Annotated in this window: 45 protein-coding genes, 4 tRNA genes and 1 riboswitch (1 of these 50 only partly in view); of the genes, 32 read left to right on the top strand and 17 right to left on the bottom strand. The window is 74.6% G+C overall.

Translation table 11 applies throughout. The annotated features are described in order from the left end of the window. Both ACFVGO_RS01670 and ACFVGO_RS01665 read right to left on the bottom strand, forming a co-directional pair. On the bottom strand, window positions 1-477 hold the start of the coding sequence (locus ACFVGO_RS01670) for a GAF domain-containing SpoIIE family protein phosphatase (RefSeq protein ID WP_359897765.1). It extends 729 nt beyond the left edge of the window; 477 of the gene's 1,206 nt are visible here — the first part of the coding sequence; the start codon lies at window positions 475-477; the stop codon falls past the left edge of the window. Between the two features lie 309 nt (window positions 478-786). Further along, window positions 787-1,722, bottom strand: a complete 936-nt coding sequence (locus ACFVGO_RS01665; RefSeq protein ID WP_380549877.1) for a LysR family transcriptional regulator — start codon at window positions 1,720-1,722, stop codon at window positions 787-789. A 145-nt stretch (window positions 1,723-1,867) separates the two neighbouring features. On the opposite strand from ACFVGO_RS01665, the gene ACFVGO_RS01660 reads away from it, so the two are divergent. Together ACFVGO_RS01660 and ACFVGO_RS01655 are read left to right on the top strand one after the other, a co-directional pair. Beyond that, complete coding sequence (locus ACFVGO_RS01660) at window positions 1,868-3,136, top strand: MFS transporter (protein WP_380630593.1); 1,269 nt, start codon at window positions 1,868-1,870, stop codon at window positions 3,134-3,136. Then, the gene (locus tag ACFVGO_RS01655) at window positions 3,133-3,732 is read left to right on the top strand and encodes a cysteine hydrolase (protein WP_359897768.1); all 600 of its coding nucleotides are present in this window, start codon (window positions 3,133-3,135) and stop codon (window positions 3,730-3,732) included. Before ACFVGO_RS01660 ends, ACFVGO_RS01655 begins: the two co-directional genes overlap by 4 nt. A 333-nt stretch (window positions 3,733-4,065) precedes the next feature. On the opposite strand, the gene ACFVGO_RS01650 is transcribed toward ACFVGO_RS01655, so the two are convergent. Together ACFVGO_RS01650 and ACFVGO_RS01645 are read right to left on the bottom strand one after the other, a co-directional pair. After that, window positions 4,066-5,184 carry a nucleotide disphospho-sugar-binding domain-containing protein gene (locus ACFVGO_RS01650; protein ID WP_380630592.1) on the bottom strand — a complete coding sequence of 373 codons (1,119 nt, stop codon included), beginning with the start codon at window positions 5,182-5,184 and terminating at the stop codon, window positions 4,066-4,068. Window positions 5,185-5,445: 261 nt separating this feature from the next. Beyond that, window positions 5,446-6,228, bottom strand: a complete 783-nt coding sequence (locus ACFVGO_RS01645; RefSeq protein ID WP_359897770.1) for an alpha/beta hydrolase — start codon at window positions 6,226-6,228, stop codon at window positions 5,446-5,448. A gap of 376 nt (window positions 6,229-6,604) precedes the next feature. Between ACFVGO_RS01645 and ACFVGO_RS01640 the strand changes: the two genes are divergently transcribed. Next, the gene (locus ACFVGO_RS01640; RefSeq protein WP_359897771.1) at window positions 6,605-7,084 is read left to right on the top strand and encodes a hypothetical protein; all 480 of its coding nucleotides are present in this window, start codon (window positions 6,605-6,607) and stop codon (window positions 7,082-7,084) included. A gap of 537 nt (window positions 7,085-7,621) precedes the next feature. On the opposite strand, the gene ACFVGO_RS01635 is transcribed toward ACFVGO_RS01640, so the two are convergent. Together ACFVGO_RS01635 and ACFVGO_RS01630 are read right to left on the bottom strand one after the other, a co-directional pair. Then, window positions 7,622-8,269 carry a response regulator gene (locus ACFVGO_RS01635; RefSeq protein ID WP_380351230.1) on the bottom strand — a complete coding sequence of 216 codons (648 nt, stop codon included), beginning with the start codon at window positions 8,267-8,269 and terminating at the stop codon, window positions 7,622-7,624. A 64-nt stretch (window positions 8,270-8,333) separates the two neighbouring features. Then, the gene (locus tag ACFVGO_RS01630; RefSeq protein ID WP_380630590.1) at window positions 8,334-9,647 is read right to left on the bottom strand and encodes a sensor histidine kinase; all 1,314 of its coding nucleotides are present in this window, start codon (window positions 9,645-9,647) and stop codon (window positions 8,334-8,336) included. A 334-nt stretch (window positions 9,648-9,981) separates the two neighbouring features. On the opposite strand from ACFVGO_RS01630, the gene ACFVGO_RS01625 reads away from it, so the two are divergent. The 7 genes from ACFVGO_RS01625 to ACFVGO_RS01595 all read left to right on the top strand — a co-directional run bounded on the left by ACFVGO_RS01625 (window position 9,982) and on the right by ACFVGO_RS01595 (window position 16,653). Then, the gene (locus ACFVGO_RS01625) at window positions 9,982-10,542 is read left to right on the top strand and encodes a heme-binding protein (RefSeq protein WP_359897773.1); all 561 of its coding nucleotides are present in this window, start codon (window positions 9,982-9,984) and stop codon (window positions 10,540-10,542) included. A gap of 156 nt (window positions 10,543-10,698) precedes the next feature. Next, window positions 10,699-11,124, top strand: coding sequence for a hypothetical protein (locus ACFVGO_RS01620; protein WP_359897774.1), 426 nt, complete (start codon window positions 10,699-10,701; stop codon window positions 11,122-11,124). A 106-nt stretch (window positions 11,125-11,230) separates the two neighbouring features. Next, window positions 11,231-12,112 (top strand): NAD(P)-dependent oxidoreductase, encoded by an 882-nt coding sequence (locus ACFVGO_RS01615; RefSeq protein WP_359897775.1) that lies wholly within the window; start codon window positions 11,231-11,233, stop codon window positions 12,110-12,112. A gap of 153 nt (window positions 12,113-12,265) precedes the next feature. Beyond that, on the top strand, window positions 12,266-12,844 hold the full coding sequence (locus ACFVGO_RS01610) for an NAD(P)H-dependent oxidoreductase (protein WP_359897776.1): 579 nt from the start codon (window positions 12,266-12,268) through the stop codon (window positions 12,842-12,844). Between the two features lie 284 nt (window positions 12,845-13,128). Next, on the top strand, window positions 13,129-14,268 hold the full coding sequence (locus ACFVGO_RS01605) for an LPXTG cell wall anchor domain-containing protein (RefSeq protein ID WP_380351237.1): 1,140 nt from the start codon (window positions 13,129-13,131) through the stop codon (window positions 14,266-14,268). Window positions 14,269-14,533: 265 nt separating this feature from the next. Further along, window positions 14,534-15,781 (top strand): hypothetical protein, encoded by a 1,248-nt coding sequence (locus ACFVGO_RS01600; RefSeq protein WP_380630588.1) that lies wholly within the window; start codon window positions 14,534-14,536, stop codon window positions 15,779-15,781. A gap of 86 nt (window positions 15,782-15,867) precedes the next feature. Continuing rightward, window positions 15,868-16,653, top strand: a complete 786-nt coding sequence (locus ACFVGO_RS01595; RefSeq protein WP_359897779.1) for a MerR family transcriptional regulator — start codon at window positions 15,868-15,870, stop codon at window positions 16,651-16,653. 103 nt (window positions 16,654-16,756) lie between these two features. Here the strand turns inward: ACFVGO_RS01595 and ACFVGO_RS01590 are convergent, their stop codons facing one another. Continuing rightward, window positions 16,757-17,866: a helix-turn-helix domain-containing protein gene (locus tag ACFVGO_RS01590; protein WP_380630586.1), complete on the bottom strand. Its 1,110-nt coding sequence runs from the start codon at window positions 17,864-17,866 to the stop codon at window positions 16,757-16,759. A gap of 235 nt (window positions 17,867-18,101) precedes the next feature. Here ACFVGO_RS01590 and ACFVGO_RS01585 point away from each other — a divergent pair, with 235 nt between their 5' ends. From ACFVGO_RS01585 to ACFVGO_RS01575, 3 genes are all read left to right on the top strand, one after another. Next, on the top strand, window positions 18,102-18,779 hold the full coding sequence (locus ACFVGO_RS01585; protein ID WP_359897781.1) for a SigE family RNA polymerase sigma factor: 678 nt from the start codon (window positions 18,102-18,104) through the stop codon (window positions 18,777-18,779). After that, the gene (locus ACFVGO_RS01580; protein ID WP_380630584.1) at window positions 18,776-20,224 is read left to right on the top strand and encodes a hypothetical protein; all 1,449 of its coding nucleotides are present in this window, start codon (window positions 18,776-18,778) and stop codon (window positions 20,222-20,224) included. Before ACFVGO_RS01585 ends, ACFVGO_RS01580 begins: the two co-directional genes overlap by 4 nt. Before the next feature lie 266 nt (window positions 20,225-20,490). Continuing rightward, window positions 20,491-21,705: a hypothetical protein gene (locus ACFVGO_RS01575; RefSeq protein WP_359897783.1), complete on the top strand. Its 1,215-nt coding sequence runs from the start codon at window positions 20,491-20,493 to the stop codon at window positions 21,703-21,705. A 94-nt stretch (window positions 21,706-21,799) separates the two neighbouring features. Here the strand turns inward: ACFVGO_RS01575 and ACFVGO_RS01570 are convergent, their stop codons facing one another. Further along, window positions 21,800-23,299: an aminopeptidase P family protein gene (locus ACFVGO_RS01570; RefSeq protein WP_380630582.1), complete on the bottom strand. Its 1,500-nt coding sequence runs from the start codon at window positions 23,297-23,299 to the stop codon at window positions 21,800-21,802. A gap of 126 nt (window positions 23,300-23,425) precedes the next feature. Continuing rightward, window positions 23,426-24,877, bottom strand: coding sequence for a PP2C family protein-serine/threonine phosphatase (locus tag ACFVGO_RS01565; protein ID WP_359897785.1), 1,452 nt, complete (start codon window positions 24,875-24,877; stop codon window positions 23,426-23,428). A 617-nt stretch (window positions 24,878-25,494) separates the two neighbouring features. Here ACFVGO_RS01565 and ACFVGO_RS01560 point away from each other — a divergent pair. Continuing rightward, complete coding sequence (locus ACFVGO_RS01560; protein ID WP_359897786.1) at window positions 25,495-26,157, top strand: bifunctional DNA primase/polymerase; 663 nt, start codon at window positions 25,495-25,497, stop codon at window positions 26,155-26,157. A gap of 323 nt (window positions 26,158-26,480) precedes the next feature. Here the strand turns inward: ACFVGO_RS01560 and ACFVGO_RS01555 are convergent, their stop codons facing one another. From ACFVGO_RS01555 to ACFVGO_RS01540, 4 genes are all read right to left on the bottom strand, one after another. After that, window positions 26,481-27,464 (bottom strand): DUF5926 family protein, encoded by a 984-nt coding sequence (locus ACFVGO_RS01555; RefSeq protein ID WP_359897787.1) that lies wholly within the window; start codon window positions 27,462-27,464, stop codon window positions 26,481-26,483. A gap of 69 nt (window positions 27,465-27,533) precedes the next feature. Continuing rightward, the gene (locus ACFVGO_RS01550) at window positions 27,534-28,115 is read right to left on the bottom strand and encodes an ATP-binding protein (protein WP_380630580.1); all 582 of its coding nucleotides are present in this window, start codon (window positions 28,113-28,115) and stop codon (window positions 27,534-27,536) included. A gap of 360 nt (window positions 28,116-28,475) precedes the next feature. Next, a complete protein-coding gene (locus ACFVGO_RS01545) occupies window positions 28,476-29,300 on the bottom strand; it encodes a glycerophosphodiester phosphodiesterase family protein (protein ID WP_359897789.1) in 825 nt (274 codons plus the stop codon). Between the two features lie 141 nt (window positions 29,301-29,441). Next, the gene (locus ACFVGO_RS01540; protein ID WP_359897790.1) at window positions 29,442-30,860 is read right to left on the bottom strand and encodes a cytosine permease; all 1,419 of its coding nucleotides are present in this window, start codon (window positions 30,858-30,860) and stop codon (window positions 29,442-29,444) included. Continuing rightward, window positions 30,853-30,997, bottom strand: a riboswitch (TPP riboswitch). It overlaps the preceding gene by 8 nt. 244 nt (window positions 30,998-31,241) lie before the next feature. On the opposite strand from ACFVGO_RS01540, the gene ACFVGO_RS01535 reads away from it, so the two are divergent. The 5 genes from ACFVGO_RS01535 (at window position 31,242) to ACFVGO_RS01515 (ending at window position 36,982) form a co-directional block, all read left to right on the top strand. Continuing rightward, window positions 31,242-33,098, top strand: coding sequence for a S1C family serine protease (locus ACFVGO_RS01535; RefSeq protein ID WP_380351249.1), 1,857 nt, complete (start codon window positions 31,242-31,244; stop codon window positions 33,096-33,098). A 63-nt stretch (window positions 33,099-33,161) separates the two neighbouring features. Next, window positions 33,162-33,249, top strand: a tRNA-Ser gene (locus ACFVGO_RS01530). A 163-nt stretch (window positions 33,250-33,412) separates the two neighbouring features. Next, on the top strand, window positions 33,413-34,240 hold the full coding sequence (locus ACFVGO_RS01525) for a MerR family transcriptional regulator (RefSeq protein ID WP_359897792.1): 828 nt from the start codon (window positions 33,413-33,415) through the stop codon (window positions 34,238-34,240). Window positions 34,241-34,285: 45 nt separating this feature from the next. Beyond that, window positions 34,286-35,491, top strand: coding sequence for an MFS transporter (locus ACFVGO_RS01520; protein WP_380630579.1), 1,206 nt, complete (start codon window positions 34,286-34,288; stop codon window positions 35,489-35,491). Between the two features lie 126 nt (window positions 35,492-35,617). Next, window positions 35,618-36,982 (top strand): FAD-binding oxidoreductase, encoded by a 1,365-nt coding sequence (locus tag ACFVGO_RS01515; RefSeq protein ID WP_380351255.1) that lies wholly within the window; start codon window positions 35,618-35,620, stop codon window positions 36,980-36,982. A 303-nt stretch (window positions 36,983-37,285) separates the two neighbouring features. Here the strand turns inward: ACFVGO_RS01515 and ACFVGO_RS01510 are convergent, their stop codons facing one another. Then, window positions 37,286-37,441, bottom strand: a complete 156-nt coding sequence (locus ACFVGO_RS01510; RefSeq protein WP_359897795.1) for a hypothetical protein — start codon at window positions 37,439-37,441, stop codon at window positions 37,286-37,288. On the opposite strand from ACFVGO_RS01510, the gene ACFVGO_RS01505 reads away from it, so the two are divergent. Together ACFVGO_RS01505 and ACFVGO_RS01500 are read left to right on the top strand one after the other, a co-directional pair. Beyond that, the gene (locus tag ACFVGO_RS01505; RefSeq protein ID WP_380630578.1) at window positions 37,440-37,769 is read left to right on the top strand and encodes a hypothetical protein; all 330 of its coding nucleotides are present in this window, start codon (window positions 37,440-37,442) and stop codon (window positions 37,767-37,769) included. The two genes, ACFVGO_RS01510 and ACFVGO_RS01505, sit on opposite strands and share 2 nt — an antisense overlap. A 468-nt stretch (window positions 37,770-38,237) precedes the next feature. Beyond that, the gene (locus ACFVGO_RS01500; RefSeq protein ID WP_380351257.1) at window positions 38,238-39,023 is read left to right on the top strand and encodes a pyridoxal 5'-phosphate synthase; all 786 of its coding nucleotides are present in this window, start codon (window positions 38,238-38,240) and stop codon (window positions 39,021-39,023) included. A 64-nt stretch (window positions 39,024-39,087) separates the two neighbouring features. On the opposite strand, the gene ACFVGO_RS01495 is transcribed toward ACFVGO_RS01500, so the two are convergent. Then, a complete protein-coding gene (locus ACFVGO_RS01495; protein WP_380630577.1) occupies window positions 39,088-40,155 on the bottom strand; it encodes a DMT family transporter in 1,068 nt (355 codons plus the stop codon). Window positions 40,156-40,307: 152 nt separating this feature from the next. Between ACFVGO_RS01495 and ACFVGO_RS01490 the strand changes: the two genes are divergently transcribed. The 4 genes from ACFVGO_RS01490 (at window position 40,308) to ACFVGO_RS01475 (ending at window position 44,756) form a co-directional block, all read left to right on the top strand. Continuing rightward, window positions 40,308-41,180 (top strand): DUF1906 domain-containing protein, encoded by an 873-nt coding sequence (locus tag ACFVGO_RS01490; protein WP_380351261.1) that lies wholly within the window; start codon window positions 40,308-40,310, stop codon window positions 41,178-41,180. Window positions 41,181-41,224: 44 nt separating this feature from the next. Further along, on the top strand, window positions 41,225-42,505 hold the full coding sequence (locus ACFVGO_RS01485; RefSeq protein ID WP_380630576.1) for a hypothetical protein: 1,281 nt from the start codon (window positions 41,225-41,227) through the stop codon (window positions 42,503-42,505). A 320-nt stretch (window positions 42,506-42,825) separates the two neighbouring features. Continuing rightward, window positions 42,826-42,966, top strand: a complete 141-nt coding sequence (locus ACFVGO_RS01480) for a hypothetical protein (RefSeq protein ID WP_359897803.1) — start codon at window positions 42,826-42,828, stop codon at window positions 42,964-42,966. Window positions 42,967-43,094: 128 nt separating this feature from the next. Beyond that, entirely contained in the window at window positions 43,095-44,756 is a 1,662-nt protein-coding gene (locus ACFVGO_RS01475; RefSeq protein WP_359897804.1) for a long-chain fatty acid--CoA ligase, read from the top strand. Window positions 44,757-44,886: 130 nt separating this feature from the next. Here the strand turns inward: ACFVGO_RS01475 and ACFVGO_RS01470 are convergent, their stop codons facing one another. Continuing rightward, complete coding sequence (locus ACFVGO_RS01470; protein ID WP_380630574.1) at window positions 44,887-48,426, bottom strand: PAS domain-containing protein; 3,540 nt, start codon at window positions 48,424-48,426, stop codon at window positions 44,887-44,889. A 177-nt stretch (window positions 48,427-48,603) separates the two neighbouring features. Between ACFVGO_RS01470 and ACFVGO_RS01465 the strand changes: the two genes are divergently transcribed. The 6 genes from ACFVGO_RS01465 (at window position 48,604) to ACFVGO_RS01440 (ending at window position 55,022) form a co-directional block, all read left to right on the top strand. After that, a tRNA-Ser gene (locus ACFVGO_RS01465) sits at window positions 48,604-48,697 on the top strand. Between the two features lie 209 nt (window positions 48,698-48,906). Further along, window positions 48,907-48,982 (top strand) — tRNA-Arg (locus ACFVGO_RS01460). Window positions 48,983-49,013: 31 nt separating this feature from the next. Continuing rightward, window positions 49,014-49,089 (top strand) — tRNA-Arg (locus ACFVGO_RS01455). A gap of 361 nt (window positions 49,090-49,450) precedes the next feature. Then, window positions 49,451-52,555, top strand: a complete 3,105-nt coding sequence (locus tag ACFVGO_RS01450) for an Ig-like domain-containing protein (protein WP_380630573.1) — start codon at window positions 49,451-49,453, stop codon at window positions 52,553-52,555. A 257-nt stretch (window positions 52,556-52,812) separates the two neighbouring features. After that, complete coding sequence (locus tag ACFVGO_RS01445) at window positions 52,813-54,024, top strand: SPFH domain-containing protein (RefSeq protein WP_359897808.1); 1,212 nt, start codon at window positions 52,813-52,815, stop codon at window positions 54,022-54,024. After that, the gene (locus ACFVGO_RS01440; protein WP_380630571.1) at window positions 54,021-55,022 is read left to right on the top strand and encodes a C40 family peptidase; all 1,002 of its coding nucleotides are present in this window, start codon (window positions 54,021-54,023) and stop codon (window positions 55,020-55,022) included. Before ACFVGO_RS01445 ends, ACFVGO_RS01440 begins: the two co-directional genes overlap by 4 nt. A gap of 105 nt (window positions 55,023-55,127) precedes the next feature. Here ACFVGO_RS01440 and ACFVGO_RS01435 read toward each other — a convergent pair whose 3' ends face one another. Beyond that, window positions 55,128-56,081 (bottom strand): aldo/keto reductase, encoded by a 954-nt coding sequence (locus tag ACFVGO_RS01435; RefSeq protein ID WP_380630569.1) that lies wholly within the window; start codon window positions 56,079-56,081, stop codon window positions 55,128-55,130. 154 nt (window positions 56,082-56,235) lie between these two features. Here ACFVGO_RS01435 and ACFVGO_RS01430 point away from each other — a divergent pair, with 154 nt between their 5' ends. Next, window positions 56,236-56,436: a hypothetical protein gene (locus ACFVGO_RS01430; protein ID WP_359913925.1), complete on the top strand. Its 201-nt coding sequence runs from the start codon at window positions 56,236-56,238 to the stop codon at window positions 56,434-56,436. The last annotated feature ends 140 nt before the right edge of the window (window positions 56,437-56,576 follow it).

Raw genomic sequence — 56,576 nt, 5'->3', positions numbered from 1 at the left:
CTGGAAGATCCGGTCGGTGTAGCCGCTCTTGGTGACCAGCAGATCGGCGACCAGGGCGGCGAGGCGCCGCAGCAGCGGCCGGTCGCCCTCGTCGACCGCGTCCAGGGTGAGGGCCAGAACCCCCACCTCGTCGCCGCCGTCCAGCAACGGCAGGTACAGCCGCACCCCGTCGGGCCGCGGCTCCTCGACGGCGACACCGCGCAGGAAGGCCGCGCCCGCCGGGGAGCCGTCGATCGGCACCGGCTCCCCGGCGGCCAACCCCCGCCCCGGCAACGGCGCCAGCACCAGCTGGCCGTAGTCCTGCAGCAGGAGCGCCGGGTCGCGGCCGCCGAGCCCGCGCACCGCGGCGGCGACCAGCGGGGCGATCAGCTGGGGCGGCAGCTCATGGGTCTGATCGAGCAGCGTGCCCAGCAGGCGTTCGCCGTGCCCCTCCGGCCGGTCCGGTCGCGCCGCGCCGGACCGCTGCTCACCGCTCATCGCTGTTCACCGCTCATCCCTGCCCGCCGCCGCCCCGCTCGCGCCGCCGTTCTGCTCCCGCGCGGGCACTCGACACCGGCTCGATCGACCCCGGCACCCCGGTGCAGTCCGCCGGGGCGGGTCCTTCCATTACGCCCGACGGCGGTGCATCGCGCCCTCCGGCCACGTTCCCCTCACGGGTGGCCGCCGGCGGGGATCCCGGGCGGGGCGGAGCACGGCCCCCGCCGCGGCCGCTGTTTCGGTCGGTCCGGCTCCGTCCCTTCCGCGTTGTCCGGACCGGCCGGTTCGGGCCGGGGTGGTTCGGGGAGGTCAGTGGGGGAGGGCCCAGGCGGGGGTCCAGGTGTCCGGGGCGGCGGGGTCCGCGGGGGCGGCCGCGAGGTGGGCGCGGAGCGTGGGCAGCGCCGGGTGGGGGTTGTCGCGGTGCCAGAGGAGGGAGTGGGGGTAGACGGGCGTCGGGTCGGTCACCGGGATGCGGCGCAGGCCGTGGCCGGCGGGCCAGACGAGACGGGTCCGCTCGCTCATGAAGGTGGCCAGGGCCGGGGTGTCGGCGATGGTGTCGAGGAGCACGTCGGAGCCGAAGTTGGGGCCGGTGGCCTCGATGGTGAGGCCGAACTCGGCGACCAGGTCGGCGTAGTAGGCGCCCCACTCGGTGCCGGGGGCGATGCCGGGCATCCAGATCCGGTGGCCGACCAGTTCGGCGACGGTCACGGACCCGGCGTCCGCGAGGGCGTGGTCGGGGCCGGTGAGGAGTTGGAGCGGTTCGTCGAGCACCCGGACGGACTCGATGTCCTCGGGCAGGGGCCTGCCGGGCGCGGCGACGGCGCGGAAGGACGCGTCGATCGTGCCGGAGCGGATGGCGGCGACGGCGGTGTCGATGTCGAACAGCATCAGCACGTCGAGGTCGATGTCGGGGTGGCTGCGGTGGAAGCCGCGCATCAGGCCCGAGACCGCGCCGCGTGAGTTGATCACGTCGACCCGCAGCGGGCGGCGGCCGGCGCGCACGGACGCGACCGCCCGCTCGGCGACCCGCAGCAGCTCGCGGGCGTGAGGCAGGAACGCCTGCCCGTCGATGGTCAGTTCGGCGCCGCGCGGGGTGCGGGTGAACAGCCGCACGCCGAGGTCGCGCTCCAGTGCGGCGACGCGCTTGGAGACGGCCTGCTGGGTGACGGACAGGTCGACGGCGGCCTTCTGGAACTGGCCGGCCTCCGCGATGGCGGCGAAGGTGCGCACTGCTTCGAGGTCCACGCAACCCACCTTAGGGAACAACCGGGGGTTGTGCGGAGTGGGTGAATCGGTTGTTTGACCTGCCGCAGTGGCGACCGATTGGCTCTCACCGGTCAACCCCGGTTTGTTCGGCCGGGGTCGGGACGTCGAGGGGAGCGCACCGCGCATGACGGGCGGGAAACGGCTGGGCCGGCGGTTCGGATGGCTGTGGGCGGCGTACGCGGCGAGCGCGTACGGGTCCGGACTGGGGTTCGGGGCACTGCCGCTGATCGCCGTCCTGGTGCTGCACGCCGGGCCCGCCGAGGTGTCCGCGCTGTCCGCGGTGGGGCCCGCGGTGGGTGCGCTGGTCGCGGTGCCGCTCGCGCCGTGGGTGGAGTTCCGGCGCAAGCGGCCGGTCATGATCGCGACGGACCTGATCCGGTTCGCGGCCATGGCGACGATCCCGGTGGCCTACGCCTTCGGGTGGCTCGGCTTCGTCCAGTTGCTCGTGGTCTCGATCGTGATCGCCGCGGCCAAGATCGCGTTCGGCGCGGCCAGTGGGGCCTACCTCAAGGCGCTCGTCCGGCCGGAGGACCTGCTCGTGGCCAACGCACGCTTCGAGTCGACGAATTGGAGTTCCATCGCGATCGGGCCGCCGCTCGGCGGGGCGGCGATCGGCTGGTTCGGGCCGGTCACCACCGTGGTGGCCGACGCGCTCAGCTACCTGCTCTCCGCGCTGGGCATCACCGCGATCCGCGACCGGGAGGAGCCGCCCGTCCGGGCCGGCGGGAAGCCGCTCCGGGTCGGCGCGGTGCTCGATGGCTGGCGACACATCCTGGGCGACCCCGGTCTGCGGGCGCTCTACCTCAACAACATGCTCGTCGCCGGTCTGATCATGGCCACCGAGCCGGTGCTCGCCGTCCTCCTCCTGCGCCAACTCCACTTCGCCCCTTGGGAGTACGGCCTCGCCTTCGCCGCCCCCTGCCTCGGCGGGCTGATCGGCTCCCGGCTGGCCCGGCGGGTCGTGGAGCGCCACGGGCGGGACCGGGTCTTCCGGGTCGTCGGCACCCTGCGGGCCGTCTGGCTGATCGGCCTGGCCTTCGTCCGCCCCGGCGTGATCGGGCTCGTCACCGTGATGGCCGTCGAGCTGGCGATCATCATCAACATGAGCCTGTTCAACCCGGTGCTCGCCACCTACCGGCTCGAACGCACGCCCAAGCACCTCGTCGCCCGCACCCTGTCGGCCTGGTCGATCGGCCAGCAGGCCTCCATCGCCGTCTGCACCGCGCTCGGCGGACTGCTCGCCGACGCCACTGGCCCGCGCACCGCCCTCACGGTCGCGGGACTGCTCATCCTCGCCACCCCCTTCCTGCTTCCCCGACCCGACCGGACGCGGCCGGACGCCGTACCGGGCACCCCGCCGGCCGCACCATCCGTACGGAGGACACCCGCATGAGCACCGACCGGGCACTCGACCCCGCGCACACCGCCCTCCTCGTCCTGGACTGCCAGCCCGCGATCCTGGCCGCGCTGCCCGGGGACGGGGACCGCGAGGCCCTGCTCGGCCGGGTGGCCGGGGCGATCGCCGACGTCCGCGCCGAGGGCGGCACCATCGCCCACGTACGCGTCGGCTTCACCGAGGCCGACTGGGACGCCGTCCCGGCCGCCAACACCACCTTCGCCCCGCTGGCCCGGCACCGCGCCATGCACCACGAGGACCCCGCCGCCGCCGTCCACGAGCACCTGGCGCCCGGGGACGGCGACATCCTCGTGCGCAAGACCCGCTACGGGGCCCTGTCCACCACCGACCTCGACCGGCGGCTGCGCGAGCGCGGCATCACCACGCTGGTCGTCTGCGGCCTCGGTACCGGCGGCGCCGTCCTGTCCACCGTCCTCGACGCGGCCGACCGCGACTACCGGCTCCTCGTCCTGTCCGACGGCGTCGCCGACCCGGATCCGGAGGTCCACGAGGTCCTGCTCCGCCGGGTCCTCCCCTCCCGGGCCGACGTCGTCGACACCGCCGGGCTGCGCGCCCTGCTCCGGGGCGACTGACGGGCCCGAACCCGTCCCGCCCCCGGCCGCCGCGCCGACCCGGTGCGGAGTGCGGCGTGCGGCGTGCGGTGTTCGCGGGGCGGCAGAGCGTCGAAGTGGCCGGGATCGATCTGGTTCCGGGGCGCCTCCAGCTGGTAACCGGTGGGCGGAGCCGGCCGGCGCGGGTGGGCGTCGAGTCCCGGCGCGGCCCGGTCCCGCCGACGGACGCCCGCCGACGGACGCCCGCCGACGCCGACCGACAGGCGCCCGCAGACGGCCGACAGCCGCAGGCCGGTCGGCCCGCGGCTGTCGTGCGGCGTCCGGGTGGGCCGGAGCCGGCAGTGGATCAGTGGATCAGCGGCGGGCGGCGAGGCCCTCCAGGCTGGGGACCAGGGTGGCCGGGGTGGGCAGGGCGGCGTTGTCGGCCTGCAGGCGGTGGGCGGCGTCGCGCAGCGCGGCGTCGGTGAGGATGCGGGTGAGCAGCGGGGTGTCGACGGCGTCGGAGGTGGAGCTCAGGGCGGCGCCGGTGGCGGTGATGGCGTCGGCGTTGAGGAAGTGGTCCGCGCCCTGGGGGAGCAGCAGCTGGGGCAGGCCCGCCTGGAGGGCGGTCAGCATGGTGCCCGAGCCGCCGTGGTGGATCAGCGCGTCGGCGCGGCCGAGCAGTTCGTTGAGCGGGACCCAGGGCAGGCCGCGGACGTTGGCGGGCAGGGTGCCGAGCGGGGCGAGGTCGGCGCTGCCGACCGCGAGCAGGAAGTCGGCGTCGACCTCGGCCGCCGCCTCGACCAGGCGGACCACCGCGCGGACGCCGTCGAGTTCGGCGAGCACGGTGCCCAGGGTGACGACCGCCCGCGGGCGGTCGGCCTTGCGGAGGAACTCGGCCGGGACGATGCCGCCGCCGTTGTACGGGACGTAGCGCATCGGCAGGCCGTCCGGGTCGCCGCCGAGCGGGCCGACGTTGAGCACCGCGGCGATGCCCGGGCCGGTCAGGCCGCGCTCCTCGTACAGGTCGGACACGTGCGAGGCCACCAGCTCGGTCATGGGACCGCCGGGGCTGGCACCGAAGTTCTGCACCACCGACGGGATCTTGAGCTGGGCGGCGATCAGCGGGGCGGCGGCCGCGAAGGAGTCGTGGACGATCAGGTCGGCGCCCCAGTCGGTGGCGGCCGCCAGCAGACCGTCCACGTCGGGACGGGAGGCTCGCGCGAACATCGCGGCCGCCATGTCGAGGATCTCGTCCTGGGTCCTGTTCTGGTTGACGTACTCGACCTTGCCGCCGAGAGCCTCCTCGATGATCTCCCGCAGGCCCCGGCCGTCGCCGATCTGGACGATGGGGAAGCCCGCGGAGCGGATCAGCTCGACCGGCTGTCCGACGGCGAACAGGACTTCGTGCCCGACGGCGCGCAGCGCCTGGGCGGTGGGCACCATCGGGTAGAGGTGACCGGCCGCGGTGGGGCCGGTGAAGAGTATGCGCATGGTGGTCTCCTTGCGGATGTTGCTGACAAGGCAGTCTCACCTTTGAAGTTGACGTTCAGTCAATTTGATTAGGATCACCATGCGCGGTAATCGGCCTTTCTGGAGCAGGGCTTGCCTCTCGGGCAATGGTGTGCTCCGCGCGCCGGTCGCCCGGGCCGTGCGCGCCCGCCGGCCGGACCCCCCGTACGCCGCCGCCCGCTCCCTCCCGGCGGTCGGTCGCGCGGCGGTCGGTTGTGCGACGGCCGGTCGCGCGGCGGTCGGTCACGCGGCCGTGAGGAAGTCCCGGACGGTGCCGGTGAACGCCTCGGTCTCCTCGGCGAGCACGATGTGGCCGGTGTCGAACTCGGCGTAGGCGCTGCCGGGCAGGGCGGCGTGCAGCCGGCGGGCGTTCTCCACCGGGACGGTGGCGTCCTGGGTGCAGCCGATCACCAGGGCGGGCGCCTGGACGCGCGGGAGCAGCGGGCCGAGGTCCAGTCCGAGGTTGAGGGCGATGTGCCGCAGGGTGCCCGGAGTCGGCTGCATGTAGGCGGTGTTGGCCTGGACGGCGGCGCGCCCGATCCGGTCGAGGAAGCCGCGGCTGAAGGCGGTGAGGGTGGCGTAGCCGCCGAACGCGGCGGGGTGGTCGGCGAGCGAGAGCCAGGTGGCCATGGAGAGCCGCAGGTACTCGTCCTGTTCCGCGCTGATCCACCCGGCGGCGGCGATCAGCCGGCGGACCCGCTCGGGGTGCAGGGCTGCGGTCGCGGTGGCGACGACGGCGCCGAGCGAGAAGCCGAGGACGTCGGCGGGGCCGCGGCCGGCGTCCTCGATCACGGCGGCGACCTGGGCGGCCAGCGCCTCCAGGGTGAGCGGCGTGCCGTCGTCGTCGGCGGCCTCGCTGCCGGAGAGGTCGGGCAGCAGCACGGTGCAGCGGTCGGTGAAGGCGTCCAGCAGGCCGTCCCACATGGCCGAGCCGGGGCCGGTGCCGTGCACCAGGACGAGGGTGTCGGGGCCGTCGCCGACGACGCGGTAGGGGATGCGGGCGGTGCCGACGGTGATGACGGGCATGGCGGGTCCTCTCGACAGGAGGGCGGACGGTGGGTCAGAAGACGTGCGGCAAGCGGACGGACGGCGGTTTCGGCCCGGCGGCTCGGCACAAGAAGTAAACTACACGGTGCAGATCAGTGATTCAACTGCACCGTGCAGTGCACTTTGAGGGTGTGGGAACGGTGAGGGATGGAGCCGGGAGGGGAACTGCCCGTACCCGCCCGCCGTCCAAGCAGTGACGGAATGCCTGCCCGGGTTGAACGCCGGGAGGAGTACGGAGGGCCCTGTGCAGTCAGGTGGTGCCGAGCTGAACGTCGGATGTCCGGGCGGCGGCCCCGGGGGCGCGAGGGTCGCGCCGGTCCGTCGGCCGGGGTCCGGGCCGGGGTCGGAGCCGGGGGTGACGGTCGATCAACTCGACGCCGCCGAGCACTGCGAGACGCTGCTCCAGGACACCCTGGACGCCGTCCGTCCGGCGCCGGTCTGGCAGGGGGCGCCCGCACGGGCGGGCGCGCGGCTGCCGCTGCCGGGGCGCGAGTCGGAACTGCTCTGGTACGTCACCCGGGGTCGGGACCTCCTCACCGTCGTCTCGCTGCCCCGGCGGGCGGTGCTGGCGGACGTGGTGGAGCGGCACTGGCGGCGGCGCGGCTGGACGATCACCTCGCTGAACGCCGGCCAGGATCGCCCGGGCGTCGCCGCGACCACCCCGGACGGCTACCGGCTGGCACTGCGCTTCGGCGAGTCGGGCGAGGCCGGGCTGACCGCGAGTTCGCCGGGAGTGGCCCGCTCGGAGCGGGGCCCGGTGCTGTCCGGGAGCGTCGACCACTGCGCGCCGCCGCTGCCGTACGTCCGCTGTCCGTACTGGAGCGCCCTGGCGTAGACGCCGGGACGCGCCGGGACGCGCCGGGGAGGCCGGAGGAGCCGGTGGAAGGGGACCGGGGGAGGCGTGGAGCGAGTCCCCCCGGACCCGCTCCACGCCGCCTCGTCGCGCGGCTTCGGCGCTGCCGCTCCCCCCGACACCCCGGGCAAACCCGCCGTTCCCCCCTGGCCACACCCTCCGGCGAGAGCGGTCCGCACAGGCCCCGGCGAGCCCCCACCCCCCGGGGACGTCGTTGATCTCAAACTAACAAACCGCGTGGTTGGTTTGTCAATAGCGAAATCCACGAAACATCCACATTGTGGCGAGGCCCTCGGCGGAACCCAAAAAGGCCTCGGACCAGGGAGTTGTGGCCGATCCGGGACGGCCGGCGCCCGAGCCGCCCGCACCGGGCCGGTGGAGCTCACGGGCGGGCACCGGCTCGGAATCCGACATTCCGAGCATCATGGCAGCACGCAGTGACACCGGGCGGGCGCCCAGCGCAGCCGGGAGAACGGAGAACGGGGAGCGGAGAACGGGGAGCGGGGAGCGAGTCCGGCCTCAGCGCAGCAGCCGGCGCTCCTTCGCCACCGCCACCGCGCCCGCCCGGGTGTCCACGCCCAACTTGTCGTAGATCCGGCCGAGGTGCGTCTTCACCGTGGCCTCGCTGATGAACAGCGCCCGGGCGATCTCCCGGTTGCCCAGCCCCTGCGCCAGCTGTTCGAGGATGTCCTGCTCGCGTTCGGTGAGCTGCGGTGAGGGCGCCCGCATCTGCGCCATCACCCTGGAGGCGACCGGCGGCGAGAGCACCGTGCGGCCCTGCGCGGCCGCGTGCACGGCGGAGAACAGCTCCTCCGGCCGTTCGGCCTTCAGCAGGTAGCCGGTGGCGCCGGCGGCGATGGCCCGGGTGATGTCGGCGTCCGTGTCGTAGGTGGTGAGCACCAGGACGTGCGGTCCGCCCGGGGCGGCGGTGATCCGCCGGGTGGCCTCCACCCCGTCGATGCCGTCGCCGAGTTGGAGGTCCATCAGCACGACCTGCGGCGCCAGCCGGGCGGCCAGCGCGACGGCCTCCTCCCCGGTGCTCGCCTCGCCGACCACCTCGATGTCGCCGGCGCTCGCCAGCAACGCCAGCAGCCCGGCCCGCACCACGGCGTGGTCGTCGCAGACCAGCAGGCGGACCGGGGTCGTCCGGACGGGAGTCGTGCTCATCTCTGCTCCAAGGTCATGGCCGCGCCGGGCCCGTCACCGCGCCGGGTGCACGGGTGATCCGCACTCATCGCTGCGTCAGGGGGATCGCGGCGGAGACGACGGTGCCCTCACCGGGCGTGCTCTCCACGGTCAGCCTGCCACCCAGCTGCCGGAGCCGGGCCCGCATCGCCGGCAGGCCGTACCCGCGCCCGCCCCCGGGGCCGGCCGCGTCCGGGTCGAAGCCCTGTCCGTCGTCCGCGATGTCCAGCACGGCCTGGTCGCCGAGGAAGGACAGCGTGATCGCGGCGGCCGAAGCCCCGGCGTGCTCGCGGACGTTGGCCAGTGCGCCCTGGGCGATCCGCAGCAGCGCGGACTGCGCGGCCGTGGGCAGCGGCACCGGCGTGCCGTCCAGGTGGAAGCGGACCGGCAGCCCGCTCTCGGCGGACTCCCGCTCGGCCAGCGACCGCAGCGCCCGGTCGAGGGTGCGGCCGTCGGACAGCTCCACCGGGGCGAGGCCGTGGACGAAGCGGCGGGCCTCGGCCAGGTTCCGGGCCGCCACCTCGGCGGCGGTGCGGACGTGGGTGCGGGCGGTCGCCGGGTGGGTGTCCCAGGTGCGCTCGGCGGCCTGGAGCAGCATCTGCTGACTGGACAGGCCCTGCGCCAGGGTGTCGTGGATCTCCATCGCCAGCCGCTCGCGCTCGGCCAGGGTGCCCTCCCGCCGCTCGGTGGCGGCGAGTTCGCGCCGGGTGCGGACCAGATCGGCGATCAGCGCGCGCTGCCGGGCGGCCTGCCGGGCCATGACGAGGAAGACGCCGGTGGCGAGCCCGGCCACCGCGGGCGGCAGCAGGACCAGGGTGGCGTCGGCGCCGCCGGGCAGCCGGATCTCGGCGATCACCACCAGCAGGGTCAGCGCCCCGACCAGCGGGATGGCCGCCCTCGCCGGCAGCACCCGCAGCACGCTGTAGATCAGCGGGACGGCGCACCAGGCGAAGCTCGGTGCGAGCAGCACCAGCACCACCCAGAGGGCCACCACCAGGGCCAGCGGCCACCGGCGGGGCCGGCCCGGGGCGGGCGGACGGCGGTGGTCGAGCCAGGACCCGGCCGGCCGGGCGACCGCGAGGGCCGCGCTCAGCCCGATCACCCAGGGCGCCTGCGCGGTGCCGGAGTGGTGGGTGAGGTAGCGGTTGAGCGAGGCGGCGAGCAGCAGCAGGAAGGCGGAGTCCAGCAGCAGTGCCAACCGGCCCGCGTCCGGGTCAGCGGTGTCGCGGGTGTCGAGGGTGTCGCCGGTGTCACGGGTGTCACGGGTGTCGAGGGTGTCGCCGGTGCCGAGGGCGGCGCGGTGGTCGGCGCCGGTGCGGTCCGCAGCGCCGCGGCCGGCGGTCGGGCGGGGCTGCTGCACGGGTGGCTCCTGGCTGAACGGGTGGTGCGGGCGCGGTCGGCGCCGGCCCGGACCGGCCTGCACCGGCCCGTACCGTCGCGGCCCGGCCTCGCACCGACCTGCGTCGATCCCTCGATGGTGACCCGTCCGGCCCGGGGCCGCATCAGCCGATCGGTTGACCCCGGCGTCCACCATCATGCCCGGACGTCCGCGCCGGACCGTCGATGTGGCGGCGCCTTCCCCGGGCGGAGGATCGAAGCACGCCGCCGGGCGATCCCCCCAACGGCCCGGCGGCCCCGAACCCCCGCCCCACCCCGCCACACCCCACCCCGCAGATCCGCTGAGGAGCTGGACCATGAAGAAGACCTCCGTGCGCACCCGGGTGCTGACCGGCACCGTCGCCGCCGCCGCGCTCGCCGCCGCCACCGTGGGCGCCGTCTCGGCCAGCGCCGAGTCCACCGACACCCCGGCCGTCCCGGCGGCGGCGAAGGCCGACACCCAGAACAAGAACCTGGCCGCGAGCAGCGGCCTGACCATCGACGCCGCCACCCGCGCCGCCCAGGCCGCCCTGGACGCGGCCACCAAGGCCGGCCAGCACGTGTCGGTCGCGGTCGTCGACCGCGACGGTGTCACCCGGGTGCTGCTGAAGGGCGACGGTGCCGGCCCGCAGGCCCCGGTCTCGGCCGAGCGCAAGGCCTTCACCGCGGTGTCCTGGAACGCCCCGACCTCGGAGCTGGCCAAGCGGCTGGCCCAGGCCCCGAACCTGAAGGACATCCCGGGCACCCTGTTCCTGGCCGGCGGGGCCCCGATCCAGTCGAAGGGCGCTCCGATCGCGGCCGTCGGCGTCGCGGGTGCGCCCAGCGGCGACCTGGACGAGCAGTTCGCGCAGGCCGGCGTCGCCGAGCTGGCGAAGTGACGTGAGCCCGGCCGCCGGACCGCCCCGCGCGAGGGGAGGGCCGGCGGCCGCTTCATGGCCTCGTTCGGGTGAACACCGGGAGGGTCGCCGCAGAACACGGGATGACCCTTCGAAAAGCCGGTGCCACTGTCAGTGGCGCGTGGCAGGCTTCCCGGTATGACGGCGTGGACCCTCAACGACATCGAACGTGCGATCCGCTCCTCCTGGGGTGTCGACACCTGTGCGCCCGAGGATCTGGCCCACTGGCGTCCCGACAATCCCGCCCGCGGCCAGTGCGGGGTGACGGCGATGGTGGTGCACGACCTGCTCGGCGGCGAGCTCATGATGGGCGAGGTGTACGTCGACGGGGTGCGGACGGACCTCCACTGGTGGAACCGTTTCGCCACCGGCTTCGAGATCGACCTCACCCGTGAGCAGTTCGGGCCGGACGAACTGGTCGGCCCTGGCCGCCCGGTGGCCCGGCCGGCCCGCCCCGGCCGGCTCCAGGCCCAGTACGAGCTGCTGCGCGGCCGGGTGGTCGCCGAACTGGAGCGCGGGGCGGCCGACGACCGCACCCGGATGCCGGCCCGCGCCTGCGCGTGAGCCGCTGCCCGGCCGCGGGTGCGCCGCCCGGTTCACCGGTCGGCCCGCGGGCGTTCTGACGTACAGTCGGTCGTGCACGAGCAGGTGCGGCGACGGGAGTGCGGGGATGACCGGGCGGACGATCGGCTTCGTGGGGCTGGGTTCGATGGGGCGCGGCATGGCCGGCAGCCTGCTGCGGGCCGGCCACACCGTACGGGTCTGGAACCGCTCGCCCGGGCCGGTGGCCGCCATGGTGGCCGAGGGCGCGGAGGCGGCCGACTCGCTCGCCGAGGTGTTCGCCGCCGACACGGTGGTCTCCATGCTCGCCAACGACACGGCGGTCGAGCGGCTGCTCGACCCCGCGCTGCTGGCCGGTGCCGCGGCGACCCTGCACGTCAACATGGCCACCGTCTCGCTCGCTCTCGCCGAGCGGGCCGAGGAGCGGTACGCCGAACACGGCATCGGCTACGTCGCCGCGCCCGTCCTCGGCCGTCCGCCGGTCGCGGCGGAGGGGCGGCTGAACATCCTGGTCGCGGGCGCGCCCGAACTGCTGGAACGGGCCGAGCCGCTGTTCGCCGCGATGGGCGAGCGCACCTGGCACTTCGGTGAGAGCCCCCGGCAGGCCAACACGGCCAAGATCAGCGCCAACTTCCTGATCGCCTGCGCGATCGAGTCGATGGCCGAGGCGTGCAGTCTGGCCGAGGCGCACGGCGTCCGGCCGACCGACCTGGTGGAGATGCTCAGCGGGACGCTCTTCCCCGGGCCGATCCACAGCGGCTACGGCTCGATGGTGGCCGAGCGCCGCTACGAGCCGGCGGGGTTCCGGCTGCCGCTCGGACTCAAGGACGTCGGCCTCGCGCTGGAGGCGGGGGCCGCGCGCAACGTTCCGCTGCCGTTCGGCAGCATCCTGCGGGACGCCTTCCTGGACGCGCTGGCCCACGGCGACGGGGACAAGGACTGGGCGGCCGTCGCGGCCGTCGCCCGCCGCCGGGCCGGACTGCCCGACTGACCGTCGGCCGGGCCGCCCCCCTGGCCCCGGCCCGCGCCCGGTGCTCCGCGCCCGGTGTCCCGCGCCCGCGGTTTGGCATGGGCGCGGAATAAACCGGCGTTCGGGGGCTGCTCACTCGTGCGTCCGCACCGTACGCACGACGGAGGAGTCCTGATGGCCGATCAGCCGTCCGGCGCCGAGGCGCCGCGCCGTTTCCTGTTCCTCGACGCCAGCGCGCGCGCCGACGGCAACTCGGCCCGGCTCGCCCGGCTGGCCGCAGGGTCGAGCCTGCCGGCCGGTGCCGAGCAGCGTTGGCTGCGCCTCGACGAGCACCCGCTGCCGCCCTTCCGGGACCTGCGGCACACCGGCGACGGCAGCTACCCCGAGCCGGCGGGCCACGAGCGGACGCTGCTGGACGCCACCCTGGCCGCCACCGACCTGGTCTTCGTCGCGCCGCTGTACTGGTACTCGCTGCCGACCAGCGCCAAGCTCTACCTCGACCACTGGTCGGCCTGGATGCGGGTGCCCGGGGTGAACCTCAAGGCCCGGCTGGGCGGCGGCACGCTCTGGGGCGTCACCGCGCTCGCCACCGGGGACGACAAGGCCGAGCCGCTGATCGGCACCCTCCGGCTGACCGCCGAGTACATGGGGATGCGCTGGGGCGGGGTGCTGCTCGGCAACGGCAGCCGCCCGGGCGAGGTGCTGGACGACGAGCGGGCGGTGATCGCGGCCAAGTCGTTCTTCGCGGACTGAACCCCGGGCCGGGGGCCGTGCGTTATCGCCCTTCGGGCGTGTACCCGTCACGCGGCGCCCCGGCGGTCGACCCGAGGCAAGGCGCAAAAGCCTTACGAGTGGCCAGAGTTGGATGATTCGGGCACTCAGTCCCCGGGTTCGATTCGCAGCGTGCCACCCGCCTTCCGGACCGGTCCGGTCGTTCGGTACTCTCCGTCGGACTTTCAGCTTCGCGGGGGGTACGTGGCGTCTGCGGCCGCCCCCTCGCGCCCCGGGCCTCGCCCGGACACTTCCGTGAGGTCTCCTTGTCCATACGTCGCAGTCTTGCCCTTGCCGGAGCCGTCGCGCTCGCGTCCTCGCTCGTCCTGGCCGGCGCCCAGGGCGCCATGGCCGTCGGTGCCACCGGCACCCCGTCCGCCGCCGCGCAGCAGGCCGACAAGGCGTCGCACGCGAGCCTCGACCTCTCGCTGAACGGCGTGCCCGGCACCTTCATCGCCGGCGGTGACGCCCGCGAGTTCACCTTCAAGGTCGACAACAGGACGAAGCACGACTTCGTCTTCATCCCGCTGCTCAAGTTCAAGAACAAGGCGGGCTCGCTCCAGGCGAAGGACCTCAAGGTCCAGTACCGGCTCCCCGGGGGCGAGTGGCAGACCGCCGTGGTCGCCCCCGACCAGAGCGGGGAGAAGAACGACTCCGTCCTGATGATGCTCGGCACCCTCGACGGGGCCGGCAACCCGGTCGCCGACGACCTGCTCGGGGTGAACCGCGGCAAGAACGTCCCGATCAAGGTCCGGGCGTCCTTCACCGACGGTGCCCCGCTCGGCCGGGCCGGCGTCGTCCCGGTCGTCTTCGCCGCCGAGCTCGACGACTCCAGCCACCAGCCGGTCGACAACGGCCACCTCAGCTGCGAAGGCGGCGTGGGCTTCGTCATCAAGGCGCACGGCGGCGGCAAGCCGTCCCCGACGCCCACCGCGTCGCAGACCGGCAAGCCCAGCCCCACCCCGACCCAGACGGGCAAGCCCAGCCCGACCGCGAGCAGCTCCTCGTCGGCCACCGCGACCGCCACGCCGACGGAGAAGCCCACCGAGAAGCCCACCGAGACGCCCACCGGCAAGCCGACCGAGAAGCCCACCGAGAAGCCGACCACCCCGGCCACCGGCGAGCCCTCCGGCTCGGCCACCGCCCCGGCCCCGGCCGAGAGCAGCGGCGACACCGCGGGCCCGATCGACTTCCCGGTCGTGCCCCCGGTCATCACCCCGCCGCCGCTGACCCCGGCCGCCGTCGACAAGGCCAAGGCTGCCGCGGACGGCAGCGACAAGGCCCTGGCCCAGACCGGTGGCGGTGACAACACCACCGCCATCGCGGCCGCCGGCGGCGCCGTCCTGGCGGCCGGTGTCGGCACCCTCGTGGTGCTGCGCCGCCGCAAGTCCGCCCAGCAGGGCTGACCCGGAACACACCGACGCCCGGGAGGGCCGGGCCGCGGCTGATGCCGGCCCGGCCCTCCCGGCGTTCCCGGGCGGTGTCCCCTCCCGGCCCGGCCCTCCCGGCGTTCCCGGGCACGCTCACTCCCGCCGTTCCGGGCGCGTCCCCGCAGCCCCCCCGCGCCGCCCGCACTTTCCTGTCGGACGGATCCGCGGGCGGCGCGGACGGTTCTCCTCCGTCACATAGGATGTCCGGCCGGAGGGGGGCGGAACGGCGGGGAGAGGACAGGTGCGGACAGCACGCACGGCACGGGCCACCACCGACTACGAGGCGGCGACCGGGCGGATCGCCGGGTTGCCGCTGCGCAGGCACCACGTCCTACTGGCCGCCTGGACGGTGCTCTGGTTCCTCCTGGTGGAGCCCAGCGGCGGCTTCTCCTGGCACTACCTGCGCCAGGGCGAGCAACTGCTCTTCAGCGATCAGCCCGACGGCGGCCTGTCGCTCTACGCCCGCCACCCGGAGCTCCAGATCGGCCCGGTGAGCCTGGCCGCGGACAAGCTCCCCGCCCCATTCGCACCACACACCGGCGAGCTGATCGCCGAGGCGGTGAGCGCCGGGCTGGGCCTGGTGATGCTGGTCGTGGTCGGCCGCACCGCCGCCCTGTACTACCTCGGCACCGGGATCAACCACCGGCGGCTCCAGCAGCGGCTGCTGATCGCCGGGCTGGCGTTCATCCCGATGTGGGTCGAGGTCTCGGTCCGCTTCGCGCACCTGGACGACGTCCTCGCGCTGTTCTTCACCACCCTCGCCGCGCACGCCCTGGCCCGCGGCAAACCCGTCCAGGTCGCGGTGCTCCTGGCGCTGGCGGTGGACTCCAAGCCCTGGGCGATCGCCTTCGCCCCGCTGATCCTGGCGCTGCCCCGGCCCGCCTGGCTGCGCACCGCGCTCTGGTTCTGCGCCCTGGTGGCGATCGCCTGGCTGCCGTTCTACCTGGGCAACCTGGACACCATGGCGGCCGCCAAGTTCACCATCCCGAACCAGCCCGCCTCCGCGCTGCGCTGGTTCGGGGTCACCGACCCGTCCACCCCCTGGTGGGACCGGCCGACCCAGTTCGCGCTCGGCATCGGGCTCGGCTGCGTCGCCGTTTGGCGCGGCCGCTGGCCGGCCGTGGTGCTGCTGGGCGCGGACGCCCGCGTCCTGCTCGACCCGAGCGTCTACACCTACTACACGGCCTCGATCCTGCTCGGCACCCTGCTCTGGGACGCGGTGGGGCAGAAGCGGCTCGTCCCGTGGTGGAGCTGGATCGCGCTGGTCGCGCTGTACGGCGGCACGCTGTTCCTCCCGTCGGACGCGGCCCGCGGCTTCGTCCGGCTCGCCTTCGTGGTGGTCTCCGCCGCGTACGTGCTGTTCTGGCCCGCGCAGCGGTCCCGCCGGCCGCGGTCCGGTGCGCCGGGCGACGGCGACGGCGAGGGCGGTGCCGTCGGCCACCGGGGCGGGCGACGGCGCGTGCGGGTGCCGGCCGGCGCCGGGGTCTGACGCGGGAGGGCCCGTCCCCGTTCACCGCTTGACCCTCACGCGACGTGAGAGCCGAGGGTGGTGGTCAGCACCAGGGAGGAACTCCGATGACCAGTGAGGGCTACTCGGTCGGCGCCGTGGCGAAGATCGCCAAGGTGACCGTCCGCACCCTGCACCACTACGACGGGATCGGTCTGCTGTCCCCGGCCGGCCGTACCCGGTCGGGCTACCGCCGGTACACGGACGCCGACCTCGACCGGCTGCAGCAGATCCTCTTCTACCGAGAACTCGGGTTCCCCCTGGAGGAGATCGCGGCGATCCTGGACGACGACTCGGTCAGCCCGACCGAACACCTCCGGCGGCAGCACCGACTGCTCACCGACCGGATCAGTCACCTCCAGGAACTCGCCTCAGCCGTCGAACACGCCATGGAGGCACGGAGAATGGGCATTCAGCTGACCCCGGAGGAGAAGTTCGAGATCTTCGGCGAGGACTACCAGGAGGACTGGGAGCAGGAGGCCGAGCAGCGCTGGGGCGACACCACGGCCTGGGCCGAGTCGCAGCGCCGCACCGGCGGCTACTCCAAGGCCGACTGGCAGCGGATCCAGGCCGAGATGACCGGGCTCAACGAGCGCCTGGCCGAGGCGCTCACCGCCGGCGAGCCCGCCGACGGCCCGGTGGCCGCGGACCTCGCCGAGGAGCACCGGCAGCACATCTGCCGGAACTTCTACGACTGCACGTACACCATCCACCGCGGCCTGGCCGGGCTGTACGTCTCCGACCCGCGCTGGACCGACACCTACGAGAAGATCGCGCCGGGCCTGGCCCAGTGGCTGCACGACGCCGTTCTCGCCAACGCCGACCGGCGCGAGGAGAAGCGCGCGGGGCAGTAGGCCGCGCGCCCGGGCCACCCCGCGCCCGAAGGAGCGCCCACCCCGCCCCGCGCCCGAAGGAGCGCCGGGCTCAGGCCGCCCCGCGCCCGAAGGAGCGCCGGGCTCAGGCCGCCCCGCGCCCGAAGGAGCGCCGGTAGGCGGTCGGGGAGGTGCGCATCACCCGGCCGAAGTGGTGGCGGAAGGTCGCGGCGCTCTCGAAGCCGACCGCCGCGGCGATCTCCTCCACCGACCCCTCCGGCGACTCCAGCAGCGCCAGACTGGCCGCGATGCGCTGGGTGACGACCCAGCGCATCGGGCTGGTCCCGTTGCGGGCGGTGAAGTGCCGCAGGTACGAGCGGTCCGACATCCGGGCTGCGCCGGCCAGTTGCGAGATGGTCAGCGGGGAGGCCAGGTGGTCCAGCGCCCATTGCATGCTGCGGGCGATCCCGTCGTCCTCCTCCTCGACCGGGCGGACCGCCGCCTCGATGAACTGGGACTGCCCGCCGTCCCGGTGCGGCGCCACCACGAAGCGCCGGGCCACCGCGTTGGCCACCTTGGCGCCGTGGTCCCGGCGGACCAGGTGCAGGCAGAGGTCGATGCCGGCCGCGCTGCCCGCGCTGGTCAGCACGTCGCCGTTGTCCACGTAGAGCACGTCCGGATCGACCCGCACCGCCGGGTAGCGCTGCTGGAGCAGCTCGGCGTACCGCCAGTGGGTGGTCGCCACCCGGCCGTCCAGCAGCCCGGCGGCGGCCAGGGCGAAGGCGCCCGAGCAGATCGACACGATCCGGGCGCCGCGCGCGTGCGCGGTGCGCAGCGCCTCGACCAGGGCGGGGGAGACGCCCCCGGCCGGGCGACCGGGAGATGCCCCCACGCCGCCGAACGCGTTCGGCACCCCGGGGACCACCACGGTGTCGGCCGCGGCCAGCTCGTCCAGCCCGTGCCGGGCGGTCAGCGTGAAGCCGCCCACCGCCTCCAGCGCCGTACCGGGCCGGTCGGCGCACACCTTCAGCCCGTACCAGGGCGTCGCCAGCAGGCCGGTCAGCTCGGGCCGCGCCAGCCCGAACACCTCGACCACCACGCCGAGTTCGAACGGTGCCATGCCCGGGAAGGCGTACACCGCGACGTCGTGCACGGGCTCCGGACGCCGGCCGATGGTGACGGCCACCGGCCGTGGCCCGACGGCGGCTTCGGCGACCGGGGCGCCGACCGGGCCGGAGACGTTCTGCTCGGCCATGCGAACCCCCTGCTCACGGGTGGCGGAATGCCGGTGAGTGTAGCCGTCCCGGTCCCTTCGGAATTTTCTTCGAACCCGACTGCAACCTTCACCTCCGTCACACGTCCTTTGGTACGGGGGCGGAGGGAACCCGGCAGAGGGCGGCTGGGATGATCCCCCCGATCACGATCTTGATCAGGTGGACCTGACGGAACGGCGGCCGCCGTCACCGTCCCGGGGGAAAGCGGAATCGCGAATGTCCATGGCCATCGGGCCGACCGCCGTGCAGGCAGGGGGGCGCGGCTTCTCCGTCCGCGGAGTGGTCGCCGCACTGTTCGGCGCACAGGAGGCCGGCGAGCCGCTCGCCGCCGTCGCCACCGAGCAGGAGGCGAAGCAGCGCCGTTCCGGGTTCCGGCTGCTGCGCGGCGGCCGGAAGCCCGCCGAGGACCGGCCCACCCTGACCGACCTCTACCACGCCCACCGGCTCGGTCTGGTCCGGATGGCGGTCCTGCTGGTCGACCACCAGGACCTGGCCGAGGACGTCGTGCAGGACGCCTTCACCCAGCTCTACCAGCGCTACGGCGAGGAGCTGGACGACCTCGACAACGCCCTCGGCTACCTGCGCACCTCGGTGGTCAACGGGGCCCGCTCGATGCTTCGCCGCCGCAAGACCGCCCGCGAGTACGTGCCGCCGCACGTGGCCGACGCCCCGTCCGCCGAGGACCACGCGGTGCTCAACGACGAGCACCGCCGGGTGCTGGTCGCCCTGCAGGAGTTGACTCCCCGCCAGCGTGAGGTGCTGGTGCTGCGCTACTGGTCCGACATGTCGGAGGCGCAGATTGCCGAGACCCTGGGACTGTCCCGGGGCGCCGTGAAGTCCACTGCCAGCCGCGCTCTGGACGCCTTGGAAAAGCACCTGGAGAAGGTTCGATGACCGACAAGCTCCCCCGCCGCATCGGCGGCGACGGCGACGGGCCGGCCGAGACACCGACGGAACGGCTGCTCCGCGAGGCGATGACGGCCCGGGCCTCCATGGTCACGGCGGCCGACCTGCGACCGGCCGCCCCCCCGAAGAACCGCATCCGCCGGCTGCGCCCGGTGTACGCCGTCACCGTGCCGCTCGGCCTGGCCGCCGCCATGGCGCTCGGTGTGCTCACCTTCCACGGCGAGCCGGTCGCCCAGGACCAGGTCCCGCCCCCGGCCGCCACCCTGACCGCCGCGCCGAGCCCGACGCCCGATCCGACCGGCGAGCCCAGCCCGACGGCCACCCCCACCGACCCGGGCACCTCCACCGGCGCTGCCGAGCCGGAGGTCCCGCTCGCCGACGGCATCGCCTCCTCCGCCCCGCCGGCTTCCAACACGCCGACCAGTGCGGCGAGTTCGTACACCTTCCGGGGCGTCAAGTTCAAGGTTCCGGCCGGCTGGAAGACCGTGCCGGTCTCGACCACTCGGGTCTGCGTCCTGAGCCCGGGCGCTCCGACCGACCCGCAGCAGGGCTGGGACGCGGCGAGGTGCGAGCCGTACGGCGTCCTGGTCGTGGTCTACAACAGCCCGGACGAGATCGGCGGCGGCGCCTGGCCGACGACGGACGACCTGGTCGCCGACAGCGGCTGGGGCCACCAGCCGAACTGCCCGATCTGGGGCCGGCCCTACTTCCCCGAGAACGGCTACTCCTCGATCGGCACCCCGGTGCGGACCAAGCCCACCGTGGCCGGCAGGACGATCGACAAGACCCAGTGGAACGTCACCTGCAAGCCCGGGGACACCTTCACCGCCCAGCTGTGGGGGATGGGTCTGGACCAGGTCTTCGTGGTGGCGAACGGGCTCAAGAGCGACTACCAGTCGGGCCTGACGGCGATCGTCAACAGCCTGGACGTGAGCGGCCACAAGTCGCCGTCCCTGACCCCGTCCGACAAGGGCGCGAAGGACATTGCGATCACGGTCGACGGCGGCATCGGCGCCGGACAGAAGGTGTCCACCAACGGCACCCCGGTGACCTTCACGGTGACGTACCGGAACACCGGCCTGAAGACCTACGACAAGCTCCAACCGCTGGTCTACACGAAGGAGTACACCGGGACGCCGCCGAGCGAGATGGTCATGATCAACAAGGGCAAGCTGGAGCGCCAGGACGCCGGCGTCTGGAAGGAGATCCCGCTCGGGATGGGCGGCGGCATGGACTACGCCATGGTGGGCCAGCAGGCCCAGTTCTCGCTCGCGCCGGGAGAGTCCAGGACGGTGACGTACCGGATGAGCCTCGACAAGCTGGACGGGCCCGGCACGATGCCGGTGTCCGTCCAGGCGATGCTGCCGTACGACGGCTCCGCGCCGCTGACCTCCCTGAAAGAGGTGATCGTCCCGGTGACGGTCGTGAAGTAGCCGTCCCACGCGGGCCGTCGAGGCGCCGTGACCAGAGTTCCCCCTGGTCACGGCGCCTTTCGGCGTTCCGGGCGAAGTCCGCGGAAAATTTCTTCGAACCGACCTGCAACCCCCCGGGGGGATGGACGTCTATCAGGGTGAGAGGCGGGGAGAGCGAGCCGGTGGAGCCGGGGGGCTCGGGCCGGCTCCTCGGGGCGCGACATCAGGCGCCCGCTCATCCGATCACCATCACCTTCATCACCACGTGTCCTTGGGGGGACTGTCACATGAACGCGTCCGTTATCGCCCGTATTGCGAAGATCGTCCCGCTGGCCGTCGTCGCCGCCGTCGGTGTCGCCGCCTGCGGCCCGACGAACGGCGGAGCGTCCGTCGCCGCCTCCGCTCCCGCCTCCACCCCGGCCGTCACCTCCTCGGCCACCCCCGGCGCGGGCGCCGTCCCGACCACCCCCGCCCCGGCCGCGCCGACCACCCCGGCCGCACCGACCACCGAGGCGGCTCCGCCCGCCGCCGCCCCCGCGGCACAGGCCCCCGCGGCCCCCGCCGGGACCAAGCCGGCCGCGAAGGCCCCGGCCAAGCCGGTCTCCGCCAAGCCGACGCCCGCCAAGCCCGCCGCCCCGAAGGGCACCCAGCCCGGCGGAAAGGGTGTCGGCATCACCTTCGGCGGCCTGAAGGAGGGCGGGCAGATCGAGCTGAACGACCTGGTGTCCTTCTCCGTGACCTGGAAGAACAACGACGCCACCGGTACCCGCAACGTGGCCCCGGTGGTGTCGACCCAGCTGTACGAGGGCGCGCCCTGCTCGATGATCGCGATGGCGGAGGGCACCCTGGAGCGCAAGGACGCCTCGGGCTGGAAGAAGCTGGACAACCTCAGCGCGGGCACCGGGATGGACTACGTGATCAACCGGAAGGACGGGGCCTTCACGCTCGCCGCCGGTGAGAGCCGGACCATCGAGTACCGGATGCGGCTGTCCTCGGCCAACCGTCCGGGCCGGATCACGATCGAGGCGGACGCCCCCGTGCCGAACTCCACGGACTACCACGACATGGCGAAGGCCGAGCTGAACGCCGTGGTCGTCGACCGCCACGCCCCGGAGGTGACCGGTGTGTCGGCGTCGAGCCTCAAGGTCGGTACGACCCCCGCCGAGTTCGGCTTCGTGGTCGCCGCGCCCGAGGGCACCGCGAACCTGCACCCCGTGGTGGGCCTGTCGAGCGCCAACTGGCTGACCCCGGACGACGTCACGCTGGAGGTGATGGCCGGCGGCGCCTGGAAGCCGGTCGAGGTGCGCGAGGACTGCAACGGTCTGACCGCGGTCGCCCCGACCGGGCTGGACGTCAACCGCCGGGGCGACTCGGTCGAGTACTCCTTCCGGATCACCATGAAGCAGGCCCCGCAGTTCGACGTGGACGTCCAGGTGGGTGCCGAGGCGAACGGCCACCAGGCCGCCCGCCGGCACGCCTTCGACCCCCGGGGCCGCCGGTAACGGACGCCCGCACCGAAGCCGAAGGGCCCGGCCTCCCACTGCTCGGGAGGCCGGGCCCTTCACCGTGACCTCGTCACGGCCGTCGTGCGGCGGCTCAGGCGAGCGAGGCCATCCAGGCCTCGACGTCCTCGGCGCCGCGGGGCAGGCCGGCCGAGAGGTTCTCGTTGCCGTCGGCGGTGACCAGGATGTCGTCCTCGATCCGGACGCCGATGCCGCGGTACTCCTCCGGCACGGTCAGGTCGTCCTGCTGGAAGTACAGGCCGGGCTCGACGGTCAGCACCATGCCGGGGACCAGCAGCGCGTCGACGTGCTCCTCGCGGCGCGAGTGGGCGCAGTCGTGGACGTCCAGGCCGAGCATGTGGCCGGTGCCGTGCAGGGTCCAGCGGCGCTGGAGGCCGAGCTCCAGGACCTTCTCCACGTCGTACACCGTGGCGTCCAGCAGGCCCCAGGCGAGCAGCCGCTCGGCCAGGACGCGCTGCGAGGCCTCGTGGAAGTCGCGGAACCGGGCGCCGGGCCGCACCGCGGCGATGCCGGCCTCCTGGGCGTCGTACACGGCGTCGTAGATCCGGCGCTGGAGCCCGGTGAAGCGGCCGTTGATCGGCAGGCTGCGGGTGACGTCGGCGGTGTAGAGGGTGCTGGTCTCCACGCCCGCGTCCAGCAGCAGCAGCTCGCCGGGGCGCACGTCGCCGTCGTTGCGCACCCAGTGCAGGGTGGTGGCGTGCGGGCCGGCCGCGGCGATGGTGCCGTAGCCGACGTCGTTGCCCTCGACCCGGGCGCGGCGCCAGAAGGTGCCCTCGATCCAGCGCTCCGAGGTGGCGACGGCCTGGCCCAGCTCGCGGACCACGTCGGTGAAGCCCTTGACGGTGGCGTCGCAGGCGGCGCGCAGCTCGCCGATCTCCCACGCGTCCTTGACCAGCCGCAGGCCGCTCAGGAACTCCTTGAGCCCGGCGTCCTTGTCCTCGTCCAGGGCGTCGGCGAGCGCGGCCTCCAGGCCGGCGTCGTAGCCGCGGACGATCCGGGTCGGCACGGCGGGGTCCGCGGCCTTCGCGGCCAGCTCCTCGGCGGCCTGGCGCACGTCGCGGGCGGGCAGGCCGAGCAGCTGCTCCTGCTCGCTCAGGCTGTGCCGGCGGCCGACCCACAGCTCGCCGTTGCCGTCCAGCCAGAACTCGCCGTTCTCGCGGTTCGAGCGGGGCAGCAGGTAGAGCACGAACGCGTGGCCGGCCTCGCCGGTCGGCTCGCCGACCAGCACCGCGTCCTCGGTCTGGTCACCGGTGAGGTGGACGTACTCGCTGGAGGCGCGGAACGCGTAGTCGGTGTCGTTGGAGCGGACCCGCAGGTTGCCGGCCGGGACGACCAGGCGCTCGCCGGGGAAGGCGGCGGAGAGCGCGGCGCGGCGCTCGGCCGCGTACGGGGCCTGGGCGACGGGGGAGAGGCCGTGCAGCTCGGTGTCGGCCCAGCCGGACTTCATCGAGGCGGCCAGCTCGTCGGAGATCTCGCCGTAGAGACCGTTCTTGCGGCCCTTGTGCTGCTCAGGCTCCTCGCCGCCCTCGGCCTCGGGGTTCTCGGCCACCGCGGGGGTACGGTCCTCGGTCACGTGCAACGCCTCCTTGGGGGGTGGTACCGCCGCCCCTCGGGGGAGGTGTCGGATCGCGACACGCGCGGGCGGCCGTGCGTCCATGGTACGGACGCCGGGCCGCCCGCCCCTTTCGGGTCCGAACCTTCACTCGAAGCGGGCCGCCAGCAGCATCAGGTCGTCGGTGGCGGTGCCCGCGGCCGGCGGGGCCGGGCAGACGGCCAGCAGGTGGGCGCAGAGCCGGTCCGGGTCGATCCGCACGTCGCGCGGGGCGTCGGCGGCGGCGCGGCGCAGGTTGGCCTGCCCGGCGTGCAGGGTCGGGCCGAAGCGGCGGGCCAGGCCCTCGGTGTAGAGCAGCAGGGTGTCGCCGCGCTCGGCGGTGAACTCGACCCCGGGGGCCTCCCAGCAGGCCAGCATGCCGAGCGGGGCGGAGAGCGAGGTCTCGACGAACTCGGCGCCGTGCCGGCCGACCAGGACCGGCGGGCAGTGCCCGGCGCCGGCCAGGGTGATCCGGCGCTCCTCGGGCTCGACCCAGGCGTAGACGGCGGTGGCGGAGCGGCTCGGCTCGGTGGTCTTGAGCAGCAGTTCCAGGTCCCCCAGGACGGAGACCGGGTCCTCGCCCTCCAGCACCGCGTACGCCCGCAGCGCGGCCCGGACCCGGCCCATCGCGGCGGCCGCGCCGGGGGCGGAGCCGGGGCCCGCGCCGGGGCCGTCGCCGGAGACGGAGCCGACGGTGAGGCCGATGGTGCCGTCCGGCAGCGGGATCGCGTCGTACCAGTCGCTGCCGGCGGAGCGCTCCAGCCCGGCGGGGACGAGCCGGGCGGCCAGCCGCAGTCCGGCGGCCTGGGGGAGGCGGTCCGGCAGTAGGCCGCGGCGCAGCGCCTCGGTGGTGCGCGAGATCCGGTCCGCCTCCAGCTGCTTGGCGAGCAGCGGGGCGGCGATCTCGCAGTAGTGGCGGGCCAGTTCGCGCTGGCATTCGGTCGGTTCGGCGGGCTCGTCGTAGAACCAGAGGGCGGCGGCGAGCGGGCCGTCCTCGGCGGTGGCGAGCGGCAGGCCGTAGGCGCCGCCGAGGCCGAGGTGGACGGCGAGTTCGCGCAGCCGGGCGCCGATGGCCGGGTCCTCGGCGAGGTCGCGGGAGTGCAGCCGGGCGGGCCGGTCCCGTTCGCGCAGCAGCCTGGCCAGCAGGCTCTGCTCGGTCGGGACGGTCTCCAGGGCGCCGAGGCTGGCGCGGTCGAGGCCGAAGCCGACCGGCTGTCCGGGGCCGCCGCCGGGCCGCCTGGTGACCAGCACGCCGCGCCGGGCGCCGAGCAGGGCGGCGCCGGAGGCGAGGACGGTGTCCAGGGTGGCGGCCAGGCCGCGGGTGCGGGCGAGCCGCTCGGTGTGCTCGTGCAGGCTGGTGATTTCGGACAGGCGTCCGGCCAAACGGTCCTGCACGGCGGCGGACGGCGCCGTGCGGGCGTCCGTCGTGCCGTCCAGGGCGTCGACGGGGCCGGGCAGGTCCGGCAGGTCGAGGACGGTGAGCCCGCCTGCGCAGCCGGGTTCGCCCGGCTCGGCGGTCGTCGTCGACGGGAGGGCCGTCGACGGGTGGGACTCGTTCATGCCGTCACTCCTGACGCGGTGCTACGTGCCATGCGAAACCCCCAGATACGGCCAATGTGGAGCGAGCACGGCCTTAGGGCGCGTTTCGCCTCGATTCGCTACTACTCGTCATTGATCGACAGCAATGCCACCACTTCTACACAGGCCATTCGGGGCATGTCCAGATCCAGGACGACGCGGTGGCCTGTTCCACATCCATCGCGACCCGGTCGGGGGGCGCGCGGGGTTGGTACGCGCGCCGGTCGGGCCGGGAGGCATGGAGCGGGCCGCGAACGGGCAGAACCGGGAGGACGGCCCGGGCGGCCGTCCGGATCGTATGTCCGTGCCGCCCGTGAGCCGGGCTGGCCGGAACTCTCTCACTCGTACGGTGGAACCAAGCGTGCCCGGGCGGCGTCCATCCGTCGCGTACGGGATTCTCGTTCCAAGGGCTGTGCCGGTACGCGGCCCTTTCATGTCGTGCTCCACACCCGCTCCACGTCGAAGCCGCGCCGCCCGCCCTGCCGCCCGCCCCGCGCCGCGCCGCCCGGGGACCGTGCCGCGGCGGGCCCGCACGGAGGATCCCGACGGACGCCGGCGGGGCGGAGCGAACCGAGCGGTCAGGGAAAGGAACGAGCGCCATGCGTGAGAATCCGAAGGACCGGTCGGAGGAGCGTTCCGCCCGGCTCGCCGCGGCCCTGGCGGCCGCCGTCGACCACCGCTGGCCCGTGGTGCCGGGCGCCGTGCTGCGCGACGGCCGGTGCTCCTGCGGCGACCTGGACTGCACCGTCCCCGGCGCGCACCCCCACGACCCCTCGCTGCTGGCCGCCACCACCGACGCCCGGATGGTGCGCTGGTGGTGGGAGCGGCAGAGCCCGGACGCGCCGGTGCTGGCCGCCACCGGCTCCACGGTCTCGGCGGTCAGCCTGCCCGCGGCGGCCGGCGCCCGGGCGCTGGTCTACCTGGGCGCGCTGCGGCTGCCGCTCGGACCGGTGCTGGCGATGCCGGGCCGCTACGCGCTGTTGGTGGCCCCGTACTCGCTGGACGTGCTCGGTGAGATGCTCGCCCAACTCCCTTGGGTGCCGGGCTCGTTGCGCTATCACGGGCCGGGTGGCTTCCTGGCGCTGCCGCCCGGCGGCGCGGCCGCGGGGGTCCCTCCGGCCGGAGGCCGGGGGAGGGTGCGCTGGGTGCTGGCACCGCGGCCGGGCGCCGGCGGCGGGGTCTGGCTGCCGCAGGTCGGGCCGCTGCTGGGGGAGTTGGTGGAGGCGGCGGTCCGATTGGACAGCGGACGTTCGGCCTACTGAGGACCGCGGGTGCCGGGCGGGGCGCCGGGGCCGTCCGCGGGGCGGGTCCGGGGCCTGTGCGCGGGGCGGGTCCGGGGCTTGTGAGAGGGCTCGCGCCGGGGCCTCCGCCGGGGCCTCCGTCGGGGCCTTCGCCGGGGCGTTCGCCGGGGCGTTCCGGAAAAACAAAAGATCCGGCCGCTGGCGACGGGGGATGCACCAGCGGCCGGACTCTTTAGACAGTAACAAGGATCTGCGCCCGCGCCAATTTCCAAGACGCCCTCCACGCCCGGAAATTGCGCGTTCACCGCGACAATGTGACGCGTATCACGCGGATCCTGCGCGCTTTAGTTCAGGGTGACCTGACGGTTCACCAGGTTCGCGCGGGCGCGCCGCTCCTCGGCGGTCAACGGGGTCCCGTCGGCGAGAACGGCGGCGAGCCGCTCGGCGAACTCGGCGGCCGGCTTCTCGCAGTCGGCGGCGGTCATCGCGAGCGGGAGGTCCCACACCGGGACGGTCAGGCCGTGCGCGCGGAACGAGCCCACCAGGCGGGTGTCCGCGCCGAGCGAGGCCTCGCCGGCCGCGTTCAGCCGGGCCAGCGCGTCCAGCAGCTGCTCCTCCGGCACGGTCATCACCCAGCGCAGGTGGTTCTTGTCCGGAGTGCCGCACCAGTAGGCGGAGTCCACGCCGGCGAGCTTCTCGGTCGGGATGGCCGAGGCGTTGGCGCGCTCCAGGGAGGCGGCGACCTCGCCGGTGGCGGCCTCGGCGTCCTCCAGCCAGAACTCGAAGCCGGTGTGCACGGTGGGCGTGAACGCGGCCCCGGCGTCCAGCAGGTCCTGCAGGCGGCGCCCGCCCGGGACGGTCCGGCGGGCCGGCACCGGGCTGCCCGGCTCGGTGGCCAGGGCCAGCTCAAGGGCGTCCGCGAGGTCGCGGCTGAGGTCGCCGGAGGCGGACTGGGTCTGCAGGCCGAGCAGGATCGAGCCGTCCTGGCGGCGCAGGGCCGGCCAGGCCAGCGGCAGCACGGTGGCCAGGGTCACCGACGGGACGTCACCGGTGGCGCCGTCCGCCACCCCGGCGGCCAGCGTCAGCGGCACCGTGGCGGCGGGCACCAGCTCGCGCAGCGCCACCCAGTCGGCCTCGCCCGACAGGCCCTCGAACGGGCGGTGCACCAGCTCCTGCACCGCGTGCGAGGCCTCCCGGCCGTGACACGCCTTGTACCGGCGGCCGGAGCCGCAGGGGCAGTCCTCGCGGGCCCCGACCACGGGGATCTCGCCCGTGACGGCGGTGGTGGACTGGCGCTGCGGCGCCTTCTTGGCGGCCTTCTTGCCCATGCTGCGGCTCTCCCGGAAACGGTGGTCCTGTGTTCCGGGAAGCCTAACGACACATTCCCCGCGCCCGGCTCACGCGCTACGGGCATCGCCCCCGGTGCGCCGGGCGTGCCGGGCCCGGGCGGGCAGCGCCGCCCAGACCGTGACCTCGCCGGGGGCGTCGCGCACGCCCCAGTCGCTGGCCAGCTGGTCGACGATGCTCAGGCCGCGGCCGCCGCGTGAGGTCAGCGAGGGACTCGCGGGCAGCGGCCGAGTGGTCGCCCCGCCGTCCGTGACCTCCAGGGTGAGCACCCCGTCGGCGTGCATCTGCCAGCGGACCAGCACGCCGCCGTCCGGCTCGTCCGAGCCCTCGGCGGACTCCCGGCCGCTCGGTGCGGGTGCGGCGCGCGTCCCGGACGGGACGCCGACCAGCACCTGCCCGAGCACCTCGGCCCGGCCGCTGCGGCCCAGGGCCGGCAGCGGGCCGAGCGGACGGGCGTATCGACAGGCGTTGCTCAACAGCTCGGAAAGGATCAGAACAGCATCATCGATGACCGGTTCCGGTATCTGCCGGTCACCCAGATCTCGACGCAGTCGGCGCCGTGCGACCCCGACACTCGCTGGGCCGTGCGGCACTGCCATGGTCGATGAAGTCGGCACTTCACGCGCCACCATCAACGCCACCCCCGGACCTCCTTCAGCGTATGCCGAGGGAGAGATGCCCCTTGGTAATGCGTCGGAAACGAGCACCGGACGATCCCGCGAGCCCATTTCGAGTGCGGCGACCGACGGTCGACATCAGGTCATTCCGTGCTCACCCTCTGTCGCCCGGATGCAAGAATTCCGGCAATTTCGCGCAAGGAAGGTTTGACTGCCGACCAGAGTGGTCGGACCGGAGTGGTCGGACCGGGGTGATCGGACCGGGGTGATCGGACCGGGAGGATCCGACCGGGCCGACCGGACGCAAGTGACCGGACGGGGCGACCGGTTCGGGGCGACCGGTCGGGCGGGTGCGGCCCCGGGCGCGCCGGCGGATCACCGGCCGAGCTGCGCCAGCACCTCCGCGGGCCGGTTGGTGATGATCGCGGACACCCCGAGCTCCAGGCAGAGCTCGACGTCGGCCGGCTCGTCCACCGTCCACACGTGCACCTCGTGCCCCAGCTCGCGCAGCCTGGTCACCAGCTGCGGGCGGGCCCGCACCAGCTCGATGCCCGGGCCGGCGATCCGCGCCCCGCCCGGCAGCGGCGAACCCTCGCGCAGCCGGCCGAGCAGCGGCAGGGTCCGCTCGAACAGGAACACCCGCCGGTACTGCGGCGCGGCGGCGGCCACCCGGTTCAGCGCGATCGAGGAGAAGCTCATGATCCGGGCGGACGGGCGGTCGCCGCCCCGGGTCGCGCCGATCCCGAACCGCTCCAGCGTCCGCAGCAGCTCGGTCTCCACCCGGCCGCGGAAACGCACCGGGTGCTTGGTCTCGATCGCCAGGTCCACCGGGCGGCCGCACTCCACCACCAGCTCCAGCAGCCGCTCCAGCCGCAGCACGCCGCGCAGCTCCGGGTCGACGCTGGGGCGGCCGGTCTTCCAGGCGCCGAAGTCGTAAGCCTCCAGCTCGGCGAGGGTCATCGCCGAGACGGTGCCCCGGCCGTTGGAGACCCGGCCGATCCGGCGGTCGTGCACGCAGACCAGCGCGCCGTCGGCGGTGACCCGGACATCGCACTCCAGCGCGTCGGCGCCCTCGTCGAGCGCGCGCCGGTAGGCCGCGAGGGTGTGCTCGGGCAGGGCGTGGGAGGAACCGCGGTGGGCGATCACCTGGACGGACGGCACGGTGCGCGCCGCCGGCGAGGACAGGTCTGGGCTGGTCACAGGCCCAACGATAGGCGGCACAGGTGAAGCGCGGACAAAGACGGCCCCAACCTGTGGGGCCGTCTTCCTTCCCGCGGGGCCGTCCCGGCCGGGCCCGCGGGGCCGGGCCGCCCCCGCTTCGCCCGGTGCGGGGCGGCCCGCTCAGTGCCGGTCGGCGCGGCGGGAGAGCGGGGTGAGCGCCCAGGTGACCAGGGCGGGCACCAGGAAGGCGAACAGCGAGGCGGAGGTCCACTCCTGCGGGGTGAAGTGCAGCGACTCCTGGGCCGAGGTCCAGAAGTCCGTCCACCAGCCGGCCACCTTGGTCGGCGCGATGAACTGGTAGACCGCGAAGCCCAGGGCCCACGGCAGCAGCATCGGCCAGCGGGACGGCGCGTCGGCGGAGAGGTTCCAGCCGCGCCGCCCGGCACCGAGGAAGTAGTCCACCACGAGCACCGCCAGCAGCGGCACGAACACCGAGCCGATCAGACCGAGGAAGCCGTAGTAGGTGTCGGTGAACTCGTCGATCCGCAGCGCCAGCACGGTGGTCAGCGCGCCGATCGCGCCGGAGAGCACCCGGCGGTCCACCTTCGGCAGCAGGTTCTGCACCGACATCGCCGTCGAGTACACGTTGGCGAAGGACTGGTCCGTCTCGCGCAGCACCAGCACCAGCAGGAACAGCCAGCCGGCCCAGACCCCGAGGAAGGAGTCGAAGATCCGGTTCGGATCGCCGTCCGACTGCAGCAGCGCCATCAGGCCGAGCACGTAGCACCAGACCTGGGCGATCGTGTAGCCGGAGAAGCTGCCCCAGAACGCCGAGCGCGGGGAGCGCGAGTGCCGGGTGTAGTCGGCGGCCAGCGGGACGAAGGAGACCGACACGGCGATCATCGCGTCGGTGGCGCCCAGGAAGCCGTGCCAGTTGCCCGCCCCCGGGTCCGGCACGCCCTGGCGGCCCAGCTGGACGGTGAAGTACACCATGGCCACCGCGACCGCCCCGGCCACGAAGCGGCGCAGCACCGCGATCGAGCCCAGCGGCCAGATGGTCAGCGCCGTGGTCAGCGCGCCCGCGAGCAGGACGAACAGCCAGCGGTAGCCGGTGGTGTGCGCGACGGTCTGCGCGCCCGCCGAGATGGTCAGCAGCTCGAACACGCCCCAGCCGATGCACTGCACGATGTTCAGCACCGTCGGCAGGTACGACAGCCGGGTGCCGAACAGCCCGCGCAGGTTCGCCATCGCGGGGGCGCCGGTGCGGGCCCCGATCAGCGAGGCCACGCCGAGCATCGCGGTGCCGACCGCCGTACCGACCGTGATCGCGGTCACCGCGGCGGCCAGCGACAGCTCGCTGCCGGGGGCGCCGAGCACGGTGGCGGCGGTGGAGAAGCCGATCAGGCTGACGCCCAGGTTCATCCAGAGCGCGAAGTGGTCCCGGAAGCGCAGCGTGCGCGGCGGCTCGGTGTCCAGCACCAGGGGCGCTTCGACGTGCTCGGGGCGCTCCAGGACGGCGGTCGCGCCCGCGGCGGAGGCGTCCGCACCGGGGGCGGGAACGTTCGCGCCCGAAGAAGAGGATGGCGAAGCAGGCGGCATGGCCGATACTCCCTACGCCGGCATTACCCGGACAGGTTCCGGCGGTCAGCGCCCCCTCGACCGTCCGTCACTCGTGTGGCGTACGGTCGACATGCGCACTCTCAGCCTGGTGGGTCCAAGCTCCCGCGTGTCAGTTTGGAGCGACAGGCTAACCGGCACGGGGGCGAACGCCCAAGGCCGAGGGTGCGCGGTCCGCATCGCGGGACGCCCGGCGGGGGAGGGGAGCCTCGGCCGTCGGTGCCGGCGTCGGTGCCGGTGCCGGGTGTCGGCGTCTGCGTCGGCTAAGGATTCTTATGAGTTCTTCAGAGGGGTCCTTACGGCAATCGAATCGACAGTGCGAAAAACTATGGTCCTTGGTTCTGCCAGCTATGGAGGTCGTCCGTGAGCACCGAGCGCGAGGTTGGGCCCACCGGGCCGCAGGGGGAGCAGCCCGCCGGGCCGGGGGCGGCCGAGTCCGCTTCCGAAGGCCCCGCTCAGGGCGGGCACCAGCCGACCATGGCCTTCCGGCGGGTGCCCGAGCCGGAGTCGGGCGCCGTCGAGGCCGCCCCCGTCGAGGCGGCACCGCCCGTCGACGCCGTCGCGGCCGAGGGTGTCCCGGCCGAGGGCGGGCACAAGCCCACCGTCGCCTTCACCAAGGTGCCCGCCCCGGAGGCCCCCGCGGCCCCCGCGGCGCCCGCCGCCGAGCAGCCGGCCGTCGACCCGGTCACCGGCTACATCGACGCGCCGCCGCCGGTCCTGCCGCCCGCCCCGCAGGCTCCGGCGGCCCCGCCCGCCGCGCCCGCCCAGGCCGCGGCCCCCGCCGCCCCGGCGCTGCCGCCGGCCGACAACCCGTACGCCACCCCGACCCACGGCGTCCCGGCGGCCGGCACGCACGAGGGCTACGGCGCCGCTCCGGCCGCCCCCGTCGCGCACGAGGGCTACGGCGCCGCCCCGGTCGCGCCCGCCGTCCCCGCCGCGCACGGCCACCACCCCTTCGGGGCCGGTCAGCCGCTCGGCGGCTGGGGCCCCACCCACGACTCCACCGCCGGTGGCGCGGGCTACCCCGGCGGCCCGGCGGGCCCGCTCGGCTACCCGGCGGACCACCCCGGCGGTCCGGTCGGCCCCGGCGGCCCGCGCAAGAAGCGCGGCGGCCTGGTCGCCCTGATCGCGGCCGTCGCGCTGGTCGCCGGTGTGGCCGGCGGCGTGCTCGGCGTGACCGTCACCGACAACACCGACCGCGGCAGCTCCGCGAACGACCACCGCAGCACCACCGTGCAGGCCAGCGACACCCAGAAGAACGAGCCCGCCCCCGGCTCGATCGCCGCCATCGCGCAGAAGGCGCTGCCCAGCGTCGTCACCATCAAGGCGCAGGGCAACGGCGAGTCGGGCACCGGCACCGGCTTCGTCTTCGACACCGAGGGCCACATCCTCACCAACAACCACGTGGTCGCGCCGACCCTCAACGGCGGCAAACTGACCGTCAAGTTCGCCGACGGCAGCTCCTACAGCGCCTCGGTGCTGGGCCACGCCGAGGGCTACGACGTCGCCGTGGTCAAGATCGACAACCCGCCGAAGAGCAAGCTGACCCCGCTGCCGCTGGCCGACTCCGACAAGGTCAACGTCGGTGACGCCACCGTCGCGATCGGTGCGCCGTACGGCCTGGAGTCCACCGTCACCAGCGGCATCATCAGCGCCAAGGACCGCCCGGTGGCCTCCGGCGACGACACCGGCTCGCAGGCCTCGTACATGAACGCCCTGCAGACCGACGCCTCGATCAACCCCGGCAACTCCGGCGGCCCGCTGCTCGATTCCGGCGGCGCGGTGATCGGCATCAACTCGGCGATCCAGTCCAACGCCTCCGCCAACGGCCGGGCCGGCAGCATCGGCCTGGGCTTCGCCATCCCGATCAACCAGGCCAAGTGGGTCGCGGACACCCTGATCAAGACCGGCAAGCCGGTCTACGCCAAGCTCGACGTGCTGCGCAACGACGACTACAAGGGCGACGGCGCGCAGATCCAGACCAAGGACATCCAGGGCCAGCCGGCCGTCACCCCCGGCGGCGCGGCCGACAAGGCCGGCCTCAAGCCGGGCGACGTCATCACCAAGCTCGGCGGCGTGCCGATCGACAACGGCCCGGCCCTGGTCAGCCGGATCTGGACGCACAAGCCCGGCGAGACCGTCGACGTCGAGTACACCCGCAACGGCCAGACCTTCAACACCAAGGTCACCCTCGGTCAGCGCGAGGGCGACCAGTCGTGACCCCCGCCCGCACCGAAACGTGTGCGCCGAACCCCGCCGGACCCGTTAGGCTGACCTCCGCCTGGAGAGCTGCCCGAGCGGCCTAAGGGAACAGTCTTGAAAACTGTCGTGCGGTGACCCCGTACCGTGGGTTCGAATCCCACGCTCTCCGCCGGTAGGAGAACCACCTGCTCAGGGCGGGTGCCGAGTTCGCTCGGCACCCGCCCTCGGTGTTTCCCGGGCGGTCGCGGGCGCCGGCCTCGGAACCGTCGTGGAACGGATGCGGGCGGCCGGGTTGACCCTGACACGGTGGCAGGGGATGGAGTGGGCGCATCATGTTGAACATCGGAGACTTCGCCAGCCACGGCCGGGTGTCGGTACGGATGCTGCGCCACTACGACGCGATCGGGCTGCTGCGGCCCGCCCGGGTGGACCCGGTCAGCGGGTACCGCTCCTACGAGGCGTCCCAACTCGCCCGGCTCAACCGGGTGATCGCGCTCAAGGAGCTCGGCTTCACCCTGCAGCAGGTGCGCGCCGTGCTGGACGAGCAGGTGGACGCGGCCGAACTGCGCGGCATGCTGCGGCTGCGGCGGGCCCAGCTCGCCGAGGCGATCGCCGCCGACGAGCTGCGGCTGGCCCGGGTGGAGGCGAGGCTCCGGACGATCGAGAGCGAGGGGACCATGTCCGCACACGATGTCGTGGTGAAGCGGGTGCCGTCCGTCCGGGTGGCCCAACTGGCCGGTGCGGCCGCGAGTTACGAGCCGGAGGACATCGGCCCGGTGATCGGGCCGCTGTTCGCCGAACTGTGCCGGAGGCTGGCCGCGGCCGGGGTCGAGGCGGCCGGCCCGTCCGTCGCCCGCTACCAGGACGCGCCGGAGGGCGACGGCTCGGTGCTGGTCCTGGTGGCCGTCCCGGTGGGCCCGTCGGTGCGGCCGGGTGAGCACGACTTCGAGGTGCTCGACCTGCCGCCGATCGAGGAGGCGGCGACGATCGTGCACCGCGGCCCGATGGACGACGTGCTGGGCACCGGCCAGGAACTGGCCCGCTTCATCGAGGAGAACGGCTACCGCTCGGCCGGCTACGCCCGGGAGCTGTACCTGGAGTGCCCGGAGGACCGGGCCGGGTGGGTCACCGAGCTGCAGGAGCCGGTGGTCCGGCGGTAGCCGCGCTTGCCCTCGACCGGGTCGAGGGCCCTAGCGTCGCCCGGCATGACCACTGCCACTGTCGCTCCGCGGGCCGCGCTGCCGCGGAGGTACCTGCTCTGGCTGGCCGGTGTCCAGGCCGGACTGCTGGGTGACGCCGCGCTGTACTTCGCCCTCGGCTGGGCCGCCTCCGCGCACGGCGGCGGCGCGGCCGGGCTGGTCCTGACGGCGATCACGGTGCCGCGCACCGCGCTGGTCCTGCTGGGCGGCGCGGTCGCGGACCGCTTCGGCGCCCGTCGGGTGATGCTCGCCGGGGACACGGTGATGCTGGTCGCGACCGGTGCGCTGGCCCTGGTGGCGGCCTCCCGGGGGACGCCGCTGTGGCTGCTGGTCGCGGCGGCGGCCGTGATCGGGACGGTCGACGCCTTTTACCTCCCGGCCGGCGGTTCGATGCCCCGCCGGCTGGTGCCCGCGGACCGGCTGCCCCGGGCGCTCGCCCTGCGGCAGGCCGGCGGGCAGAGCGCCGTCCTGCTCGGCGCACCGCTGGGCGGCCTGCTGGTCGCGGCCGGCGGGCTGTCCGGCGCGGCGCTGGCGGACGCGGCGAGTTTCGGGGTCGTGCTGCTGGTCCTGCTGCGGGTGCGGCCCCCGGAGGACGGGCCGTCCGGTCCGCGGGCCGGACTGTTCCGCGAGGCGGCGTCCGGCGTCCGGCTCGCCGTGGCCGACCCACTGCTGCGGGCCGCCCTGCTGCTCACCGGCGCGGCGGCCGGGGCGCTGCTGCCGGTGGTGTCACTGCTCGGTCCGCTGCTCGCCCGGACACACGGCTGGGCGGCCGGGACGGCGGGACTGGTGGGCGGCGGCCAGGCGGCCGGGGTGCTGGCGGTGGCCGGCCTGATCGCCCGGCGGGGCACCTTGCCCCGGGCGGGGGTGGGGGCGGCGGCCGGGCTCTGCGCGGCCTCGGTGGGGATCGCGCTGCTGGCGTCGGCCGCGGGGCCGGTGGCGGCGGTGGCCGGCAGCGCGGTGGCGGGCCTCGGCTCGGGGCTGTTCGCCTGCCACCTCGGCCCGCTCGTGCTGACCGGCGCGCCGCCGACCCATCTCTCCCGGGTCCAGGCACTGCTGACGCTCGTGCAGAGCCTGGCACTGGTGCTCTCGAACTCCCTGCTGGGCCTGCTCGCGGACGCGGCGGGCGCGGCCCTGCCCACCCTGCTCTGCGCCCTGGCCACCGCCGCCGCCGGGCTCACCGCCCTGGCCACCCCGGCCCTCCGCCGGGCCTGAGCCACTCCGCGTCCCCCCGTTCGTTCGCCTCCTGTTCCCCAACCGCCCCGCGGCCCACTTGCCCGGCCCCGGTCGTCCGGGCAGAGTGCGGAGGTGGAGGCGGGCGGGCGGCGAGTGGAGGCGGCGATGAGTGATCTGACGGACCGACTGGCGCAGGGCCTCCCGGCGGAGGCCGTCGTGGTGGACCCGGACGTGACCGCCGCGTACCGCCACGACATGGCGGGCTTCTGCGCGGCCGGGCAGCCCGCGGTGGTGGTGTTCCCGGAGACGGTCGAGCAGGTGCAGCACGTGCTGCGCACCGCGACCGAGTTGCGCGTGCCGGTGGTGCCGCAGGGGGCCCGGACCGGGCTGTCGGGTGCGGCGAACGCGGTGGACGGCTGCGTCGTGCTGTCGCTGGTGAAGCTGAACCGGATCCTGGAGATCGACCCGGTGAACCGGATCGCGGTGGTCGAGCCCGGTGTGGTGAACGCCGAACTCTCCCGTGCTGTCGAGGAGTTGGGGCTCTCGTATCCGCCGGACCCGTCCAGCTGGGAGTCCTGCACGATCGGCGGCAACATCGGTACCGGGGCGGGCGGGCTCTGCTGCGTGAAGTACGGCGTCACCAGCGAGTACGTGCTCGGGCTGGACGTGGTGCTGGCGGACGGGCGGCTGCTGTCCACCGGGCGCCGGACGGCGAAGGGCGTGGCCGGGTACGACCTGACCAGGCTGTTCGTCGGCTCGGAGGGGACGCTCGGTGTGGTGGTCCGGGCGGTTCTGTCGCTGCGGCCGGCGCCCGCTCCGCAGTTGGCCCTGGCGGCGGAGTTCCCGAGTGCGGACGCGGCCGGGGCGGCGGTCTGCGAGGTGATGGCGCGCGGGCTGACCCCGTCGCTGATGGAGCTGATGGACGCGGTCTCGGTGCGGGCCGTCAACGAGTTGGGTCGGATGGGCCTGCCGGAGTCCACCCGGGCGCTGCTGCTGGTGGCCTTCGACGGGCCGGACCGGGTGGCCGAGCTGGCGCGGGTCGCGGAGCTGTGCCGGGAGTCCGGGGCGACGGAGGTGGTGCCGGCCGAGGACCAGGCGGAGTCCGATCTGCTGCTGGCCGCCCGGCGGATGGCGTTGCCCGCGCTGGACCGGCTGGGCACCACGATGATCGACGACGTGGCCGTGCCGCGTTCCCGGCTGGCGGAGATGCTGAACGGTGTCGCGGCGATCGCCGAGCGGCACGGGCTGACCATCGGGGTGGTCAGTCATGCGGGGGACGGCAACACCCACCCGATCGTCATCTTCGACGCCTCGGACGAGGAGCAGACGGCCCGTGCCCAGCGCTCCTTCGACGAGATCATGGCGCTCGGGCTGGAGCTGGGCGGCACGATCACCGGGGAGCACGGGGTGGGGCTGCTGAAACGGGACTGGCTGGCCCGTGAGCTGGGCCCGGTGGCGCTGGACCTGCAGCGGCAGCTGAAGGCGGTCTTCGATCCGCTGGGAATTCTGAATCCCGGCAAGATGATCTGATTTCCACTGAGTCATCTCGTCGGATCGGACGGGGCCTTCACTCCTGCCGCCCCGGTGTGACATTCCGATGGTCCGTGAATGGTCGGAAAGTCGACATGGAAGGGTGATCGAACTTTTCGGGGGCGCGTTCACGGGTTCGCATGCGCCGGGGTGGTGCGGCCGGCGGACCGTGTGACGCCGTTTGCGCCGCTCGCCGAGCTGCCCCGATCCTCGGCCGTCCGGGTGAATTCCCAGCTCGGACGGGGTGCATCGACGCAGGGTCCGGTTTCGCGGCCGCCATGCGTCGCTCGGCTGGATATCACGCTAACGGGGGAAAATCGCTGTGGGAGCTAGTGCTTTGTCGATTTGTTGCGGAAGGCTGTGTTCCGGCGTCGCAGCCCGCAGGTGTTCGTCCGGTCGACGAACCTTGCGCACCTTGATCGACCATTGCCCGGTGAACAGCTCCTTGGAGGCATTCATGGCTCGCATCCGTACCCGTCGAACAGTCGGACTACTGTTCGCCGGCCCGCTCGCGGCCGGTCTGCTGCTGGCCGGTGCCGGTGGTGCCGCCGCCGCCGACGGCGCGGGTGCCGAGGGCGGCTCCAACGCCGGAGCGGTCTCCAACACCGGTACCGGCAACGTGTTCGGCGGGGTCGACGGCAACTACGTCTCCACCCAGCAGACCGCCACCGGTTCCGGCGGCTCGAACCAGGACAACACCGTCGCGGTGAAGGACAACGCGGGGAACGTCCAGGCCGGTCAGGGCAACAAGGACGTCAACGTCGTCGTCGCCCCGACCTTCAACTGACCGCCGTGATGCGGCACCGGGCACCACGGAAGGCGGGGGCGCCGGACGTGGGTGGCCGCGGCTGAGCTGAGCAGCCGCGGACGGGCCCGGACCGGGTCGGAACGGTCGGATCGGTTGGAACGGTCGTAACGGAAACCGAGGTACCACCGCAGTACAGCAGAGGGAACAGCGCATTCGACCGGCCGCGGAAAGGGTCACCGCGAAACCGGCCTCGTGGGCGGTGCCGATGGCGGCACCGCCCACGAGTGTGTCCGGTGCCGGTGCCGGTGCCGGTGCCGGTGCCGGCGCGTCCGGCGCCCGTCCCGGAACCGCCCGCCGACCGGCCCGGATCCGTCCACCGAGGGCCCGCGCCCGGAGCCGTGGGTGCACGGCGGTACGGTTGCGCTCCGACAGCGCACCACGTGCCCGGGCCCGAAGGGCCGGCCCGGCCGGGGCGGCGACCGCGGCAATCGGAAGGAAGGGCGCGCGATGGCGGCGGAGGAGGAGGGCCTGACGGGCCCGGGCGAGGCCAGGCCTGCACCGGAGCCCGCGGCCACGCGCCCGGAGCCGTCTGCCGAGCCGGTCCACGAGCACCGGCCCGGGCCCAGGTCCGTCCCCGAGCTGCTGCTCGGCCGTCCGCCGATGGCCCGCCCGCTGCCCTCCTTCGACCATGCGGCCGCCCCCACCGAGCCCGGCCCGCTGTTCGTGGACTGGCTCGCCACCGCGCTGCACGCCGGGGTGCTGGACCCGCAGGCCTTCACCCTCTCGACCGTCGACGCCGACGGCATGCCGGACGCCCGGGTGCTGGTGCTGCGCGACGTCGACGCGGCCGGCACCGGCTGGAACTTCTCCGCGGCCGCCGACAGCCCCAAGGGCCGTCAGCTCGCCGGTCACCCGGCCGCCGCGCTGACCGTCTACTGGCCGCAGCTGGGCCGCCAGGTCCGGGTGCGCGGCACCGTCGAGCGGGCCGCCGACCTGGTCGCCGCCGCCGAGTTCGCCACCCGCTCGCCCGCCGCCCGGGTCGGCGCGCTGGTCGGGCGGCAGAGCGAGCCGCTGGGCTCGGTCGACGAGTACGACGAGGCGGAGGCGGTCGCCCGTCGCCGGCTGGAGACGTACCCGGACGCGGTCGCGGCGGGGCACGCGGTCTACACCCTGTGGGCGCACGAGGTGGAGTTCTGGCAGGGCGACGCCCAGCGCCGGCACATCCGGCTGCGCTACACCCGTACCGGCCCGGTCAGTTCCCCGGAGTGGTCGCGCACCCTGCTCTGGCCGTAGGGCGTCCCCGGGGCGCGCCTCCCCGGAGGAGCACCCGGGGCTGACGTCCTCCGGGGAGGCGCGGCTACCGCCGCCCGGTCAGCGTGGCGCCCACGCTGGCCGCGACCACACAGCCGATCCCGGCCAGCTGCGGCACGCCCAGCAACTGGCCCAGCACCACCAGCCCGACCAGCGCGCTGACCGCCGGCTCCAGGCTGACCAGCACGCTGAACACCCGCTGCGGCATCCGTCGCAGCGCGGTCATCTCCAGCGCGTACGGGATCACCGGCAGCAGCAGCGACACCCCGGCCACCGCGGCGAGCAGCCCCAGTGGCGAGGCGCCGGGCGCGGTCAGCCCGTCCCAGGCCTGGCCGAGCCCGAAGGGTGCCAGCGCCAGCGCGCCGACCGTCATCGACACCGCCAGGCCCTGGAAGCCCTGGAAGGTCGCTCCCACCTTGTCGGTGAACATGATGTACAGGGCGTAGCAGGCGGCCGCCCCGAAGGCGTAGAGCAGGCCGACCGGGTCGAGCGACCCGCCGCCGTCCCCCTCGCCGAGCAGGGTCAGCAGCACCACGCCCGCGGCGGCGAGCAGCGCCCAGAGCAGGTGGCTGGCGCGCCGGGCGAAGACCAGGGCGACCGCGAGCGGGCCGAGGAACTCGATGGTGGCGGCGGTGCCCATCGGCAGCCGGTCGATCGCCCCGGCGAACAGGAAGGTCATTCCGGCCGAGGCCACGCCGAGCAGCGCGGCCGCGACGAGGTCGCGCGGGCGCTTGTCGCGGAGCCGGGGCCGGGTGACGGCGAGCAGGATGACGGCGGCGAAGCCGAGCCGCAGGAAGGTCGTGCCGCTGACGCCGAGCGGGCCGAACAGCGGCTTGGACAGGGCGATGCCGGTCTGCACCAGGAACATCGCGGTCAGACAGAGAAGCGGCGCCGGGATCCTCTCCGGGCGCCGCAGGACCTTGCCGAGCCGGCCGGTGGACCGGCCGGGGTCGATCCCGGGTGGCGCCGCGGGGCCGGAGGCCCCACCTCGTCGCCAGCTTCCCCGCTCGCCGGCAGGCTCGCCCTTGGGGGCGGGCGGCATGGCCAGGGCCTCGGCGACGGCGGCGGCCGACGACGAGGCGGCAGGGGTTTCGCTGGTACGGGAGGTGGGCATATTTGTGAGTTTGCCGTAAGGAGTGATGAACGGGCAAGCTCGTTACAAAAATCGGGACGGATGCGGACGGGTGCGTCCGAAAGGGTGGACTCGCGCGGGCGCTGCGGCGTGGTTGCGGCAAGCCCCCGACGGACCGTCAGTATCAAGGCGGGGTGCGCCTTCTCCGCCCCGCCGCCCTCCTCGCCGCCGCCCTCGTGCTCCTGCTGGCCACCGACGGGACGGGCGTGAACGCCGAAGCCACCGTCCCGGCCGCCGTCGCCGCCCCCCGCATCCGGGCCGTCACGCTGCCCGACCGGTCCGGCCCGCCCCGGGTCCGCGACACCTGGAGCGGCCCCGCCTTCGACGCCTGCACCGCACCGTCGCTCGACACCCTGACGACCTGGCGCGACGCCTCCCCGTACGGGGCGGTCGGCATCTACACCAGCGGCTCCCAGCGCGGCTGCGACCAGCCCCGGCTCACCGCCGAGTGGGTGCGCCAGGCGCGGGCGCTGGGCTGGCGGTTCCTGCCGGTGCACGTCGGACTGCAGGCGCCGTGCGCCGAACCGGGCCGCAAGCCCAAGCGGATCGACCCGGCGAAGGCCGCCGAGCAGGGCCGGGAGGAGGCGGAGGAGGCCGCCCGGGCCCTGCGCGCGCTCGGACTCGCCAAGGGCAGCCCGGTCTACCTGGACATCGAGGCCTACCCGATGCGCGACCCGGCCTGCGGCCAGGCCGTGGTCGACTTCACCCTCGGCTGGACCGCGGCCCTGCACGACGCCGACTACCGCTCCGGCTTCTACTCCAGCCTCGACTCCGGCATCGCGGACCTCGCCGCCGCCGCCCGCGCCGGCAGCTCCCCGATGCCCGACGCACTCTGGTACGCCCGCTGGGACGACCGGGCCGACACCGACGGCTCCGGCGGCCTCGCCCCCGACCTCTGGAGCTTGCACCAGCGCGTCCACCAGTACCACGGGAACGTCGAGGAGACCTTCGGCGGCGCCACCCTCACCGTCGACCGCAACCACGTGGACGGCCCGACCGCCCACTGAGCCCCGCCGGTAGGGTGGCCCCCGATCGAGCACGGGGGAACGGCATGGCGAACGGGCAGGGGTACGGCGGCAGCACCGGCGGGTACGGCGCGCCGCCACCGCAGAACCCGTACGGACAGCCGCCGTACGGACAGCACCACTACGCGCAGAACCCGTACGAGCAGAACCCGTACGAGCAGAACCCGTACGCGCAGCCGGTGCCACCGCCGCAGTCCTACCCGCCCCGGCAGCCGCAGGCCGTCCCGGCGCAACAGGCCCACCCGGTCCACCCGGCCCAGCCCGCCCCCCAACAGCCGTACGCCGCCGACCGGTTCGGCACCCCGCCGGAGCCCGGAGCCGGCCGCCCCGGCGGCTTCCCCGGCCCCGCGCCGCGCCGCAACCGCCTGGCCGTGCTGGTCCAGTTCGTCCTCCAGTGGGTCTACGCGCCGCTCTGGGTCCTCGGCCTGGTGCTGCTCTTCGTCGTCCTGCTCCTCGCGGACTACAGCGGGGGAGGCCCCGACTCCGACGGCTGGCTGAAGGTCAACCGCAGCTTCGTCCCGCCCCGCCGGCTGCGGGCCGAGCTCTCCGGCAGGCCGGAGCACTGGGAGCGCTACGTCGCCCCGATCCTGGCCCGCCGGATCGCCGCCGCCGAGGCGGCGCACGCGGCCGGCGACGGCGAGGTGCGGGCCGACCTCGGCCGGGTGATGCGGGTCGGACTCCCGCTGCGGTTCTACCGCGGTCTCGGCGCGGCCGGCGTGGTCCGGCTCGCGGAGCGGCACGGCTGGCACGGCGTGGCGTCCGGGACGGACACCGGGCACGTCCGCCTCGCCCGCCACTTCCCCGCCCCGGCCGCCCTGAACGCCCCCTCCCCGCAGGACCCGCCCGCCGCCCCCGGCACCCCGTGGGGCCCGCAGCCGGTCCGCTTCGCGCCGCTGCTGCCGTTCGTCCTCCTGCTCCAGGTCCTCTACGTCCCGGTGTACGGCCTGCTCACCTGCTGGGTGAGCCGCCCCGAGCCCGACCACTGGGACCGCTGGGGCGCCCGCTGGACCGTCGGCCCGCGCGCCTTCCGCGCCGAGTTCACCAACAGCCCCGCCGCCTGGGACCGCCACATCCGCCGCATCCTCGAACGCGACGCCACCCGCATCCGCGCCGCCGCCGCCCGCACCCCCGGCACCACGCCCGGCACCACCCCCGCGCACCGCATCCAGCTCAAGCGCGCCACCTACCGCGGCGCCGGCGCCCACCAGGCCCTGCGCATCGCCGCCGAGCAGGGCTGGACCCTCGACCCCGCCTACCTCCCCGACCCCGCCAACTCCCTCCGCCTCACCCGCCCCGACCTCCCCTGACCTCCCCGCCGCCGCACCGAGCCGTTCATCGCCGTCTGTTCGACGATTCGCCGGATCACCGCCCGCGCCCCGGATAGGTTCGTCCGGACGGCGCGGAACCGGAAGAACCGGGGGGATCGGGTGTCGAACAGGATCTGGGAGGTTTTCGGCGGCGGGCCGGTGGCCAAGGCCGGCACGCCGGTACCGGCCCCGTCCCCGGGACCGGCGCCGACAGCGCCCGGCGACGAACGCGGGGGCCGCAGGAGCGTGCTCACGACCGTCGGTGGACAGCCGAAGAAGTGACGGGGCATCGGAAGTCGCATCGACGGAGCGGAGCGCTCGTGGCCCTGGTGCTGACGGCGGCGTTGGCCGGCGGCGGGCAGGTGTGGATCTTCACCGATCGGCATCGCGCCGCGGTCGGGGCCGAGCTGCCGGAGGGGGTGCGGCAGCGGGCGGAGGGCGGAACCGGGACGAATCCGTGATCCGTGCAACGGGGCCGGGATACTGACAGCGGGGGGTGGGGGCGGCACAATCGGGCACGTCGGCGCGCATTACCGCCCGGTAGGTGCCGCAGGCGCAGCCCCCAGTGCCGCCAGGTCGAGGAGGACCCGTGTTCAGCACGATGCAGGACGTACCGCTCACCGTCGCCCGAATCCTGGAGCACGGGTCGACGATCCACGGCCGCTCGACCGTGACCACCTGGGACGGCACGGGGCCGGTCGTCCGGACCTATGCCGAGGTCGGCGCGCGGGCCGCGCAGCTCGCGTGCGCGCTGCGCGACGAGCTGGGGGTGACCGCGGACGACCGGGTGGCCACCTTGATGTGGAACAACACCGAGCACCTGGAGGCGTACCTCGCCGTCCCCGCGATGGGGTCCGTGCTGCACACGCTGAACCTGCGGCTGCCCTCCCAACAGCTGTCGTTCATCGTCAACCACGCCGCCGACCGCGTGATCATCGTCAACGGCTCCGTCCTGCCGCTGCTCGCCGCCGTCCTCCCGGACCTCGCGCCGACCCTCAGGCACATCGTGGTGAGCGGCCCCGGCGACCGCTCGGTGCTGGCCGGCTTCGCGGGCGCGGTGCACGACTACGAGGAGCTGATCGCCGGCCGGCCCACCGAGTACCCGTGGCAGCACGACATCGACGAGCGGCGGGCCGCCGTGCTCTGCTACACCTCCGGCACCACCGGGGACCCGAAGGGCGTGCTCTACAGCCACCGCTCGGTCTACCTGCACTGCCTCCAGGTGAACACCGGCGACAACTTCGCCTTCACCCCGCGCGACACCGCGCTGCCGGTGGTGCCGATGTTCCACGTCCAGGCCTGGGGCATCCCGCACGCGGCCTTCATGTCCGGCGCCAACCTGCTCATGCCGGATCGTTTCCTCCAGCCCAAGCCGATGGCCGAGATGATCGCCGCCGTCCGCCCGACCGTCAGCGCCGCCGTCCCCACCATCTGGGCCGGCCTGCTGGACGAACTCGACGCGGGCGACTACGACACCTCCAGCCTGCGCATGGTGGTCATCGGCGGCAGCGCCTGTCCGCCGTCGCTGATGAAGGCCTACGAGGAGCGCCACGGCATCCGGGTGCTGCACGCCTGGGGCATGACCGAGACCTCCCCGCTCGGCTCCTTCGCCCAGCCGCCGGGCGGCCTCACCCCCGAGCAGGAGTGGCCGTACCGGGTCACCCAGGGCGTCTTCCCGGCCTCCGTCGAGGCCCGGCTGATCGGCCCGGGCGGCGAGCGGATGCCGCATGACGGCGTCTCGGCGGGCGAGTTGGAGGTGCGCGGCCCGTGGATCGCCGGGGCGTACTACGGCGGCGCCGGCCAGGACCCGGTCCGCCCGGACGACAAGTTCTCCGAGGACGGCTGGCTGCGCACCGGCGACGTCGGCACGATCACCGCGGACGGCTACCTGACCCTCACCGACCGGGCCAAGGACGTCATCAAGTCCGGCGGCGAGTGGATCTCCTCGGTCGAGCTGGAGAACGCCCTGATGGCCCACCCCGACGTGGCCGAGGCCGCCGTGGTCGCCGTCCCGGACGAGAAGTGGGGCGAGCGCCCGCTGGCGACCGTGGTGCTGCGCCCGGGCGCGGCCGTCGGCCTGAAGGAGCTGCGGGCCTTCCTGGGCGAGCGGATCGCCTCCTGGCAGCTGCCGGAGCGCTGGGCGATCGTGGAGTCGGTGCCGAAGACCTCGGTCGGCAAGTTCGACAAGAAGGTGATCCGGGCCGGCTACGCGGCGCAGGAGCTGGACGTCACGGTGCTCGGCAAGGAGTGACCGGCCGAAAGGGCCGGCCGCCCCCGTACGGAACGGGGGCGGCCGGCCCTTTCACGTGCCGGAGTGCCGGAGAGCCCGAGAGCCCGAGGGCCGCAGAGCCGGCCCACGACGGAGCCGGCCCGCGGCGGAGTCAGCCCGCGGCGGCGACGCCCGCCTCGCCCATCGCACCGATCCGCCCGAGCAGGTCGACGATCCGGGACTGGACGTCCTCGCTGGTCGAGCGCTCGGCGAGGAAGAGCACGGTCTCGCCGGTCCGCAGCCGGGGCAGTTCGCGCGGGTCGAGGTCCACGGAGGTGTAGACCACCAGCGGGGTGCGGTGCAGCCGGTCGTTGGCGCGCAGCCAGTCCAGCAGGCCGACCCGGCGGCGGCGGATCTGCAGCAGGTCCATCACCACCAGGTTGGGCTGCACACTGCTGGCCCGGGCCACCGCGTCGTTCTCGTCCACCGCGTGCTCGACGTGCATGCCGCGCCGCTCCAGGCTGCTGATCATGGCGGCGGCGATGTCCGGGTCGCCCTCGACCAGCAGCACCCGCGGGGCGTGGTGCTCGCCGTCGCGCGGTGCGAGGGCGCGCAGCAGGACGGCCGGGTCGGCCCCGTACGCCGCGTCCCGGGTGGCCTGGCCGAGGCCGGCGGTGACCAGCACCGGGACCCGGCGGTTGAGCGCCGCGGTGCGCAGCGACTGGAGCGCGGTGCGGGTGATCGGGCCGGTCAGCGGGTCGACGAAGAGGGCGGCGGGGAAGCCGGGGACCTGGGCGTCCACCTCCTCGCGGGAGCGGACGATCACCGGCAGGTAGCCGCGTGCCTGGAGGGCCTGCTTGGTGGCCGGGTCGGGCTCGGGCCAGACCAGCAGCCGGCGGGTGTTGGCCAGTTCGCCGGTCGGGGCGGACGGCTGCTCGTCGGCGGGCCGCTCGTCGGCGGGCGGGAGCTCGGCCATCGGGCGCGGCGCGGTCCGGTGGGCCTCGGCCGGTACGGGCGGCTGCGGCGCGGTGGCGGGCACCGGCGCGGGGCCGAGCTGGCGCGGCGGGGCGAGCTCGCCCAGGCCGGTGCCGACCGGGCGGGGGCCGGACGGCTCCTCGGCGGCGGGCAGGGCGGCGCGGGCGGGCGCCAGCGCGGTGCCGGGGGAGGGCAGCGCCTGGCCGACCTGGCCGACGTGCTCGACCTGGCCGACCGGACCGGCCTGAGCGGAGGCGTTCACCAGGGCGTCCGGGTCCGGTCCCGGCGGGACGGCCAGCCGGCGGCGGCGTCCGGTCGGCGCGGCGGCGCCCGGTTCGGGCAGCGCGGGCGCGGGACCGGCCGGCAGGGCGTGCTCCAGGCCGGGGTAGACCGGGGCGTCGGCCGCTCCGGGCAGGGCGAAGCCGCCGGAGGACTCCTCGGTCGAGGGCAGCGCGCGGCGGCGCCGGTGCTTGGTCTCGCCCGGGGCCTGCTCCTGGGCGGCCTCGGTGGTCGGGGCGGTCGGGGTGCCGGCCGGCGGGGTGCCGTCCGGGGCGGTGGGCGCGGGGGCCGGGCCGAGCGCGAGCGGCTCGCGCCCGCCGGGGCGGTTCGGCGGCGCCCGGTGGCCCTCGACGGGCACGGCGTAGGCGGGGCCGGAGCGGCCGTCGTCCTTGCCCCACGGGTCGCTCTGGGCTCCGTCCGGTCCGGGCAGACCCTGGCGGCCGTACGCGGGGTCGTTGCCGGTGCCGTTCCACTGCTCGGGGACGGCCCGCTCGACCCGGGCGGGGGCGTTCGGCCACTGGTCGGCCGGAATGTCGGGGGCATCGGGGGTGCCGGAGGTGCCGGGAGTGCCGGGGGTGTCGGACTCCGGGGCCTCGGCGGCCGGTCGGCCTCGGCGGCCGCGCCGTTCGGCGGGGGGCTCCTCGGCGGGTGCCCGCTCCGCGGCGGGGGCTTCGGGGGCCTCGGCGCCGGGCTGTTCGGCGGTCGCCGCGGGTTCGGTGCTCTCACCGCTGCTGGGCAGCTGCGGGATGCCCGGAAGCTCGGGCAGGACGGCGCTGTCGCTCTCCTTGGGCCGGTCGGAGCGGCCTTCGGCGGCGGCGCGCTCGGCGGCGGCCTTCGCGGCGACCGGGTCCAGCGGCAGCTCGACGACGTACGTGGTGCCGGCCTTGCCGGGCAGCTCGTGCGGCTGGAGCACGCCGCCGTGGCGCTCGACCACCGCGCGGGCTATCGGCAGGTGGACGGGGCTGCCGCCGACGCCGGGGCCGCGGATCTCGACCCGGGCGACCTCGCCGCGCTGGGCGGCGGCCAGCACGACGGTCGGCAGGTCGGGTGCGGGCGGCAGTGCGGGAGTGGCGGCGCCGTTCAGCCCGGGCACGGCCAGGCCGGGGGAGGGGGCGTCGGGGGGGTCCAGGGCCAGTCCGATGCCGCTGACGTCGGCGACCAGGTGGGCCAGTGCCTGGGCGAGCCGCCGCTCGTCGGCGATCACCTCGACCGCGGCGGCGTGCACCGAGAACCGCACCCGGCCGGGGCCGACCAGCTCGCCGGCCACGTCGACGGCCCGGCGGACCACCTTGTCCAGGCCGACCGGCACCCGGGGCGCGGGCGTCCGCCCGTCCTTGGCGTCCTTGCCGGCCTTGGGCTCCTTGCCGTCCTTGCTGTCCTTGCCGTCCTTGGCCTCGCTGCCGGCGCTCTCGCCGGCCTCGCAGCGCTGGTGGTCGAGCACCCCGTCGATCAGCTTCCCGAACCGGCGGCACTCGGCGGCCAGCCGGCGCAGCGTCCAGTTGGCCTCCGGCCAGAGCTGGCCGGCCGGGTCGGCGGCGAGCGCGTCGAGCCGCTGGTTCAGCGCGTTCAGCGCGCCGCCCAGCTCGCTCTCCAGGACGGCGGTGAGGTGCTCGTTGCGGGCGACCAGGGCGAGTTCGCGGCTGCGGTCGGTGAAGGTCATCACCGCGCCGACCAGCTGGTCGCCGTCCCGGACCGGGGCGGTGGTGAGGTCGACGGTGACCGGCCGGCCGTCCTTGCGCCACAGCACGGTGCCGCGCACCCGGTGCTTGCGGCCGGAGGTCAGGGTGTCCAGCAGCGCCGACTCCTCCAGCGCCAGCGGGGTTCCGTCGGCCCGGGAGTGCTGGATCAGCGGGTGCAGTTCGCGCCCGCCCAGCTCGCTCGCCCGGTACTCCAGGATGTGCGCGGCGGCCGGGTTGACCAGCACGCAGCGGCCTTCGAGGTCCACGCCGAGCACGCCCTCGGCGGCGGCGCGCAGGATCATCTCGGTCTGCTTGTGCTGGCGGCGCAGCTCGGCCTCGACGCCGAGCCGGCCGGACAGGTCGCGGACCAGCAGCAGGAGCAGGTCGGAGGAGGAGGGCGAGTTCTCGCGGTACGAGTCGTACGGGGAGCGCGCGTAGCCGCGGCCGTCGCCGTCGTCGGCGAAGTCGTTGCCGGAGACCTCGACCGGGAAGGTGGTGCCGTCGGTGCGGTGGGCGGTCATCCGGACCGGGCGGTCGAGGGCCTCGTCGTCGCGGGTGGCCGGGCGCATCGAGCCGGGGATGCGGCTGGGGTCGAACTCGGGCAGCAGACCCAGCACGCCCATGCCGACCAGTGAGGTGCCCGGCGCCTGCAACGCCTGGACCGCCGCGCTGTTGGCGTCCACGACGGTGCCGTTGCTGTTCACCAGCAGCAACGCGTCGGGCAGGGCGTCGAGTATGGCGGCGAGGCGAGCAGCGCCTCGGATCGGCCTGCTGCTCACGTCGACAGGTCTCCTCGGCTCGGGGCAGCTCCTCCGGAGACGGCAGTATCTCATTCTTCTTTGCGGCGGGGTCGACCCGCCTAGTAACGTTGGCGGTGGTTGGTGCCGAGCCCCACGGTTGTGGCATCATCACTGACACACGGAACGGGTCCGCTCGCGCGGATGCGATCCATGTGGGGAGGCTTCGCCTAGTCCGGTCTATGGCGCCGCACTGCTAATGCGGTTTCGGGGTTATTCCTGATCGAGGGTTCAAATCCCTCAGCCTCCGCCAGTCGGGAGCCCCCGTCGACGATCTCGTCGACGGGGGCTCTTCGCGTTCCCGGACACAGCGCGGGTGCGGGTGCGGGTGCGACCCGGAGCGGGGCCCCGAGCGGGGCCGGAGGGGGTCGGCGGGGGCCCGGATCAACCGATTTCGTCCTACGCCGCAGGTCATGTAATGTTGTCCCCGCAACGCCCCGGAGACAACGTTCACCAGGGCGAGCGCTCATAGCTCAACGGATAGAGCACTTGACTACGGATCAAGAGGTTGCAGGTTCGAATCCTGCTGAGCGCACCAACCTTCGCAAGATCGGGTTCGCCCGTTCCTTGCGCTCATAGCTCAACGGATAGAGCACTTGACTACGGATCAAGAGGTTGCAGGTTCGAATCCTGCTGAGCGCACCATCGAGAAGCCCCCGGCCACCGGCCGGGGGCTTCTCCCGTTCCCCGGCGCGCCGGGCCACTGATTCGAACAGAGCCTTTCGGTGGATGGTTCCGTCCCGGGGACCGGTGTCCCCCGGATGGGTCCGGAGTTCCCGTTCTTGCGGCCGTTCGAGTGGTGCCGATTGCCGCCTAATGGATGAAATGCAGCTGTTTCGGGTACATCCCGTCCTGCCGCCCGAATGACCGCCGATCGGGTGGGACACGGCCAAAAGCACAGGTGTCGCCGTATGCCCGGCCCAGGGCCGTGATTCCTTTTCGTCGGATCTTGTGCAGCCTGCCCGCCTGCCCGCCAGCCCGGCAGCCCACCGCGAAGGAGAGCCGGATGAGCCGACAGTTTTCCCTTACGGCTGCCGCCCTGGCCGTCCTCGCGACCGGGCTGCTGACCACGTGGAACGCCCCGCTCTCGGTGGCCCGCCAGTCCCCCGACACCTGGTCCGCCGAGCACCGGGCGGTGCTGCCCTCCGGACTTTCGGTCCGGTTCGATCTCGACGCCGCCCCGGGCACCGGCGTCACCGCCGCACCGGGCGAACTGGCGGACCGCTCCGCCGCCGGTCTCCCCGCCGCCCGCTATGCCGACGGAATGCGGCCGGGAGATCCCGCGCAGACCTTCGACCTCGCCCCCGACCGTCCGCAGGCGGACGGCTCCTGGCGCACCGTGGGAACGCTCCGGTTGGATTTCTCCCGCCCGGTCCGCAATCCCCGGCTGCACCTCAGCGGCCTGGCCGCGCTCGCCACCGGGAATTCCGGCAGCGCCAGCACGGCAACCCGGCTGACCGTGACCGGAGGCTCGCCGGCCGCCCCCGCCCTGGTCGACCGCACGGACTGGCCCGGCTGGACGGTCGAGGGCAACGTCCTCGCCCCCGCGAGCCCGGACGGGGCGTCCGACGGCGAACCCGGTTCGGCGGCCGAGGGCTCGCTGGAACTGGCCGGCACGGTCCGCACCGCGGTGTTCCGGGTCGAGCAGCGCTCCGTCGCCCGGGCCGGCAGCACCACCGCCCCGCCCGTCCTGCACCAGGCCTACACCGTCACCGTCGACGAGGGCCTCGGCACCGCCCCGCAGGACTACGGCAACGCCTCGCACGTGGTCACCGACCTCTTCCTGGGCGCCGACGCGGCCGGTCCGGCGCGCACCGCCGGCAGCCGGTCCGCCAAGGACCCGGGCAGCGGGCCGCTGGTCCGGCCCGACCACGGGGCGGCCCCGCGCAGCCCGTTCGACGGCCCCCGGGCCGGTCTCCAGCCCGGCCGTGGCGAGTACCAGGGCGCCGACCCGGCGATCGCCTTCCCCGCCGATGCCGCGATCGGCCACTACTACCGGCTCACCGTCCCGGTCGCGGTCGGCGACCAGCCCGCGACCCTGGCCGGCTGGATCGACTTCGACCGCACCGGCCGGTTCGACCCCGCGGAGCGGGTGCAGACCGAGGTCCCGCCGGGCGCCGACACCGCCACCCTGGAGTGGACCGTCCCGGCCGGTGCGGCCTCCGGCGGGACCTGGGCCCGGCTGCGGATCGGCCGCGACGGCGGCCAGCTCGTCTCCTCCGGTGGGTTCGCCGACTCCGGACAGGTCACCGACCAGCGGATCGAGCTGACCGTCGGCGCCGCCCGGCCGGAGATCGCCGAGCCGGTCGACGGGGCCGTGCTCGCCGACGCCCGCCCGCGGATCAGCGGCGGGGGCGCGGTGTCCGGTGCCACGGTGGAGGTCGTCGAGGGCGACACCGCGCTCTGCAAGGCCAAGGTCCTGCGCGGCGGCGACTGGTCCTGCCGCCCCGACACCGGGCTGGCACCCGGTCCGCACGCCCTCACCCCGGTGGAGACCACCACCGGCGGTGTGGTGCTGCGCGGCGAGCCGGTCGGGGTCAGCGTGAAGAGCGTGCCGCCGGGCGCCCCCGCGCTCACCGTCCCCGCCTACACCAACGACCCGGGGCTCCGGCTCACCGGCACCGGCGAGGCGGGCAGCACCGTCTCGGTCGTCGAACGGGGCTCGGGCGACGACCTGTGCATCACGGGGGTGCCGTCGGACGGCCGGTGGTCCTGCCTGCCGGTCGAGAACCTGACGGACGGGAAGCACCTGCTCACCCCGGTCGCGGTCGACGCGGCGGGGAACCGGACGGCCGGGCCGCCGGTGGAGCTGGTCGTCGACACCGGCCTGCCGCAGCGGCCGGTGCTCACCTCCCCGGCCCCGGGGGAGACCGTGCGGGTCAGCCGGCCGAAGCTGGCCGGCCGGGCGGAGCCGGGAGGGAACGTGCTGGTCACGGTGCGGCCCGGGGCGTCCTCGGAGGCGGAACGGCGGACGGTGCTCTGCGGGGCCACGGCGGCGTTCGACGGGAGCTGGAGCTGCACGGCCAACCGGGACCTGACGGACGGGGACCAGTGGCTGCTCGTCACGGCGACCGACCGGGCGGGCAACGAGGTCGCGGCGGAGCCGGTGCCGGTACGGGTCGCCGCTGCGGGCGCGGTGCCCGGTCCGGCGGCGTCGAGCCCGGCGGCGTCGGGTCCGGTGGCGTCGAGCCCCGCGGCGTCGGGTTCGGTGTCGCCGAGTCCGACGGCACAGGGTTCGACGGCACAGGGTTCGACGGCAGTCGGTCCGACGGCTTCGGCTCCGGCCGCGGAGGTGTCGAGCCCGGTGGCCGGGAGCCCGACCAGGTCGGCCTCGGCCTCGGCCCGGCCCAGTCCGACGACGGCAGCGACGACGGTGACGGCGTCCGGTCCGGCGGCGAGTCCTGCGGCACCCGGGTCGCCGTCGCCGGGCCCGGTGGCGTCCGGTGCGTCGGCGGTGCCGTCGAACCTCGCCGGGTCGGGCCCGAGCGCTCAGGGTTCGGCGGTGGCCTCGCCGAGCCCGTCGGTCGCGGCGGTGCCTTCGGAGGTGCCCGCGGCGCTGCCGATCGTGGTTCCGTCGGCGGGAGCCCGGCCGGTGACGGCGGGTCCGGTGGTGGCGTCGTCGGTGGCACCGAAGTCGCGTCCGGACGCTTCGGCCCCGGCGTCGGCCACCGTGGCCACCGCGTCCGTCGCGTCCACCGGGCTCGTCGCCCCGATCCCCTCGACCGCCGCGACCGTCTCCCCGGCTCCGGCTCCGGCTCCGGCCCCGGCCGACGGTGTCGGCGCCTTGCCGGCCGCTGTCGCCGCGGTGCAGTCCGCGCCCTCGCCGGCCGGGACCGCCGGAGCGGCCGCCGGAACCGCCGGAGCTGCCGACTCGGCCGGGGCCGTCGCCGAACCCGCCGAACCCGCCGAACCCGCCGAACCCGCCGAGTCCATCCGATCTGCGGCCCGGCCGTTGGCGGCTCCTCCGGCGGAGCCGTCGCAGGGCGCGTCCGGACGGCCCGGGGAGGCCGGCCGGCGCGGTTGGCTCGCCGGAGTCCTGCTGGTGCTCACCGGTCTGGGGCTGATCACCCGTCGGGTGTTCGCCCGCAGGGCCGGTGCTCCTCGGCGCTGATCGGCGCCGAACTGTCCCGACCATCCGCTCATGTGCCTGCGCGTCAGGTCGGCTTTGGATGATTCGTCAGTAAATGTCGACACACCTCGGTTCAAATGTCGCATTTGATGACGTATGAACTTAGCCTGACCCTGGCACTGCCCGTCAGATCCGGGCCGCCCGTTGCGCGACACACCGACCCAGAGGATCCGTGCATGGACGTCACCCGCGATTCTTCGCAGCGACCCGACAATCTGCCCAAGGTGCTTCCGCCGGCAGTGCCGGAACGTTCCGCCTTCGGCTCCAGCCCGCTGGCCAGAACCACGGCCATCAGGACCGTCACGTCGGACGGCCCGGCCGACAGCGGGCCGGCGACCACCCCGCTGGCCGTCGTCCCGAGCCCCGCGCACGCCGGCCCGGCGGACCGGCGCGACCCGCTGGAGACGGCCGCCCCCGAGACCGTCGAGCTGCTGGACGCCACGGCGGCCGGAACCCAGACCACCACCACCTCCCGGCGCCCGCCGCGCGCCGACCAGGCGCTGCGCGAGCACCGCGCCGCCGCGCTGCCCGGCTGGATCGCCCTGCTGGCCGTGCTGATCGGCGTGGCCGGTGTGCTGTTCGTGCTGCTGCGCACCGGCGTCATCCCGTACTGGGACGCGCTGCCCGACCTGCGCGGCACCGCCGCACGGGAGAGCGGCCGGGTGGAGGTGGACGCGCAGTGGATCGCCGCGGCGGCCGCGGCCGGCCTGCTGGTGGTGCTCGCGCTCGCCGGACTGCTGGCCAACGCGGGCGGCGAGACCCGGGTGCTGACCCGCTGGGGCCGCTACCGGGGCACTGTCCGCCGGGCCGGCCTGGTCTGGGTCAACCCGCTGCTGCGCCGTCGTCGGGTGGACGTGCGGCTGCGGCACTGGCGCAGCGAGCCGGTCAAGGTGGTGGACCGCACCGGCACGCCGATCGTGGTCCGGCTGCTGATCGTCTGGCGGGTCAAGGACACCGCGCGGGCGCTGCTGGCGATCGAGGACCACGAGAGCTACCTGCGCGAGCAGGTCCAGGCGGTGCTCACCCGCACCGCGTCCACCCTGCCCTGCGACAGCAACGCGGCCCCCGGTCCCGCGCTGCGCGACGGGCAGTGGTTCGCCGACGAGATGACCAGGGCGCTGGCGGCCGAGGCCGCCCCGGCCGGCCTGGAGGTCTACTCGGTGCAGCCGCTGGCCCTGGAGTACGCGCCCGAGGTGGCCGAGTCGATGCGCCGGCGCCGGCTGGCCGACCTGGACGCGGGCCTGCGCACGGTGCTGGTGGACGACGCGGTGGAGGCGGCGGCGCTCGCCGTCCGCCGTCTGGAGCGGGCGACCGCGCACGAACTGGACGAGGCCGCCCGCAGCGCGCTGATGGAACAGCTGCTGGTCGCCTTCGTCGCCCCGGCCGGAGTGGCCGCCTCGGTACCGTCCCCGGCCGCCCGCGCCGGGCGGAAGGAAGGACGACCCGCATGAGGATAGCCACCGGCGCGTACGCCGAACCCGCCGTCACCATCGGCTCAGGCGGCCCCGACGGTGATCCCGGTCTGATCGGCTTCGAGGAGCGACTCGGCAGCATCCCCGCGATCGCGGGCTGCGGCTGCCCGAACTGCGTCGTCCGGCCGCGCACCGCCCGCTCCGCGGCGGCGGCCGGCGGCAGCCGAATACACCGGGCCGTGCGGAGCACCTGTCTGGCCACCACCGTGCTGGCGGGCGCCGGCGTCGTCGGCCTGACGGCCGGCGCCGGATCCGCGCACGCCGCGGCCGGGAAGCAGGGCTGGGACGGGTCCAAGTACTGGTTCAAGAACGGCTCCGGCGAGTGGCGTTGGACCAGCCACTACGACGTCTACGCGGGCCGCACCGGGCAGTCCGCCGGCTCGGCCGGCGCCACCGCCCAGGCCGCCTCCAACGGTTCGGCCTCCTCCGCCGGGATGCGCCAGGGCTGGGACGGGTCGAAGTACTGGTTCAAGAACGGCTCCGGCGAGTGGCGTTGGACCAGCCACTACGACGTCTACACGAGCCGCACCGGGCAGTCCGGCGGCTCGGCCCAGGCCCCCGCGCAGCCCGCGGCCCCCGCGAGCCGTCCGTCGGCCAAGTCCTCGCCGGCCCCCGGAAGCATGGAGGCGGCCATCGACTACGCGCTCGCCCAACTGGGCAAGCCGTACGTCTGGGGCGGCAACGGCCCGTCCGGCTACGACTGTTCGGGGCTGGTCCAGCAGGCCTACCGGCGCGCGGGGATCAGCCTGCCGCGGGTGGCCGACGACCAGTACGCGGCGACCACGCCGATCAGCGCCGGGCAACTGCGCCGCGGCGACCTGGTGTTCTGGTCCGACAGCGGCCGGGCCTCGGGGATCCACCACGTGGGGATCTACCTGGGCGGCGGCACCTTCGTGGAGGCGCCCCGGCCGGGGACGACCGTCCGGATCTCGACCCTCAGCCCGGGCTACTACCCGACCCACTTCGGCCGGCCGTAGCCGCGGAACCCGAACGCGGTCCGGGCCCCGACAGCGGCGCGCTGTCGGGGCCCGGACCGCGTCCAGGGCGGCTGCGGGGCGGAGCAGCCGTGGCGCCGGGCGGGCTCAGGCGGAGGCGGCGTCCAGCAGGGCGGTCTGCTCCGGGGTGAGCTCCAGGGTGGCGCCGGCCAGCAGCGGCGGGAGCTGCTCGACGGTGCGGGCGCTGGCGATCGGGGCGGCGACCGTCGGACGGGCGGCGAGCCAGGCCAGGGCGACGGAGGCGAGCTCCACCTCCAGCTCCGCGGCGACGGAGTCCAGCGCCTCCAGCACCTTGGGGCCGCGCGGCTCGGCCAGGTAGCGGGCGGCGCCCTCGGCGCGGGCGCTCTCCACGCCGTCGACCCCGGGACGGTACTTGCCGGTCAGGAAACCGGAGGCCAGCGCGTAGTACGGGACGGTGACCAGACCGTGCTCGGCGACCACGTCGGCCAGCGGGCCCTCGAAGGTGCCGCGCGAGACCAGGTTGTAGTGCGGCTGGACGGCGACGTACTTCGCCAGGCCCTCGCGCTCGGCGAAGGCCAGCGACTCGGTGAGCCGCTCGGCGGAGATGTTGGAGGCGGCGACCGCCCGGACCTTGCCCTCGCGGACCAGCTCGTCCAGCGCGGTGACGAACTCCTCGACCGGGGTGTCGTCGTCCCGGTGGGTGTAGTAGAGGTCGATCCGCTCGACCCCCAGGCGGCGCAGCGAGTCCTCGGCCGCGGCCTTGACGTTGGCGGCGCCCAGGCCGCTGCGCTCGGCGTGCATGCCGACCTTGGTGGCGATCACGATGTCCTCGCGGTTGCCGCGGCTGCGCAGCCAGTTGCCGAGGACGGTCTCGGACTCGCCGCCGGTGTTGCCCGGGGCCCAGGCGGAGTAGACGTCGGCGGTGTCGACGAAGTTGCCGCCGGCTGCCGCGTAGGCGTCCAGGACGGCGAAGGACTGCTGTTCGTCGGCCGTCCATCCGAAGACGTTGCCGCCGAGGGAGAGCGGGAAGACGGACAGGTCGGAGGTGCCGAGGCGGACCCGGCTGTGGTTTCCGGTCATGGGAGAAGTCAACCGGATTGCGCGGCTGGGCATTCCGTGAACCGCGCGGTCTTCACGGAGCCGTCGTACCGCTGTCGCACGTGGGGGTGGTGTGTTCCGCGCGACGGGGGTCCGGGGTGTGCCCGAGGTGGGCGGATTCGTTAGAGTCCGTGCCATGGCTGACAACGACTACGACCCCGCCGGCAGCACCCAGATGTTCCGGGCGTTCGTCGACGAGAGCCCGGCGCCCCAGGCCCCGGGCAACGTTTCCACCTACGGCAGCAGCAAGAGCGGCAGCCGCACCGGCGTGATCGCGCTGATCGCCGTCGTCGTGCTGGTCGCCCTGGGCGGCGTGATCTGGCTGGCGGTCAAGTGACCCTCGCGCGGGTGACCCCCTTTCCGGTCCCCCCCTCGACAGGAACCAAGCTCCTCAACAAGGATTTCTCCCGGCATCCCATTCTAACTTTTTTTTTACCGAGCCGAACCCCAACGACCTTGCCTTTCCACAGAAACAGT

The organism is Kitasatospora sp. NPDC057738 (assembly GCF_042798815.1).
GTDB lineage: Bacteria > Actinomycetota > Actinomycetes > Streptomycetales > Streptomycetaceae > Kitasatospora > Kitasatospora lactacystinica.
Note: the sequence above shows the minus strand (reverse complement) of the source record. Positions and strands in the feature narration are given on the sequence as shown.

Excerpts from the sequence above, each read along its gene's own strand:
- ACFVGO_RS01435 (WP_380630569.1), bottom strand. The coding sequence starts at position 56,081 with ATGACCGGAAACCACAGCCGGGTCCGCCTCGGCACCTCCGACCTGTCC.
- ACFVGO_RS01650 (WP_380630592.1), bottom strand. The coding sequence starts at position 5,184 with ATGCGCATACTCTTCACCGGCCCCACCGCGGCCGGTCACCTCTACCCG.
- ACFVGO_RS01590 (WP_380630586.1), bottom strand. The coding sequence starts at position 17,866 with ATGGCCGAGCAGAACGTCTCCGGCCCGGTCGGCGCCCCGGTCGCCGAA.
- ACFVGO_RS01500 (WP_380351257.1), top strand. The coding sequence starts at position 38,238 with ATGGCGGCGGAGGAGGAGGGCCTGACGGGCCCGGGCGAGGCCAGGCCT.
- ACFVGO_RS01485 (WP_380630576.1), top strand. The coding sequence starts at position 41,225 with ATGGCGAACGGGCAGGGGTACGGCGGCAGCACCGGCGGGTACGGCGCG.
- ACFVGO_RS01495 (WP_380630577.1), bottom strand. The coding sequence starts at position 40,155 with ATGCCCACCTCCCGTACCAGCGAAACCCCTGCCGCCTCGTCGTCGGCC.
- ACFVGO_RS01430 (WP_359913925.1), top strand. The coding sequence starts at position 56,236 with ATGGCTGACAACGACTACGACCCCGCCGGCAGCACCCAGATGTTCCGG.
- ACFVGO_RS01660 (WP_380630593.1), top strand. The coding sequence starts at position 1,868 with ATGACGGGCGGGAAACGGCTGGGCCGGCGGTTCGGATGGCTGTGGGCG.
- ACFVGO_RS01575 (WP_359897783.1), top strand. The coding sequence starts at position 20,491 with ATGAACGCGTCCGTTATCGCCCGTATTGCGAAGATCGTCCCGCTGGCC.
- ACFVGO_RS01560 (WP_359897786.1), top strand. The coding sequence starts at position 25,495 with ATGCGTGAGAATCCGAAGGACCGGTCGGAGGAGCGTTCCGCCCGGCTC.
- ACFVGO_RS01580 (WP_380630584.1), top strand. The coding sequence starts at position 18,776 with ATGACCGACAAGCTCCCCCGCCGCATCGGCGGCGACGGCGACGGGCCG.
- ACFVGO_RS01565 (WP_359897785.1), bottom strand. The coding sequence starts at position 24,877 with ATGAACGAGTCCCACCCGTCGACGGCCCTCCCGTCGACGACGACCGCC.
- ACFVGO_RS01555 (WP_359897787.1), bottom strand. The coding sequence starts at position 27,464 with ATGGGCAAGAAGGCCGCCAAGAAGGCGCCGCAGCGCCAGTCCACCACC.
- ACFVGO_RS01450 (WP_380630573.1), top strand. The coding sequence starts at position 49,451 with ATGAGCCGACAGTTTTCCCTTACGGCTGCCGCCCTGGCCGTCCTCGCG.
- ACFVGO_RS01550 (WP_380630580.1), bottom strand. The coding sequence starts at position 28,115 with ATGGTGGCGCGTGAAGTGCCGACTTCATCGACCATGGCAGTGCCGCAC.
- ACFVGO_RS01615 (WP_359897775.1), top strand. The coding sequence starts at position 11,231 with ATGACCGGGCGGACGATCGGCTTCGTGGGGCTGGGTTCGATGGGGCGC.
- ACFVGO_RS01585 (WP_359897781.1), top strand. The coding sequence starts at position 18,102 with ATGTCCATGGCCATCGGGCCGACCGCCGTGCAGGCAGGGGGGCGCGGC.
- ACFVGO_RS01505 (WP_380630578.1), top strand. The coding sequence starts at position 37,440 with ATGGCTCGCATCCGTACCCGTCGAACAGTCGGACTACTGTTCGCCGGC.
- ACFVGO_RS01440 (WP_380630571.1), top strand. The coding sequence starts at position 54,021 with ATGAGGATAGCCACCGGCGCGTACGCCGAACCCGCCGTCACCATCGGC.
- ACFVGO_RS01610 (WP_359897776.1), top strand. The coding sequence starts at position 12,266 with ATGGCCGATCAGCCGTCCGGCGCCGAGGCGCCGCGCCGTTTCCTGTTC.
- ACFVGO_RS01540 (WP_359897790.1), bottom strand. The coding sequence starts at position 30,860 with ATGCCGCCTGCTTCGCCATCCTCTTCTTCGGGCGCGAACGTTCCCGCC.
- ACFVGO_RS01595 (WP_359897779.1), top strand. The coding sequence starts at position 15,868 with ATGACCAGTGAGGGCTACTCGGTCGGCGCCGTGGCGAAGATCGCCAAG.
- ACFVGO_RS01520 (WP_380630579.1), top strand. The coding sequence starts at position 34,286 with ATGACCACTGCCACTGTCGCTCCGCGGGCCGCGCTGCCGCGGAGGTAC.
- ACFVGO_RS01625 (WP_359897773.1), top strand. The coding sequence starts at position 9,982 with ATGAAGAAGACCTCCGTGCGCACCCGGGTGCTGACCGGCACCGTCGCC.
- ACFVGO_RS01510 (WP_359897795.1), bottom strand. The coding sequence starts at position 37,441 with ATGAATGCCTCCAAGGAGCTGTTCACCGGGCAATGGTCGATCAAGGTG.
- ACFVGO_RS01525 (WP_359897792.1), top strand. The coding sequence starts at position 33,413 with ATGTTGAACATCGGAGACTTCGCCAGCCACGGCCGGGTGTCGGTACGG.
- ACFVGO_RS01655 (WP_359897768.1), top strand. The coding sequence starts at position 3,133 with ATGAGCACCGACCGGGCACTCGACCCCGCGCACACCGCCCTCCTCGTC.
- ACFVGO_RS01515 (WP_380351255.1), top strand. The coding sequence starts at position 35,618 with ATGAGTGATCTGACGGACCGACTGGCGCAGGGCCTCCCGGCGGAGGCC.
- ACFVGO_RS01635 (WP_380351230.1), bottom strand. The coding sequence starts at position 8,269 with ATGAGCACGACTCCCGTCCGGACGACCCCGGTCCGCCTGCTGGTCTGC.
- ACFVGO_RS01620 (WP_359897774.1), top strand. The coding sequence starts at position 10,699 with ATGACGGCGTGGACCCTCAACGACATCGAACGTGCGATCCGCTCCTCC.
- ACFVGO_RS01645 (WP_359897770.1), bottom strand. The coding sequence starts at position 6,228 with ATGCCCGTCATCACCGTCGGCACCGCCCGCATCCCCTACCGCGTCGTC.